The sequence below is a fragment of the Pseudomonas viridiflava genome (assembly GCF_003702045.1).
Classification (GTDB): Bacteria; Pseudomonadota; Gammaproteobacteria; order Pseudomonadales; family Pseudomonadaceae; genus Aquipseudomonas; species Aquipseudomonas viridiflava_C.
In genome coordinates, this window is the sequence record NZ_RBTP01000048.1 from 57,672 (window position 1) to 115,063 (window position 57,392).

Annotated in this window: 50 protein-coding genes and 1 pseudogene (2 of these 51 cut by a window edge); 28 read left to right on the forward strand and 23 right to left on the reverse strand. The window is 58.5% G+C overall.

Annotated elements, in window-relative coordinates; all coding sequences use genetic code 11:
- Positions 1-922 carry the 3' portion of an FAD-binding oxidoreductase gene (locus ALP40_RS15370; RefSeq protein WP_122209088.1) on the forward strand. The gene continues 365 nt to the left of window position 1, outside the view, so the window shows 922 of its 1,287 coding nt (coding positions 366-1,287); its start codon lies off the left edge, out of view; it ends in the stop codon at positions 920-922.
- A 9-nt stretch (positions 923-931) separates the two neighbouring features.
- Here ALP40_RS15370 and ALP40_RS15375 read toward each other — a convergent pair whose 3' ends face one another.
- Together ALP40_RS15375 and ALP40_RS15380 are read right to left on the reverse strand one after the other, a co-directional pair.
- Entirely contained in the window at positions 932-2,305 is a 1,374-nt protein-coding gene (locus ALP40_RS15375) for a sensor histidine kinase (RefSeq protein WP_122209089.1), read from the reverse strand.
- Positions 2,302-2,964, reverse strand: coding sequence for a response regulator (locus ALP40_RS15380; protein ID WP_122209090.1), 663 nt, complete (start codon positions 2,962-2,964; stop codon positions 2,302-2,304). The genes ALP40_RS15375 and ALP40_RS15380 overlap by 4 nt, the downstream gene beginning before the upstream one ends.
- Positions 2,965-3,134: 170 nt before the next feature.
- Between ALP40_RS15380 and ALP40_RS15385 the strand changes: the two genes are divergently transcribed.
- The 9 genes from ALP40_RS15385 to ALP40_RS15425 all read left to right on the forward strand — a co-directional run bounded on the left by ALP40_RS15385 (position 3,135) and on the right by ALP40_RS15425 (position 12,396).
- The gene (locus tag ALP40_RS15385; protein WP_122209091.1) at positions 3,135-3,401 is read left to right on the forward strand and encodes a PepSY domain-containing protein; all 267 of its coding nucleotides are present in this window, start codon (positions 3,135-3,137) and stop codon (positions 3,399-3,401) included.
- Positions 3,401-3,946, forward strand: a complete 546-nt coding sequence (locus ALP40_RS15390; protein ID WP_122209092.1) for a cytochrome b/b6 domain-containing protein — start codon at positions 3,401-3,403, stop codon at positions 3,944-3,946. The genes ALP40_RS15385 and ALP40_RS15390 overlap by 1 nt, the downstream gene beginning before the upstream one ends.
- Before the next feature lie 74 nt (positions 3,947-4,020).
- Positions 4,021-5,319, forward strand: a complete 1,299-nt coding sequence (locus ALP40_RS15395) for an exo-alpha-sialidase (RefSeq protein ID WP_122209093.1) — start codon at positions 4,021-4,023, stop codon at positions 5,317-5,319.
- Positions 5,316-5,936 (forward strand): hypothetical protein, encoded by a 621-nt coding sequence (locus ALP40_RS15400; RefSeq protein ID WP_122209094.1) that lies wholly within the window; start codon positions 5,316-5,318, stop codon positions 5,934-5,936. The genes ALP40_RS15395 and ALP40_RS15400 overlap by 4 nt, the downstream gene beginning before the upstream one ends.
- Positions 5,937-5,946: 10 nt before the next feature.
- Positions 5,947-7,980 carry an LTA synthase family protein gene (locus ALP40_RS15405; RefSeq protein WP_122209095.1) on the forward strand — a complete coding sequence of 678 codons (2,034 nt, stop codon included), beginning with the start codon at positions 5,947-5,949 and terminating at the stop codon, positions 7,978-7,980.
- A gap of 95 nt (positions 7,981-8,075) precedes the next feature.
- On the forward strand, positions 8,076-8,351 hold the full coding sequence (locus tag ALP40_RS15410; RefSeq protein WP_122209096.1) for a metal/formaldehyde-sensitive transcriptional repressor: 276 nt from the start codon (positions 8,076-8,078) through the stop codon (positions 8,349-8,351).
- A 25-nt stretch (positions 8,352-8,376) separates the two neighbouring features.
- The gene (gene dmeF / locus ALP40_RS15415; RefSeq protein ID WP_122209097.1) at positions 8,377-9,318 is read left to right on the forward strand and encodes a CDF family Co(II)/Ni(II) efflux transporter DmeF; all 942 of its coding nucleotides are present in this window, start codon (positions 8,377-8,379) and stop codon (positions 9,316-9,318) included.
- Positions 9,319-9,547: 229 nt separating this feature from the next.
- Positions 9,548-10,162 carry a biliverdin-producing heme oxygenase gene (locus ALP40_RS15420; protein WP_122209098.1) on the forward strand — a complete coding sequence of 205 codons (615 nt, stop codon included), beginning with the start codon at positions 9,548-9,550 and terminating at the stop codon, positions 10,160-10,162.
- Entirely contained in the window at positions 10,159-12,396 is a 2,238-nt protein-coding gene (locus ALP40_RS15425) for an ATP-binding protein (protein ID WP_122209099.1), read from the forward strand. Before ALP40_RS15420 ends, ALP40_RS15425 begins: the two co-directional genes overlap by 4 nt.
- Positions 12,397-12,458: 62 nt before the next feature.
- Here ALP40_RS15425 and ALP40_RS25580 read toward each other — a convergent pair whose 3' ends face one another.
- The 6 genes and pseudogenes from ALP40_RS25580 to pobA form a co-directional block, all read right to left on the reverse strand.
- Positions 12,459-13,361, reverse strand: coding sequence for a hypothetical protein (locus ALP40_RS25580; RefSeq protein WP_122209100.1), 903 nt, complete (start codon positions 13,359-13,361; stop codon positions 12,459-12,461).
- Between the two features lie 148 nt (positions 13,362-13,509).
- On the reverse strand, positions 13,510-17,289 hold the full coding sequence (locus ALP40_RS15435) for a hypothetical protein (protein ID WP_122209101.1): 3,780 nt from the start codon (positions 17,287-17,289) through the stop codon (positions 13,510-13,512).
- 248 nt (positions 17,290-17,537) lie between these two features.
- Positions 17,538-18,083: pseudogene (locus ALP40_RS15440) on the reverse strand (DUF4123 domain-containing protein); the annotation flags it as partial.
- Positions 18,080-20,161, reverse strand: coding sequence for a type VI secretion system tip protein TssI/VgrG (gene tssI, locus ALP40_RS15445; RefSeq protein WP_122209103.1), 2,082 nt, complete (start codon positions 20,159-20,161; stop codon positions 18,080-18,082). The gene tssI and the pseudogene ALP40_RS15440, both read right to left, overlap by 4 nt.
- 298 nt (positions 20,162-20,459) lie before the next feature.
- A complete protein-coding gene (locus ALP40_RS15450) occupies positions 20,460-20,954 on the reverse strand; it encodes a DUF6644 family protein (protein WP_122209297.1) in 495 nt (164 codons plus the stop codon).
- Between the two features lie 461 nt (positions 20,955-21,415).
- Positions 21,416-22,600 (reverse strand): 4-hydroxybenzoate 3-monooxygenase, encoded by a 1,185-nt coding sequence (pobA, locus tag ALP40_RS15455; protein ID WP_122209104.1) that lies wholly within the window; start codon positions 22,598-22,600, stop codon positions 21,416-21,418.
- Between the two features lie 151 nt (positions 22,601-22,751).
- Between pobA and ALP40_RS15460 the strand changes: the two genes are divergently transcribed.
- The gene (locus ALP40_RS15460; protein ID WP_122209105.1) at positions 22,752-23,621 is read left to right on the forward strand and encodes a helix-turn-helix domain-containing protein; all 870 of its coding nucleotides are present in this window, start codon (positions 22,752-22,754) and stop codon (positions 23,619-23,621) included.
- 43 nt (positions 23,622-23,664) lie between these two features.
- Here ALP40_RS15460 and ppnN read toward each other — a convergent pair whose 3' ends face one another.
- A complete protein-coding gene (ppnN, locus tag ALP40_RS15465; RefSeq protein ID WP_122209106.1) occupies positions 23,665-25,038 on the reverse strand; it encodes a nucleotide 5'-monophosphate nucleosidase PpnN in 1,374 nt (457 codons plus the stop codon).
- 467 nt (positions 25,039-25,505) lie between these two features.
- Here ppnN and ALP40_RS15470 point away from each other — a divergent pair, with 467 nt between their 5' ends.
- From ALP40_RS15470 to ALP40_RS15500, 7 genes are all read left to right on the forward strand, one after another.
- On the forward strand, positions 25,506-26,180 hold the full coding sequence (locus ALP40_RS15470) for a TIGR04211 family SH3 domain-containing protein (RefSeq protein ID WP_122209107.1): 675 nt from the start codon (positions 25,506-25,508) through the stop codon (positions 26,178-26,180).
- A gap of 365 nt (positions 26,181-26,545) precedes the next feature.
- Positions 26,546-28,147 carry a tetratricopeptide repeat-containing response regulator gene (locus ALP40_RS15475; RefSeq protein WP_122209108.1) on the forward strand — a complete coding sequence of 534 codons (1,602 nt, stop codon included), beginning with the start codon at positions 26,546-26,548 and terminating at the stop codon, positions 28,145-28,147.
- Entirely contained in the window at positions 28,144-28,839 is a 696-nt protein-coding gene (locus ALP40_RS15480) for a sensor histidine kinase KdpD (RefSeq protein ID WP_122209109.1), read from the forward strand. Before ALP40_RS15475 ends, ALP40_RS15480 begins: the two co-directional genes overlap by 4 nt.
- A 251-nt stretch (positions 28,840-29,090) precedes the next feature.
- Complete coding sequence (locus ALP40_RS15485) at positions 29,091-29,300, forward strand: acyl carrier protein (RefSeq protein ID WP_122209110.1); 210 nt, start codon at positions 29,091-29,093, stop codon at positions 29,298-29,300.
- Between the two features lie 50 nt (positions 29,301-29,350).
- The gene (locus ALP40_RS15490; protein WP_181114769.1) at positions 29,351-30,112 is read left to right on the forward strand and encodes an SDR family NAD(P)-dependent oxidoreductase; all 762 of its coding nucleotides are present in this window, start codon (positions 29,351-29,353) and stop codon (positions 30,110-30,112) included.
- On the forward strand, positions 30,109-30,750 hold the full coding sequence (vioB, locus tag ALP40_RS15495) for a dTDP-4-amino-4,6-dideoxy-D-glucose acetyltransferase VioB (protein ID WP_122209112.1): 642 nt from the start codon (positions 30,109-30,111) through the stop codon (positions 30,748-30,750). Before ALP40_RS15490 ends, vioB begins: the two co-directional genes overlap by 4 nt.
- Before the next feature lie 5 nt (positions 30,751-30,755).
- On the forward strand, positions 30,756-31,772 hold the full coding sequence (locus tag ALP40_RS15500; protein WP_122209113.1) for a ketoacyl-ACP synthase III: 1,017 nt from the start codon (positions 30,756-30,758) through the stop codon (positions 31,770-31,772).
- A gap of 89 nt (positions 31,773-31,861) precedes the next feature.
- Here the strand turns inward: ALP40_RS15500 and ALP40_RS15505 are convergent, their stop codons facing one another.
- The 3 genes from ALP40_RS15505 to vioA form a co-directional block, all read right to left on the reverse strand.
- A complete protein-coding gene (locus tag ALP40_RS15505) occupies positions 31,862-35,383 on the reverse strand; it encodes a glycosyltransferase (protein WP_122209114.1) in 3,522 nt (1,173 codons plus the stop codon).
- Positions 35,384-35,457: 74 nt separating this feature from the next.
- Positions 35,458-36,183, reverse strand: a complete 726-nt coding sequence (locus tag ALP40_RS15510) for a class I SAM-dependent methyltransferase (protein WP_122209115.1) — start codon at positions 36,181-36,183, stop codon at positions 35,458-35,460.
- On the reverse strand, positions 36,183-37,301 hold the full coding sequence (vioA, locus tag ALP40_RS15515) for a dTDP-4-amino-4,6-dideoxy-D-glucose aminotransferase VioA (RefSeq protein WP_122209116.1): 1,119 nt from the start codon (positions 37,299-37,301) through the stop codon (positions 36,183-36,185). Before vioA ends, ALP40_RS15510 begins: the two co-directional genes overlap by 1 nt.
- 383 nt (positions 37,302-37,684) lie before the next feature.
- On the opposite strand from vioA, the gene ALP40_RS15520 reads away from it, so the two are divergent.
- Both ALP40_RS15520 and ALP40_RS15525 read left to right on the forward strand, forming a co-directional pair.
- The gene (locus ALP40_RS15520; RefSeq protein ID WP_183136051.1) at positions 37,685-38,926 is read left to right on the forward strand and encodes a glutamine synthetase family protein; all 1,242 of its coding nucleotides are present in this window, start codon (positions 37,685-37,687) and stop codon (positions 38,924-38,926) included.
- A gap of 54 nt (positions 38,927-38,980) precedes the next feature.
- Positions 38,981-40,369 (forward strand): MFS transporter, encoded by a 1,389-nt coding sequence (locus tag ALP40_RS15525; RefSeq protein ID WP_122209118.1) that lies wholly within the window; start codon positions 38,981-38,983, stop codon positions 40,367-40,369.
- Positions 40,370-40,465: 96 nt separating this feature from the next.
- Here the strand turns inward: ALP40_RS15525 and ALP40_RS15530 are convergent, their stop codons facing one another.
- The 4 genes from ALP40_RS15530 to flgA form a co-directional block, all read right to left on the reverse strand.
- On the reverse strand, positions 40,466-41,212 hold the full coding sequence (locus ALP40_RS15530) for a flagellar brake protein (RefSeq protein ID WP_122209119.1): 747 nt from the start codon (positions 41,210-41,212) through the stop codon (positions 40,466-40,468).
- A gap of 82 nt (positions 41,213-41,294) precedes the next feature.
- The gene (locus tag ALP40_RS15535) at positions 41,295-41,762 is read right to left on the reverse strand and encodes a flagella synthesis protein FlgN (protein WP_122209120.1); all 468 of its coding nucleotides are present in this window, start codon (positions 41,760-41,762) and stop codon (positions 41,295-41,297) included.
- A 49-nt stretch (positions 41,763-41,811) separates the two neighbouring features.
- A complete protein-coding gene (gene flgM / locus ALP40_RS15540; protein WP_122209121.1) occupies positions 41,812-42,129 on the reverse strand; it encodes a flagellar biosynthesis anti-sigma factor FlgM in 318 nt (105 codons plus the stop codon).
- Between the two features lie 159 nt (positions 42,130-42,288).
- On the reverse strand, positions 42,289-43,047 hold the full coding sequence (flgA, locus tag ALP40_RS15545) for a flagellar basal body P-ring formation chaperone FlgA (RefSeq protein ID WP_122209122.1): 759 nt from the start codon (positions 43,045-43,047) through the stop codon (positions 42,289-42,291).
- Between the two features lie 77 nt (positions 43,048-43,124).
- On the opposite strand from flgA, the gene ALP40_RS15550 reads away from it, so the two are divergent.
- On the forward strand, positions 43,125-44,051 hold the full coding sequence (locus tag ALP40_RS15550) for a chemotaxis protein CheV (protein WP_122209123.1): 927 nt from the start codon (positions 43,125-43,127) through the stop codon (positions 44,049-44,051).
- Positions 44,052-44,114: 63 nt separating this feature from the next.
- On the forward strand, positions 44,115-44,942 hold the full coding sequence (gene cheR, locus ALP40_RS15555) for a protein-glutamate O-methyltransferase CheR (RefSeq protein ID WP_004880708.1): 828 nt from the start codon (positions 44,115-44,117) through the stop codon (positions 44,940-44,942).
- Between the two features lie 69 nt (positions 44,943-45,011).
- Here the strand turns inward: cheR and ALP40_RS15560 are convergent, their stop codons facing one another.
- The 6 genes from ALP40_RS15560 to ALP40_RS15585 form a co-directional block, all read right to left on the reverse strand.
- A complete protein-coding gene (locus ALP40_RS15560; RefSeq protein WP_259640714.1) occupies positions 45,012-45,791 on the reverse strand; it encodes a hypothetical protein in 780 nt (259 codons plus the stop codon).
- A gap of 150 nt (positions 45,792-45,941) precedes the next feature.
- Positions 45,942-46,388 carry a hypothetical protein gene (locus ALP40_RS15565; protein ID WP_122209124.1) on the reverse strand — a complete coding sequence of 149 codons (447 nt, stop codon included), beginning with the start codon at positions 46,386-46,388 and terminating at the stop codon, positions 45,942-45,944.
- Between the two features lie 325 nt (positions 46,389-46,713).
- Entirely contained in the window at positions 46,714-47,946 is a 1,233-nt protein-coding gene (locus ALP40_RS15570) for an HlyD family secretion protein (protein WP_236441513.1), read from the reverse strand.
- Positions 47,947-47,986: 40 nt separating this feature from the next.
- Complete coding sequence (locus tag ALP40_RS15575) at positions 47,987-49,456, reverse strand: TolC family protein (RefSeq protein WP_122209126.1); 1,470 nt, start codon at positions 49,454-49,456, stop codon at positions 47,987-47,989.
- Positions 49,449-50,663 carry an ABC transporter permease gene (locus ALP40_RS15580; protein WP_122209127.1) on the reverse strand — a complete coding sequence of 405 codons (1,215 nt, stop codon included), beginning with the start codon at positions 50,661-50,663 and terminating at the stop codon, positions 49,449-49,451. The genes ALP40_RS15575 and ALP40_RS15580 overlap by 8 nt, the downstream gene beginning before the upstream one ends.
- Positions 50,656-51,384 carry an ABC transporter ATP-binding protein gene (locus ALP40_RS15585; RefSeq protein ID WP_409077527.1) on the reverse strand — a complete coding sequence of 243 codons (729 nt, stop codon included), beginning with the start codon at positions 51,382-51,384 and terminating at the stop codon, positions 50,656-50,658. The genes ALP40_RS15580 and ALP40_RS15585 overlap by 8 nt, the downstream gene beginning before the upstream one ends.
- 376 nt (positions 51,385-51,760) lie before the next feature.
- Between ALP40_RS15585 and flgB the strand changes: the two genes are divergently transcribed.
- The 5 genes from flgB to ALP40_RS15610 all read left to right on the forward strand — a co-directional run bounded on the left by flgB (position 51,761) and on the right by ALP40_RS15610 (position 56,592).
- On the forward strand, positions 51,761-52,168 hold the full coding sequence (flgB, locus tag ALP40_RS15590) for a flagellar basal body rod protein FlgB (protein ID WP_004880709.1): 408 nt from the start codon (positions 51,761-51,763) through the stop codon (positions 52,166-52,168).
- Between the two features lie 3 nt (positions 52,169-52,171).
- Positions 52,172-52,612, forward strand: coding sequence for a flagellar basal body rod protein FlgC (gene flgC, locus ALP40_RS15595; protein WP_004880711.1), 441 nt, complete (start codon positions 52,172-52,174; stop codon positions 52,610-52,612).
- Between the two features lie 15 nt (positions 52,613-52,627).
- Positions 52,628-53,305, forward strand: coding sequence for a flagellar hook assembly protein FlgD (locus ALP40_RS15600; protein WP_122209128.1), 678 nt, complete (start codon positions 52,628-52,630; stop codon positions 53,303-53,305).
- 28 nt (positions 53,306-53,333) lie between these two features.
- Positions 53,334-54,662, forward strand: a complete 1,329-nt coding sequence (flgE, locus tag ALP40_RS15605) for a flagellar hook protein FlgE (protein ID WP_122209129.1) — start codon at positions 53,334-53,336, stop codon at positions 54,660-54,662.
- A gap of 184 nt (positions 54,663-54,846) precedes the next feature.
- Positions 54,847-56,592, forward strand: coding sequence for a flagellar hook-basal body complex protein (locus tag ALP40_RS15610; RefSeq protein ID WP_122209130.1), 1,746 nt, complete (start codon positions 54,847-54,849; stop codon positions 56,590-56,592).
- Between the two features lie 11 nt (positions 56,593-56,603).
- Here the strand turns inward: ALP40_RS15610 and ALP40_RS15615 are convergent, their stop codons facing one another.
- Positions 56,604-56,795, reverse strand: coding sequence for a hypothetical protein (locus ALP40_RS15615; RefSeq protein WP_122209131.1), 192 nt, complete (start codon positions 56,793-56,795; stop codon positions 56,604-56,606).
- A 284-nt stretch (positions 56,796-57,079) separates the two neighbouring features.
- Between ALP40_RS15615 and ALP40_RS15620 the strand changes: the two genes are divergently transcribed.
- Positions 57,080-57,392, forward strand: the start of a protein-coding gene (locus ALP40_RS15620) for a flagellar basal body rod protein FlgF (RefSeq protein ID WP_122209132.1). Its footprint extends 428 nt past the window's final position; the window shows 313 of its 741 coding nt (coding positions 1-313); it begins with the start codon at positions 57,080-57,082; its stop codon lies off the right edge, out of view.

The following is a 57,392-nucleotide window of genomic DNA, read 5'->3' on the forward strand; positions in this document are numbered from 1 at the left end:
CCGCACCGGCAACTTGCACATGGCGCACAATGCCAAGGGCCTGGCGGATCTGCGCAGCCGGGCCGAACAGTGGCAGCGGCGGGGCGCCAACGTCGAATTGCTGACCGGCCAGACCTGCGAAGACGCCTGCGGCACCGACAAGGTCGCCGGGGCGTTGCTGGATCATCGCGCAGGCACCGTCAACCCGATGGCTTACGTGTCGGGCATGGCGCTCAATATGGTGGCGCGGGGCGGGCAGTTGTTCGGCGGGTCACCGGTCACAGGCCTACAGCGCACTGGGGATGGCTGGAGGGTTTCGACTGTCGCCGGCAGTGTGCGCGCTGAAAAGGTGATCATCGCCTCCAACGCTTACACCGAAGGCGAGTGGACCGATATCAAGGATCATATCTTCGCTGGCTACTACTATCAGGTCGCTTCGCAGCCGCTCACCGGTGCCGAACAGGCCGAGATTCTGCGCGGCGGACAAGGCTCGTGGGACACGCGAACCGTGCTCAGCAGCATCCGTCGCGATGCGCAGGGACGTCTGGTGTTGGGCAGTCTGGGCAATGCCGACAACTACCCGCTGTGGTTCATTCGCCAGTGGGCTGACCGTATTCAGCAGCATTACTTCCCGCAGTTGGGCAAAGTCGAGTGGGAAAGCACCTGGACAGGCCGCATCGGTTTCACACCGGATCACCTGTTACGGCTGTTCGAGCCCGCGCCGGGACTGTTGGCGGCGACGGGCTTCAATGGACGAGGCGTCACGACCGGCACGCTGGTGGGCAAGTGTTTTGCCGATTACCTGCTGACCCAGGACGCTGAGGCGCTGCCCGTGAGCTTTTCCAGCAGCCGGAAGGTGTCTGGCAGTTTGCTGCGCACGCTGGCATACGACGCCGGATTCACCCTTTATCACGCCGGCCAGTGCCTGCGCGTGGTGCTGTGATACGCCCGCTCAGGCAGGCCGGTTCTTGAGCCGCAACTCCGCACACAGCCCGCCTTGCGCCGAGTTGCGCAGGTGCAGGCTGCTTTCCAGCTTGCGCACGATCATGTCGACAATCGCCAGTCCCAGTCCGGCACCGTTGCTGTGGCCGTGGCTGTAGAACCGTTCGAACAGGCGCGCCTTCTGTTGCTCGTCGATACCGGGGCCAGCGTCTTCGACCGACAAATGTGCGCTGCCGTCCTGCTGAGGGTGTAGCGTCACGCGGATTTCGCTGGCGGGCGGGGCGAAGTTAAGTGCGTTGGTCAGCAGGTTCTGCAGTGCGATGGTGATGGCTGCCGGGTCGCTGTGGATCACGCAGTCTTCGCCTTCTTCGAACACCAGCTCGACCCGTTTTTCCAGCGCCAGCGGTGTCAGTTCGGCCATCTCCTCGCGCACCAGAGTGTTCAGTTCAAAGCGGGTCAGTTGATTGGCGCTCGAGCGCGGCTCCAGACGCGCCATCGTCAGCAACTGGCTGGCCAGACGCGCTGCGCGGTCGACGCCATGAACCAGAAAGTCCAGCGCTTCCAGCCGCTGCTCCGGGGTGTCGGCCTGTCGGGCGTTCTGCGCGTGAATGCGCAAAATGGTCAAAGGCGTGCGCAGTTCGTGGGCCGCGTCCGCGATGAAACGGCGCTCGCGGTCCAGCACGCTCTCGATCTGGGTCAGCAGGCTGTTGAGGGCGTGCTGCATCGGTTCCAGTTCCTTGGCCAGGGGCGAGACGTCCAGCGGCTCCAGGCTGTCGGCGTCACGTCGGCTGATCAGCCGCGCCATGCTTTGCAACGGACGCAGCCCCCAGCCAATCGCCAGCCAGATGGCCGCGATCAACAGCGGAACCCCGATCAACGCGGGCCACAGGGTATGGCTGACAATACGTTGAATCAGGTCCTGGCGTACGTCGTCGCGCTCACCCACCCAGATCAGAAAACCCTGTTGCGGATCGGCCAGCAGAAAACCGCACCATTCATGGCCGTTTTCGATCAGGTCGTGGGAGCCTTCTTCGCTGGGCGGTGCCGCCAGCAGCGGCGCTTCTGCCGAACGCACCAGCAGCTCGCCCGAGGTACGCCACACCTGAAAGGTCAGGCGCGTTTCATAGGGGTGCGCCACGCCGCTGGTGCCAACCCGGCTCATGGCCTCATCGAACGCCTGGTACAGCTTGTCCAGGTCCTGCTCACCGGCCGCGCGCTGACGCAGCACGCCTTGCATCAGGCGCGCACTCTGGGCCAGTTGCGCGTCGTACACCTCTTCGATTTCGTGGTGACTGTCGCGCAAGGCGAGCAGGCTGATGGTCAGGTCACCCAGCAGCAACAGCAGCAGGACCGGCACCAGAATGCGCGCGCGTACCGAGGTCATGCCTTGAGCTCCATCAGGTAGCCGACGCCGCGAACGGTACGGATCAGGTCGGTGGGCAACTTCTTTCGCAGGTTGTGAATCATGACCTCCAGCGTGTTGCTCTCGACCTTGTCCTGCCAGCCGTACAGCGTGTTGGACAGCCGTTCGCGGGTCACGACCTTGCCGGGACGGATCATCAACTGGTGCAGCAATTGATACTCCATCGGCGTCATCGCAACGCCGTTGCCTTCAAAGGTGACCTGTTGCGAGGCGGGGTCAAGGCTGATGCCGGCGTGCTCGATCAACGGTTGCGCACGTCCCTGGCTACGGCGCAGCAGGGCACGGACGCGGGCCTTGAGTTCATCGACGTCGAAGGGTTTGATCAGGTAGTCGTCGGCCCCTGCATCCAGCCCGGCGATCCGGTCCGCGGTGCCGTCTCGGGCGGTCATGATCAGCACTGGCAGGGCAAGGTCTTCGGCGCGCAATTGGCGCAGCAGGTCGAATCCGTCCATGCGCGGCAGGCCGAGGTCGAGCAACAGCAGGTCGAATGGCTCGCTGCGCAGGGCATGCAGCGCGCTTAGCCCATCTTCCAGCCAGTCGAGCGTGTAGCCTTCGGTGTTCAGGGCCACGCGGATGCCTTGGGCAATGGCTCGATCATCCTCGACAAGAAGCAGACGCATAAGGTTTCGACCCGTCAGTGTGGGGTGAGAAGGGCGCCATCATGCAGCGTGTGTGGAGTCACGGGAAATGTCGGGCGTTCGGGAAGATGTTACCAGCTGTTGCACATTAAGCTTTTCCTAAGACTCGTTTCGCACAGTGAGCGCTCCTTAACTGCCTGCGAGTATTTGCCATGCGTAACGTCCTGCTGATTTCCCTGTTGTTGGCCAGCCCGTTGGCGCTGGCAGGTCCGCAATGCACCACCGCTGAAAAATCCCAGTGGCAGGATCAGGCCAAATTCCAGGAGCAGCTCAAGGCGCAGGGCTACGAGATCAGCAAGTTCAAGGTCACTGACGGCAACTGCTACGAGATCTATGGTTTCGACAAAGACAAACGCAAGGTCGAGATCTATCACGATCCGGTCACCGGCAAAGCGGTGAAGACTGAGATCAAGGGCTGATGAGCCCAGCGTCCCTGCGCCTGTGGGACCCGGTGGTCAGGCTGTTTCATGTCTCGATCGCGGGTGTCTTCATCGCCAATTACTTTTTCAACGAAGCCGGTGATGACTGGCACGTCTGGCTGGGCTACTACGCAGTGGCCTGGCTGGTGGTGCGGGGGGTGTGGGGATTTATCGGGCCGGTCAGTGCGCGCTGGCGTGATTTCTGGCCGACGCCGAGCCGGTTGCGTGCGCATGTGCGTTCGTTGATCAGCCGCCAACCGGCGCACCGGCTTGGCCACTCGCCGCTGGGTGCGTTGGTCATGATCATGATGATGACGCTGATCTTCGGCATGGGCCTGACGGGCTGGATGATGCAGGAAGTCGATGCACTCTGGGGCGCCGACTGGCCGCTGCAGATCCACGAAACACTGGCCAACACGCTGTGCGCATTGGTTGTACTGCACGTGGCGGCGGCCCTCTTCGAAAGCGTTCAAGTACGCGACAACCTGCCGTTGTCGATGCTCACAGGGAAGCGACGTCCATTGCCCGAGGACAGACGCTCATGAACGCCAGCCAGCGCTGAACCCGAACACCCATCCGAACGGCTACTTCCTTACCTTCACCACAGTGATGCCCCTTCATGCGTGTAATTTCCCGAAACCTGGTCGCATGGAGCGCAGGCCTGATCGTTGTGTCGATCTTTATCAGCGCGTGGCTCAGCCATCCGCTGCACCGGATGGCTGGCTTTGCGGTAAGCCTCCCGACGCTGAACACCGAAAGCGTTGCGCCCACGGCTTCCTTCAGCTCGCGTTTCGCCTCGTCCGATCTGGATGATTTCGTGCATTCCTCGGCGGTCACGGCATTGCCTGGCGGCGATCTGATGTCGGTGTGGTTCGCAGGGTCGCGTGAAGGCGCGGGCGATGTCGAAATCCGCGCCTCGCGCTTTGACGCCGCTACCCAGGAGTGGGGCGGTGAGCAAGTGCTGGCGACCCGCGAATCGACCCAGTCCGGGACCGGCAAGTACATCCGCAAGCTGGGCAACCCGGTGATCGCGCTGGCCCCCGACAACCGTTTGTGGCTGTTCTACGTGTCGGTTTCGGTGGGCGGCTGGGCGGGCAGTACGGTCAACGCGATGGTGTCCAGCGACATGGGCGCCAGTTGGTCAGTGCCGCGCCAACTGGTGACCTCACCTTTTCTCAACATCAGTACGCTGGTGCGCGCCGCGCCGGTGTTCCATGCCGACGGCTCGATCGGTCTGCCGGTGTATCACGAGTTTCTGGGCAAGTTTGCCGAGTACCTGTACCTGAGCTCGGACGGCGACGTCATCGACAAGTTTCGCATCAGCCGGGGCAATAACTCGTTGCAACCCACGGTCGTGCCGCTGGACGGGCAGCGCGCCGTGGCGTTGCTGCGCTATGCCGGTGAAACCCATCACCGCGTGCTGGCCAGCCGCACTGAAGACGGTGGACAGACCTGGAGCGAGCCACACCCGTTGTCGCCCAGCAACCCCAACTCGTCGCTCGCCGCCGTCGGTGTACCGGGCAAGGGCTTGCTGGTGGCTTTGAACGACCTGCGCGAAGGGCGCTTCAAGCTCAGTCTGTATGGCACCGACGAGCAGATGGACATCTGGCGTCCGGTGATGGATCTGGACAAGTCTCCCGATCCGTTGGGCACACCGTTCTCGCTGGCCGCCTATAAGGAAGTCATCGGTGAAGGCTTCAGAAGCTCCAGCGGCGCACGTCGTCAACCGCTGGAAGCCGAATTTCTGAGTAACCTCGACCAGCGCGTCTGTTCGCCGCAAGGCTGCGATTTCGAATACGAATACCCGTACTTCATCCGCAGCCCCGATGGCCTGTATCACTTGGTCTATTCGTGGAATAACACCTTCATCAAACATGTCAGCTTCAATGAGGCCTGGCTGGCGGAGCACCTCTTATGATCGCCCTTGGACTGGCCCATCTCGCGTTCGCCTGGACGCTGTTTATCCTGCTGGCACCGTTGACGTCTTCGCTGTGGTGGCGGTGCGGTCTGTTGACGGCGACCTCGCTGCTCAGCGTGGTGTCGGTGAATGACCTGACGATGGCAGCCTATGCCCGCAGCCTGACCGACGATCTGGCCGTCAGCAGCCTGGTGGTGCTGGCGTGGCTTACGTTGCAGCGTCTGTGCGTCATCAAGCCGATGGCCGCTTCGCATCGTTGGGTGATGCTCTCGGTGTTTGCCGTCATGGCGCTGGTGCTGTACCCGGCCACGCTGGGGCTGACCTATTTCGACCCGTACCGCTGGGGGTATAACCCCAGGACGATGATCATCATCGTGGCGGGGATGGCGCTGGTGCTGGTCTGCCTGCGCAACGTGCTGGGCGTGGTGATGTTGAGCGTTGCGACGCTGGCGTTCACCTTTCGCATCAAGCCGTCGGAAAACTATTGGGACTACCTGATCGACCCGCTGCTGGCGCTGTACTGCTGCGTGGCGCTGGTGTGTCTGACCGTTCGTTATGTCTATCGCAGGGCCGTGGGGCGCAATCGCTCGACAGGCGTGTCTGCCAGTGCTGTCTAGAGGGATAAGAATGAGTGTGTTGCAATCACGACGCCTGAGCTACTGGCTGGGCGCGATCGGGCTGGTGTTTCTTCTGCTGGCCGTATTGCGGATGGTGTTCTTCTACGGTTTTTCCGGCGCGGAACCCGGCACGCTGTTCACGAGCGGCGAGGTGTTGCAGACGCTGGGCATCGGGTTGCGTTTCGACCTGCGTCTGGCACTGCTGTTGATGTTGCCGGTGGCGGTGCTGCTCTGGCTGCCACGCGTGAACGTGATTCGCCTGCCTTCGATGCGCTGGGTGGTGCGGATTTATCTGGTGCTGGCGCTGGCGCTGCTGACGATGGTCTATATCGTCGATTTCGGTCACTACGCTTATCTCGGCGTGAGGTTGAACGCCAGTGTGCTGCGTTATCTGGAAGACGCGCAGATCTCCCGCGACATGCTCTGGCAGACCTACCCGGTGCTATGGATCACGCTCGGCTGGCTGTTGGCCGTTGCGCTGACGGGCTGGGCGCTGATCAGGCTTGAGCGGGTGACGCTGGCACGTCCTTCAAAACCCATGAAGCGCTGGTCGATCGCTGCCGTTTCAGCCGTGATGGTGTGCGCGACATTCCTCGGGTTGTTGGGCCGCGTCGAGAATCTCAACCTGGAAAACCCGGTGCCGCTGCGCTGGAGCGACGCATTTTTCTCGGGCAATAGCCAGGTCGCGGCGTTGGGGCTCAACCCGGTGCTGTTCCTCTATGACACGCTCAAGGTCGCGCAATCGCGCTACGACGAAAAGCAGGTGCGCGAGCATTATGAGGTGGTCGCTCGCTACCTGGGCGTAGAAAAGCCTGACGTGAGTGTCCCCAACTTTACCCGCCAGCAGAAGGTTCAACCGTATCGCCTGCCGGGGGATCGGCCACCGAATGTGATGTTCGTGATGCTGGAGTCGCTTGGCACCAGTGCCGTCGGCGCGTATGGCAACCCGCTCAATCCGACGCCCAATCTGGATCATTTGGCGACCCAGAGCTGGTTCTTCAAACATTTCTACGTACCGGTCACCGGCACGGCAAAAACGGTATGGGCGAGCATCACCGGCGTGCCTGATGTAACCCGTCAGGAAACCGCCACGCGCCATCCGTTGCTCACGCGGCAACACACGATCATCAACGACTTCAAAGGTTACGAGAAGCTGTACATGATTGGCGGCAACTCCGGCTGGGCCAACATCAACGCGCTGATCCGGCGCAGCATCGACCAGGTGCGTCTGTATGACGAGCGTGACTGGAAATCACCTCAAGTGGACGTCTGGGGCATTTCCGATCTGGACCTGTTCAAGGAAAGCGACCGCATTCTGCGCGCCTTGCCCGCTGACAAGCCGTTCTTCGCCTATGTGCAGACGGCGGGCAATCACCGTCCGTTTACCATCCCCAAAGACAACGATGGCTTCAAGGTCAGCGACAAGACGCTGGAGCAGGTCCAGGCCGCCGGTTCACGCAGCGTTGAGCAGTACAACGCCGTGCGTCTGCTGGACTTCAACATTGGTCGTTTGATGGAGCTGGCCAAAGAAGGCGGCTACTACGAAAACACCATTTTCGTGCTGTTCGGCGATCACAACACGCGCATCAGCCAGATTCCGCACATGGCCCCGGCCTTCGAACAATTGGGGCTGGAGAGCAACAACGTTCCCATGCTCATCCACGCGCCAGGTCTTCTCGGCACTCGGGTGATCAACGAAGCGGTGGGCCTTGCCGACCTGCTGCCGACCCTGGCGGGCATGGCCGGAATGCCGTTCAGTAACGGCGCGATGGGGCGGGACATTCAACAGCCTGCGCCTGAAGGCGAGCGGGTGGTGCCGTTGGTACTGCGCGAGGGGACATTCCCGTTGATCGGCGGTGTGACCCAGCATTACCTGCTGCAAATGGCACACGACGGCAGTTCTCCCACGTTGCACGATCTGGCATCGCCCACGCCCCTGGATAACGTCGCCGCGCAGAACCCTGAAGAGTTCGAGCGTCTGCGCGGCCTGACCCGTGGGTTACATGAGACAGCGCGGATGATGCTGTACCAGAACGTGCGTTGATCCTGAGGGTGCCAGCCAGTCGCTTGCCGGCTGGCGTTTGCCTCACGTGTTCAATACGCCTACTATGCGCCGTACATAGGTAGGGGGGGTAGGGTATGGCGCACGTGATCGACGACAAAGCGGATCTGCTCAAACGTGTCCGGCGCATTGCCGGGCAGGTACAGGCGATCGAACGCACTCTGGAGGGCGATGCCGACTGTGCCAAAACGCTGCATCTGGTGGCGGCTACTCGAGGCGCTATCAACGGTCTGCTGGACCAGATCATCGAGGCCCATGCCCGCGAGCATGTAGCCCACCCCGATTTGAGCGATGAAAACCGGGCGCAAGGCCTGGAAGAATTGCTTGAAGCCATTCGTCGTTATTCCAAATGACCCGTGTCGAGCAAGGAGCCTTGCGATGAGCAGCGCCCATCACGGCCACGCGGCCGCTCAACCCCATCACCATGTCTTTCTCGGTGCGGCCCATGACCGCAATGCCCGGCGCACGCTGTGGGTCGTGGCCCTGACTTTCGTGATGATGCTGGTCGAGATCGTGGCGGGCTACATCACCGGCTCTATGGCGCTGCTGGCCGACGGTCTGCACATGGCGACTCATGCCGGGGCGTTGGGGATTGCGGCGGGGGCTTACGCGTTCGCGCGACGCAACGCGCACAACCGCCGGTTCAGTTTTGGCACGGGCAAGGTAGGCGATCTTGCAGGTTTTGCGTCGGCGCTCATTCTGGCGATGGTGTCGCTGGGCATCGGCGTCGAGTCTCTGATCCGGCTGTTTCAACCGACCACCGTTGCGTTTGGCGAGGCCACCGTCATTGCGGTCATCGGGCTGGCGGTCAATGTGCTGAGTGCCGTTTTGCTGTCTGGCGGGCACGGGCACGCGCATGGTCACCATGATGACAGGCATTCTCATGACCACCATCACGGCGACAATAATTTCCGTTCGGCCTACCTGCACGTGATGGCCGACGCCCTGACGTCAGTGCTCGCTATCGCAGCGTTGCTCGCCGGGCGCTACCTGGGCTGGGTCTGGCTGGATCCGCTGATGGGCATCGTCGGTGCGTGCGTCATCGCCAGGTGGGCCTATGGCCTGATCAAGGACAGCTCCCGTGTCTTGCTGGACGTGACCGACGAACGGGTGGCCGCCGAGATTCGCGACATCGTGCGCACCCTCGGGGACGTGACCATCATTGATCTGCACGTCTGGCGGGTCGGGCCGCAAGCTCATGCAGCGATTGTCAGTGTGCTGGCTGATATTAAAGTGCCTGCGGACCTGATTCGTGAGAGACTCGGTCACGTACATGAGGTTTCGCATTTGACGATCGAGTACCAGGGCAGAGACGCCTGAGTCGATTTTCTCTCCGTGCCGGGCACTCAGAAACGTTGCAGTTCCATAAAGTGTGACGGGTAATACAACGGTCAGTTTTTGTTCGCTGACTGTTCGATTTCATACACTTTTGTATTTCATCGCTTATTGATAAAAAAACTGTCAGCTTTTGCATTCAGTCTGTATTTTGACCGTCATTTTTCGCTCGGATGCGTTTTCTGCCCTATCGAACCCTCGAGAGCCTCACTGGATGCCGGCAAAGTTTTCCTGCGCTACCTCGCCGAAGTTGCTCGATGCACTTCGCGCTGCAACACGACAGCTTCACGTTCAACTTGAAAAACGCATGCCGTTTTTCTCTTCCACGCTGGATGCCGCTCTTTACCTTCGTTTGCTGCAAGCGTATTACGGGTTTTATGTTCCGCTTGAAGCCGCGTTGTTTTCCAGCGGGTCGCTCCCGTCAGAACTCGTACCGCACGAGCGTGTCAAAACTCCCGTGCTAGTTAGCGACCTGCGAGCTATGGGCATGTCTGAGCAGGGTATCGAGCGCCTCGCGCTCTGTACCGATTTGCCAGTGGTCGATTCTGCGGCCACCTGCCTTGGGGTGCTCTACGTGCTTGAAGGGGCCACGCTGGGCGGGCAAGTGTTGCGACGCGAGCTTCAAAAGCGGCTCGGTCTGGATGAGCACAGCGGCGCTGCGTTTTTTGACGTCTATGGTGTCGATACCGGGGCACGCTGGAAGTTGTTTCTGAATTGTCTGGACAATGTGCCGAACGACATTGCCTTTATCGAAGCCGCAGCGCAGGCGGCTCACTCCACATTTGCATGTTTCGAGCGCTGGCTCGAGGGTCAAGAGGTACTGCTATGAGCCAACTCGACAAGGATGCGTTTGAAGCGCTCTTGGCCAATTGTGCTGACGAACCCATTCAATTTCCGGGTGCCATTCAACCCCACGGTTTGTTGTTCACGCTGACAGAACCGGAACTGACCGTTCTTCAGGTGAGTGCCAACGTCTATACCGTGCTTGGTCTCGGGCCGCAGCAGGTTATTGGCCAGTCGCTCGAGCAGACGTTAGGTGCCGGCTGGACCGACGTGATCAGAAGCGCCAGCGCGCACGAATCGTTCACCGATGCGCCACGCTTGCTCATCCATGTGAATGGCATCGAATTCGAAGCCATGATGCACCGCAGCCAGGGCGCACTGATTCTCGAACTCGAAATCCAGGACAAAGACGCCCAGGCAGTCAGCTATCTTGAACGCACGGGCAATCTGGGCCGCATGTTGCGCCAGTTGCACGCTGCCAGAGATTTGCAGACGCTTTACGAGATCAGCGTTCGTGAAGTTCAGAAGATGACCGGGTATGACCGCGTTCTGATCTATCGCTTCGAAGAGGAAGGGCATGGTCAGGTCATCGCCGAGGCGTCTTCCCCGTCTATGGAGTTGTTCAACGGCTTGTTCTTTCCGGCCTCGGACATCCCCGAGCAGGCGCGTGAACTGTACCGGCGCAATTGGCTGCGCATCATCCCCGATGCCGACTACACCCCCGTGCCGTTGGTGCCGCAACTGCGGCCAGACACCCATCAGCAAGTGGACTTGAGTTTTTCGACCCTGCGCAGCGTTTCGCCGATTCACTGCCAGTACATGAAAAACATGGGTGTGCTGTCGTCGATGAGCGTTTCGCTGATTCAGGGCGACAAGCTGTGGGGGCTTATCAGTTGCGGGCACCGCACGCCGCTGTATGTGTCCCATGAGCTGCGCAGCGCCTGCCAGGCACTCGGTCAGGTACTGTCCTTGCAGATCAGTGCGATGGAAGCGCTTGAGGTGAGCCGCCAGCGCGAGGCCAAGCTGGTGACCCTTGGGCGCTTACATCAGTCGATGATTGCTGCGGAAGACAACGTGTTCGACGGCCTTTCTCAGCAGCCACAACTGTTGATGGACCTGGTGGGCGCGACCGGTGTGGCAATCATTGAGGATCGGCAGTTGCAATGCTACGGGGTCTGCCCCGAGCCTGCGGATATCCGCGCGCTGCACAAGTGGATGATGTCCGGCAACGAGCCCGTGTTCTCCAGCCATCAACTGTCCAGCGTTTATCCGCCAGCCGAGGCCTATCAGGCCATCGCCAGCGGCGTTCTGGCGATGAGTCTGCCCAAGCCCGTGGACAACGGCGTGATCTGGTTTCGCCCTGAGGTGAAAGAGAGCATTCAGTGGAGCGGCGATCCGGCCAAGCCACTGAACCTGGAAAGCTCGGACCTGGGTATGCACCTCAGGCCTCGTACCTCGTTCGAGATCTGGAAAGTTGAAATGACCGGCATCGCTGCCAAATGGAGCCACGGCGATCTGTTCGCCGCCAACGACCTGCGTCGTTCTGCTTTGGAAGACGACCTCGCCCGGCAGGTCAGCCGCGAACAGCAGGCCGTGCGCGCCCGTGATGAACTGGTCGCGGTGGTGTCCCATGATCTGCGCAACCCCATGACTGTGATCTCGATGCTATGCGGCATGATGCAGAAGTCGTTCAGCTCCGACGGGCCACACACCTCGCGGCGCATCTCTTCGGCCATCGACACTATGCAGCAGGCCGCCAGCCGCATGAATGTGTTGCTGGAGGACTTGCTCGACACCTCGAAAATCGAAGCGGGTCGCTACACCATCACCCCTCAGTCACTTGAAGTCAGTCAGATTTTCGAAGAAGCCTATTCGTTGCTCGCGCCGCTGGCGATGGACAAGTCTATCGACATCTCTTTCAACGCCGAGCCGGAACTCAAGGTCAAGGCAGACCCTGAGCGGCTGTTCCAAGTGCTGTCTAACCTGATTGGTAACGCCATCAAGTTCACGCCCAAACTCGGCAAGATCGGAATTGCGGCGATGTCCAACGGCGCCGAAATCGTGTTCACCGTACGAGACTCGGGCGAAGGCATCCCGCCGGACCAGTTGCCGCACATCTTCGAACGCTACTGGACCGTCAAGGAAGGTAACCCGAGGGGCACCGGACTGGGGCTTTACATTTCGCAGGGCATCATCAAAGCCCACGGCGGAGTGCTGGCGGCGGAGAGTGAAGTGGGCAAAGGCAGTGAATTCCGGTTTACCGTGCCTCGGGCGGAGTGAATGGAGCAAGTCGGGAGTGATGGGGTGTTCACTTCCGACTGCTGCTGTCTTACGAGTCCCCCTCAGTCGTTATAACTCACGTAACGCTCCATCAGGTTTGGCCGTGTAAACGTGTCGATGGCGTAAGCGCGCTGCCACATTGCATCGACCCGCTGCTTGAACGTGTCGTCGTCCATGTCGATCCAGTAGCGCGGGTTGCGGCCGTTTTCCTTGTCGTACTTTGCGGTGACTGGGTCCAGGTGACGGTGGGGTTCCAAAAGTGGAATGTCCGGAATAGGGCGGCTGACATCCATATAGTTCTGCAGAAAATCCCAAAGGGCGCAGGGCCGATGTTTAAAATCGTCGGGTGCGAGCAGCGAATGGAAATTGATCTGCCTGTCTTCATAACGATGACGCAGTAGCAATCCGTAGTAAGAGCCGTGACGATCACGGGTCGTGATCATGTAGGCGTCGAATTCGTAGAAGGGTGCGACAAATTCGTTGATCACACCGTCTTTGCGGTGGCGCTTGTAGTCGTAGATCGTCACCAGACCGGTTCTGCGGTTCAGTTCCCAGAGCGGGCCTTTGGGAGGGCGGAACCAGATGCCGGGGAAATAGTTCACGACGGTGTGGCCTAGTCCCCAGCAGAGTAGGGGTATGCCGAGGAAAATCGGATAAACTTCCTGGAGTAGCTCGATCGTAACCTCTTGCCATGACTCGCGTGATTCCGATATGAAAGCGAAGTGTGCGATCACGAGCATGGGTGAAAATAGAATGCATCCGATTTTCCCTAGCTGCAACATGTATATCCATAGTTGCGATATAAATGGCAGAAGCGCGAACCTAAAGCGTTCATGGTCATATCTAATATGAACGTCTGTTCCTTCATATAGGGGCGAAGTGTAAGTTCCGTTAGCCAGTTGTTCTTTTTTTTCTGCCTTTGTTTGTTCCCAGAATCTCATGCGTTTGGGGCTGGATTCTTTCATGAGTCCTGTGGGCATTACTTGCTGAGTGTGACCCCACGGCAGACGCGCTACGGCTGAAGCAAAATTTTTTTTTCTAGTGCTCGGATTTTGAGTCGGAATGTTATCAGGCCTATAGGCTTTAGCTTGATAGTAAGCATTTTTTTCTGGTTTAGTCATTGGCCGTACTTCCATGACTAACCTCGTCAGCCCAGAAGGGTTGATTGGTTTTTTCAAAGTCAGGCTTTGTTCGGCTTTGGTCGAAAACTGTAGGATCTTTCATCGCAGGCGCAGGCAGGTAACGCTTGTCTTCTCCTCGAATCAGTACGAACTGTGCCCGCACAGCCCAAGTGAAGTGGCGTGTGGTGTTGGTCCATGCAGTAGCCTGGATGTTTTTCGGAGTAAAGAAAAATAGTTCTAGTTTTCCATGAGAGAGGCGTTGTCCTTTTGGGCGTTCTGATCGCTCACCTAATTCATGTTCTTTCCAATGCATACCTTGATTGTCAAAACGACCGTTGGTACAACGTAGCCTGCACTCGGCATTGATGTTCAGACTGTCAAAACTTCCGACAAGGCCCGGTAAGCGGCTTTCAATCCTGACGATGGTATTCGCGCTTCGTATCGGCTGGGGTATTTCGGCTCGAAAGTTGAATTTGGCTTCCGGCTCATAAACTGGATTTTTTTCGATGGTAATGCTTATGCCTGCGAGCATGCTGATCAGTCGATAAAAGGATTCCAGCGGATCTTGTAAATGCTCACTTCCTGAGTGACTTTCGCCAAAAGGACCATTTTTTAACCAGGTTTCCATTGGCGATGAGGTTTGCATGAGTACTTGGGTGATGCCAGCCCCTAGCAATAGCAACGCGATCCAACCCAATGGAGTGAGGCCGAACACGGTTGTCATGCCAGCAAAAAGCGAACTCATAAACGCTGCCAAACCTCCCGCAGTCATTATTAAATAGCCATACATGGCTGGATCGTTCCATTGCCAAGCGTGGTAGGCGTCATAAAGATTTATGCCGGTCAGCAGAGCTGCTGAGAAAATCTGCGCGCCGACTCTTAGTGATAACTGTTTGGTTAGTACTGATCCAAGGGAAGGCCCTAGCATTTTTTTCGCGAGTGCTTCGGGAATTTGCAATAGTGTTTTTCTGGTTAGGGTCGCGTCTGGCTGGATGCCCATTAATTTAATGGTCAATGCTTCCGCGGCAATGGCTAAGTCTGTCGCCGCAGCTGCGAAGCCTGCGAATGCCCTGCTTTTGTCTTTCTCACGAATCGTCTGCCCAAACGCACCAAATTCCGAACTCACATTCCAAACTTCCAACATCAACACCGCTACACAGAACCGTGTCGAGCCCAGAAGCCTGTAAACGGCACCGCTCTTCGTCGCCTCCAGGTTTTCAATGGCCTGAGTTAGCCCGCTTCTCGCTCTGACGTAAGCCTGTTCCGACGCTCGTAATGAATGTCCTGCCTCCTGAGCCGCTTTCAGTTTGCGGTTGATGTCGCCGACCAGTTGTGCAGTGTGGTGCCTACGAGGGATGACCAGCACATGATGGTCGCCGGACGTGAACGGTCCGCGTGTGGTGATGGGTGGGTCGATGTCGTGGAAGGGATTGCCGTCCGGGTCCAGGTATTCGCCGTAGCGCGCGCTGGGCATGGCGCTTCGGGCCGGCAGGTCTTCCAGGCCGAACACGTAATGGTGTGGCGTGACCCGATTGCGTTGGAGCAGGAATGCGGCACCGAAATGTTCGGGCATCATGCTGCGCAGTTGCTGAACGCCTCGGCCCTGGCGGTTAATGTCGATTCGGCGTGCATTTGAAATGGGGTGTTCGCGGACGTTGTTCAGTTGATCGGTGGCCGACTGGCTTTTAATGCCGGCGCTGGCCGTGTTGGTTTTGCTGGACATAAGCATCTGTTCGGCCTTGCCAACGGCGTTCTCGGCGGCATCCACTGCGCCCTGCAAGTTTTCGAAGATGCCGACGAGCGCGGCAGTTGTGGCTTTGCCGTTGTTGATGAGAAAGAAGTTCTGCAGGCTGTCGCCCGCCAACAGGCTGGCCAGCAGTGTCGCGTCCAGCGTGACCTGGGTGACGGGATTGGGGGCCTGAACGTGTTCGAAACGTGCCAGTTCCGTGGCGCGAAAATGGCCATCCCCGAGGTTTCTGTCTTTTTCAATTGGGGGTTCGTAAGGTTTGCAGACCGTTTCCAGATCGCTTTCGGGCCAGAGCATGATGTGCAGTGGATGGTTGTTGTCATGGTTGATCTGCGAAAGCAGTGCCTGGCCCTGACTGACCTTGGGCTCCCCAACGCCGATTTGTGTGATCGCATCCACAATGCTGCCACTGGGCGCAAGCGGGTCCAGGTTTGAGGGTGAGAGTGCAAGCGTCGCCAGTGTCCGGCTCAGGTCATACAGTGCCGCTACGTACTCGAAGCCATCCAGGCTTAAGTGATCGGCGACAGTCTGGAGCGTTACGCCGCGCTGGAGGCTTTCGGCCAACAAGCTCTGAGCGCCGATCATCTCGCGCCACACCCGCGTCCGCTGGACGGTGGCAGTGCATCGGTTGATCGTCTGTCGGCCTGTGTCGGAGAGGGACGTGATGACCTCATTCAGCGGGTTTTTCGAGCCACCTATCGTCGGCGGGACAATCAATTGATGCACCAGCAACGCACTGGCGTGGTGAGGCTGGCGGATGGCGTATTGGGCGCAGATGCCAAACAGTTGCTGATGCGTATCCAGGCATTGGCGCAAGTGGCGAATCCGGTGGCTTGAATCATCGAGCAACACGCCGCACACCTGACGCTGGCGAGCCTTGCTCAGTACGTCAGTAACCGCTGGCTGAGCTGCCCAGAGCACCAGACTGTCGGTGGATTCTTCTTCAGCAGGCAAGCTGGCCCGCATGGCATCGGCAAGCGCCGCCAACTCCAGACAGTGTGTGTCCTTCACTGCGTTGCCTTTGTCAGCTTCAGCAAGAAAGGTGTTTGCCTGTTCGAGTGCCTTGATCGGAAACTGGCCCGATAAATCACAGAGATACAGGGCTGGGTGATCGAGCAGGCGTTCGTAACCGGGCTGGCGTGCACGTTGCGGCGCGACGAGGCTGACGGGGAATACCGACAGTTCCAGATTCAAGCGTGTTGCCTTGATCGGGGCCAGGGTGAGTTGCCGAACATTGTCCGGCGTATTGAAGCTTGAAAATGCCTTGAGCATCGTTTCGCCGTCCGGTTTACCCTTGTATAGATGGCTAAAGCGCTCTTTGGAGTAACTGAGGTTGGGGCGGGTGCAACGCTGTGCCCTTAATCCGGCATCCAGCTCCAAACGTTGCAGCCGGGGGGCGCTCAGTGGTATCTCGGAAAAGCACAACTGAACGTCCAGCGCACGGTGATTGTTCCAGGTCGCAGGCAGCCAGATGTCTTCGAGCGCTGCGCCGACGGCGATCCGTTCGCCGGTTTTAAAACCGTTCTGCTGACGATACCGGTCCACATCAATGTCATGGTAGGTCGTACCGGTTTCGCTGACCCTCACCTCCAGCTCTCGCCAGAGTTTTTGCCGATAGAACACGTATACATAACCTGCGCGGGCCAGCACCGGCGTGCCCAGGTCGTATGGGCTACTCGAACCGGGCAAGGCCGTGAACGGCAGCACCGCAACGACTTGGTTGAATTGTGCGTCGGCCTGCCGTGGCGTGACCTTTGTGTCATCGAGCAGCGTCAGGCGAATCGGCTCACCCTCGGTCGTGGCAATTTCCAGCTCTAGGTGTGTACCGGCAACGTGGTCCCAGACCTCCAGCACACAACTGCAGTGTTCGTTGTCCAGCGTCTGCGGACGTGAGCGGTAGGTGCGCGTGCGGTCCATGCTGGTCAGCACCAGTTTCTGACTGGCCTCATGATCCTTGCCGATGATCTGAACGATCAGTTTGCCCGTTTCGCAGGAAGGCCCGGCACTCAGGCTGCCGATGGTCATGGGGCACACTCCTTGGCGTGTGGCGAGTGCTGCAGCAGGTGTTGCAAGGTGTTCAAACGTTCTTCTCCAGTGCCGGTGTGCTGACGTGGCGGTGCTTCCTGTGCGGGGTGTTGCGTACGAAGCGAGAGGTAGCGGCTCATGAGTGCCGGGTCTGTGGCGAAGCCGTGGGCCATGCCTTCGTCCAGATAAGTGAGTGCGTCGATAAACGCGCAGCCGGTCTGCCGTTTCCACCAGTCGTAGGCAAAGCGCTCGCGCTCCTGGCGGCGAAAGGCGTCTTCCTGGGTGTCGCTCAGTCTTGACGTGGCCAGCTGAATAGCAGGTGTCCATTGGGACGCGTGGGGATTGTCCAGGCTGTTCCAGCGTTGAGTGTTATGTGCCAGATCTGTCCAGGTGCCGCCGTACCACGACAGTCTGGTAATAGGGCCTAGCCACGGTGCGTTGTCCTCGGCCGCATGGGCTGTGAAAAAATAGCTGGCCGTCAGCGGGCTCCAGTAACGCAAAACGCCTCTGCGTGCGTCGTCAAACCGAACGATCAGCAGATGCCTGAGATGCGCGAGCAGAATGGGGGGCGGGGCTGGGCTTTCGATGATCAGCCCTGGCCAGTCTTCAGGCGTATTGTGGACGGCCTGCAAGAGGCTGCCAGACGCCGATGCCGCCAGCCATAGCGGGCTTTTCTCGCGATAGGGTTCCAATTCGGTCGTGTCAAACAACACACTGGGGCTGGGGTCAGGCAGCAATTGATACAGCTTTTCCAGCACGGTGTCGGTGCGTTCCAGCAGGAAGGAAGCCGTCATGATCCCGCTCCTGCTCGCCAAGCCTGGCGGCAGCCGCAGTCGGGCAGTGGGCAGTCTAGCGGCGTTCCACCTTCAGGTTTTTGACACAGTTCGACGACCGGCACCGGCTCCACCAGACGCTGTTTCAATAGCTCGCCCGGCGGTTCTGTCGCCGCAGGTCTGACAGCACCGGGTAGGTTCGGCATCGCGCCGCTGCCAGCGGCAGGTTGGCCGCCCGAGTTGAGCTTCACCAACGGTCCACAGACCGTCACCCCTCCAGCATCGATCTTGATGAAACTGCCGCCGACCTTGAGCGAGATTTCCAATCCGGCCTCTATCACGCATTTATCGCCAGCTTTGAAATGGATTTCCTGTCCAGACTCGACCAGCAGTGCCTCGCCGACCTTGATATGTTGCTTTCCGCTAACGGTCAGATGGTCATCGGTCCGCACTTCTGTCAGTCGGCTGCCGTCGACTACGCGGTGCTCCTCGGCCTTGAATTCGCTGTAGCTGTTGGCCTCTACCCGGTCGTGACGTTCGTGGCCGACGCGGATTTTCTGGTCATGCTGGATGTTCTGATCCCAGTCACGCTGGGCATGGATGAAGACCTGTTCCTGACCGGCCCGGTCCTCGATGCGCAGTTCGTTGTAGCCTTTGCCGCCGGGGCTGCTCAAGGTCTTGAACACGCTACGGGTCCGGTGGGCGGGCAGTGGATAGGGCGGGGTGTGTTCCGCGTGGTAAAGGCAACCGCTGATCAAGGGGCGGTCGGGGTCGCCTTCCAGAAAAGTCACCAGCACTTCCATGCCGACTCGTGGAATGACCATGCCGCCATAGCGATCTCCGGCCCAGCTCGACGACACACGCAGCCAGCAACTGCTCCGGTCGCTGATCCTGCCTTCCCTGTCCCAGTGGAACTGGACCTTGACCCGGCCATGCCGGTCGCAATAAATCTCTTCGCCCGCAGGCCCGGTCACGACGGCGGTCTGGCTGCCGGCGATGCACGGTTTGGGATGGCGCAGGGGCGGCCGGTAGGGTGCGGTTTTGGGGATGGCCCTGAAGGTATTGCGATAGCCCTGACGAAACCCGTCGGCGTCCGGTGCATCGATGTGCAGGGCTTCTTCCAGTACCTGTGGCTGGCGGCCCTCATGGCGTATGTCGATCAGCAGCCAGGGCGTGTTCCATGCATCGTTCGGGTGCTTGCTCAACGGCATGAAATGCCCGCTGACCAGCAGCGGCTGATCGCTTTGACCTTCAGCCAGCCGGTAGTCATGACGATGACGCTCCAGCGCACGGCCAGCGAGATGTGCGCCTCGGTCGCGATGGGTGAAGCGTGCGGGGTAATCGTAATCTTCAAGGTCCGGTCGAACCTGATCCTGCGCCGTACCCTCCATGACCAGCAGCGGCTTTTCGAAATGGTAGTCGCGACGTGCGGTACGGCTCGTTCGGGTTTCCAGGCGCAGGTTGAAGCGCTTGATGACAGGTGTGTCGGCGACCAGCGCGCTGTCCTGCCGATAATGCACGGGCGCCAGGGTCTGGAATACCGACGAGGCTTCGCCGAACACCAGATGATGGGCGCTCGAACTGTGTTCGAAGTGATAGTGCAGGCCTTCTTCTTCGCACAGTCGCTGGATGAAGTGCAGGTCCGATTCGTGGTACTGCACGCAGTACTCGCGCTCGGGATAGACGCTGGCGAGCTGGAAGCGATAGGTGGTGGCGAGCAGGCCATGCTCCTCCAGAACCTGGGCGATGATCTGCGGCACCGTGCGGTGTTGAAAGATTCGCTGGTTGATACGGTGCTCAAGACGAGCCAGGTGTGGGCGCAAGGTCAGTGAATAATGGGTCAATCGATGGCCGGAGTCGCTTTGGGCGATACGATCGATCAGCCCGTGGATGCCGCCGTGGTCGGGTGCGAACTGCAGAAAGGCAGGACGATTGAGCAGCCCCTCGAGATCGACATCGGACGACTCGCTGACCAGTTCCAGGGTGAAGCCAAATGGCTGGCTGATGGCTTCGTGGCCCTTAAAGGCGAGTACCTGAAAACCATGATCGATGCCATCGAGGCTGAGCGTGAAACGTGTCTGGTTGGGTGGTGCAGGCATCCCGAATCCCTTTTGAAGGACAGGCAACCGCGCCCATCGAACCGGGATGCCTCTATCAAAATGCGTGCCTGATGGTTTTTATTCAATTAAAACAAATAGATAGAGATATTTATAACGTGGCGCGGCGCTTTTCGAGCTGTTTTTTCTCAAAAACTGCGCAAGTGATTGCACGCTTGCGCAAATGACGGAAAAGGCTGCCCTCGTGCTGGCTGGCAAGGCGTTGTGCTGCGTTCGTCTTCTCTGCGTGTGCAAAGGCCTGCGCATCGTGACAAAGCGCTAATGGGTGCTCACGGCCCTTTCACGTGTACGCTAACAGCCGCCCGCCCATCACCACGCTGATCCACGCGCCTATCGAGAGCACCGCTTGGCATTTGGCGATGCACGGTGCGGCCCGCCGAATGTTCCAGTGCGCCACCGAGCGATAGACGCCGACGTGAAACAGTGCCGTGTTGGCACCCGCCGCTGCGATCAGGCACAGCTTGAGGATAAAGACACCGTTGCTCATGAAGTCATTGGGGTGGGTGGCAAACATCATCAGCCCGGCGGGCACGATCAGCAGCAGGGCGGCCAGCGCCCATGTCAGCAGGTGGCGCGCCAGTGCCGTTATAGGGATGTCTTTCGACCAGCCCGGCACGCGCAGGTCGAACAGAATCACCGAGCCTACCAATAGGGTAAAGCCGATGATGTGCACCATTTTGATAATCGGATACAGCCCCACCTCGCCGCGCATGGCCTGACCGAGCGATGAGTCCTCCAGCCAGACCAGCCACGAACGGCCATTGGCGGCGGCCATCATCGCAGCTCGACAGTCTTGTCTGCAGTCGTGAGATGGATGAAACCGTGGGGGTTGGCGTATCCGGTTTGCTAAATGGTGCCGCTCAGCTCAAGCGGCGTCGTAGCGTCGTACTCGCTCCAGCCGTGGTGGGCGAAGGCGGCTGTAGCTGCTCATAGCAGCGAAACGCCGAGGCTTTTGCGCAGGTGTTTCATGGCATGGGTTCTCCCGCGAAGATGATGGGGTGACATCGGATCGATGCAGAGAAGTGAATCAGCTCAGACGGGAAACGGGATCTCTCCGACGGATGGAAGTCGATCGGTTTCACCTTTCAAGGCGATAACGTGATGGGGACTTAAAAGGCAATTGCCTCTCAGGACGCCCTGCGTCATCCGGCGAACACTGAATGATCGCGTGCCCGGCCCCAACGGGACGCCCAGCGTCCCGAAAGGCTCGTCCACGAGCCTAGGCCCGTAAAGCCTTTACTCGATAGCCTCGTAAGGCAGCCCTACGTAGTTCTCGGCAATGGTCCTGCGCCCTGCCTCGGAGCCGACGTAGTAGTCCAGTTCGGTCTGCTGAATGCGCTGGCTGAAGGCGTCGGTGTCGGGGAAGTTATGCAGGACCGAGGTCATCCACCAGGAAAAGCGTTCCGCTTTCCAGATGCGCCGCAGGCAAATCTGTGAATACTTTTCCAGCAGGTCGGTGCGGCCTTCCCGGTAAACCTTCACCAGAATGCGGTACAGCGTGCTCACGTCACTGGCGGCAAGATTCAGGCCTTTGGCGCCGGTAGGCGGGACGATGTGGGCTGCGTCGCCCAGCAGGAACAAGCGGCCATACTGCATGGGCTCAACCACAAAGCTGCGCAGCGGCGCGATGCTTTTCTCGATGGACGGCCCTGTGACCAGGCGTTCTGCCAGATGCGCGGGCAGGCGCGACTTGAGCTCATCCCAGAAGCGCTCGTCCGACCAGTCCTCCACTTTTTCATCCGAACTGACCTGCACGTAATAACGCGTACGAATGGCTGAGCGCATGCTGCACAGGGCAAAGCCGCGTGGGTGGTTGGCGTAGACCAGCTCTTCGTTGACCGGCGGTGTGTCGGCCAGCACGCCGAGCCAGCCGAACGGGTAGACGCGCTCGAAAACCTTCAGTGCCTCGGCCGGGATCGCCTGACGGGACACACCATGAAAGCCATCGCATCCGGCAATGTAGTCGCAATCGAGCCGTACGCTTTCGCCATTTTTCACGAATGTCAGGTAGGGGCTGTCGGTTTTGAGGTCGTGGGGCTGGACGTCTTCGGCCTCATAGACCGTCAATGCTCCGCAGGCTGCGCGTGCCGTCATCAGGTCGCGGGTGACTTCTGTCTGGCCGTAGACCATGACCGTTCGGCCATTGGCAAGTGTCTTCAGGTCGATGCGCTCGCAGCGTCCATCGAAGGCCAGTTCGAAACCGTCATGGATCAAACCTTCAGCGTCCATGCGCTCGCTGACGCCGGCTTCGCGCAGCAGATCGGTCATGCCTTGCTCAAGCACACCGGCACGGATGCGGGAAAGGATGTAATCGGGATCCTTGCGCTCAACGATGACGTTGTCGATGCCGGCGCGTTGCAGTAACTGGCCCAGCAACAGCCCGGAGGGGCCTGAGCCGATGATGGCGACTTGGGTTTTCATGGGAGTGGCCCTGTTTTGTGATCCCTGCCAGCAAGCGCTCGCGAGATGCGTTTGTTTTTGTCTCCTGCATTTTTAATGGATGCATTAAGGATAAGAAGGCAATATTCAGCGCATTACCTGGACTTTTCGAGGGTCCGGCGAGGATTGATCGATGCCCAGAACAGCACCTGCCTCCATTCCTGTCTTCACGCTTTATGGCGAGACCAGCGCCTGGCCGACGCCTGACCTGATTCACTGCGAGTCGATTCCCGAGCGCAGCAAGGTGCATGAATGGGAGATCAAGCCCCATCGTCATGGTGATCTGGTGCAGCTGTTGTATGTGCAGTCGGGCCGAGCGGTCCTTAAAGTCGAAGACGTGGTGCAAGAGGTCGATACGCCGTCGCTGCAAGTGGTCCCGGCGCTGAGCGTGCACACCTTCAAGTTCGCCGAGGACATACAGGGGCACATTCTCAGCCTGGCGCGACCGCTGGTGGAACAGCTGGAAGCGGCGCTGGACATCCCGGCCATCGGCACGGCGCGTTGCCATGCGCTGGGTGAGGACAGCGCTTACGTGGACACGCTGTTCAGCGCTATTGCCCGCGAATACCGACAGCGCAAGCCGGGGCGCGACCTGATGCTGCAGTCGTTGATCAACGTGCTGATGGTCTGGCTTAGCCGGTGTGGCAGCGAGCAGCGGGGCGACGAGAGTCTGGTGCAGGACCGCGGTCGCGAGCATTTGCAGGTATTCATGCATCAGCTGGAAAGCGGTTTTCGCGAGCACTGGTCCATCGAGCAGCATGCGCAGCGCATGGGAATCAGCGCGGCGCACCTGAATGCGTTGTGTCGCCGACTGTGCAATCAGTCCGCGTTGCAGATCATCAATCAGCGGTTATTGCTGGAGGCCAAGCGCAATCTGGTCTACACGACCATGACGGTGAACCAGGTGTCCGACAGCCTGGGATTTTCCGAGCCTGCCTATTTTTCGCGCTTCTTCAAACGCGCCACCGGACAGTCGCCAAGCCAGTTCCGCCAGCAGAAATAAAAACGGGGCGCTCCAGGCGCCCCGTTTTTCTGCAGCTGTGCGATCAGGTGACAACCTGGTAGCACGGCACATAGGCTGCGCCACCCGGCAGCTTCATGCGGTGCTGATCGACGAAGGCCTGCAGCAGCTTGTCCAGCGGCTGCATGATCAATGGATCGCCGTGGATCTGATACGGGCCGTGTTCTTCGATCAGACGGATGCCTTTGTCTTTGACGTTACCCGCCACGATGCCGGAAAACGCCCGACGCAGGTTGGCCGCCAGCTCATGGGACGGGATGTCGTGGTTGAGCTGAAGTTTGGCCATGTTCTCGTGGGTCGGATCGAACGGGTGCTGGAAGCTTTCTTCGATCTTCAGCAGCCAGTTGAAGTGGAACGCGTCGTTGCGCTCGCGGCGGAACTGCTTCACTTCCTTCAGCCCCTTGTTCATCTGACGCGCAACTTCGGCCGGGTTGTCGATAATGATCTGGTAGTGGCGCTGGGCCTCTTCGCCCAGGGTGGCGCCGACGAACGCGTGCAACTGTTGCAGATACGGTTCAGTGTTTTTCGGACCGGTCAGGACCACTGGGAACGGCACGTCCTTGTTGTCCGGGTGCATCAGGATGCCCAGCAGGTACAGGAATTCTTCAGCCGTGCCTGCGCCGCCCGGGAAAATGATGATGCCGTGGCCAACCCGAACGAAGGCTTCCAGACGCTTCTCGATGTCCGGCAAAATCACCAGCTCGTTGACGATCGGGTTGGGCGCCTCGGCGGCGATGATGCCCGGCTCGGTCAGACCCAGATAGCGGCCGCCGACGATGCGCTGCTTGGCATGGGCAATGGTCGCGCCTTTCATCGGGCCTTTCATGACGCCCGGTCCACACCCGGTGCAGATGTCCAGGCTACGCAGGCCCAGCTCATGGCCGACCTTCTTGGTGTACTTGTATTCCTCGGTGTTGATCGAGTGACCGCCCCAGCACACCACCATCTTCGGTTCGACACCGGCGCGCAGCGTGCGGGCATTGCGCAGCAAGTGGAACACGTAATCGGTGATGCCTTGGGAATTGCTCAGGTCGATGCGCTGGCTGTCCAGTTCGCTTTCGGTGTAAACGATGTCACGCAGGGCACTGAACAGCATTTCGCGGGTGCTGGCGATCATCTCGCCATCCACGAAGGCGTCGGCCGGAGCGTTGAGCAGTTCCAGGCGCACACCACGGTCCTGCTGATGAATGCGGACCTCGAAATTCTCGTAGGCCTCAAGGATGGTCTTGGCGTTATCGACATGGGCGCCGGTGTTGAGAATGGCCAGGGCGCACTGGCGGAAGAGGGTGTAGGTGCTGCCTGAACCGGCAGCGCTGAGCTGCTGGACTTCACGCTGGGACAGGGTTTCAAGGCTGCCCTTAGGGCTTACGGTGGCGTTAATCACTTGTCTTGGGATCATTCTATTTTCCATTAGAGCGATGCGATCGAGGCGGCACAGCCTGCGCATCAGGATGGTGAGCATCGAAGACGTTCACGCCTGGCGGGTATTTTCTACAGCACTTGGGCGCGAAAGCAAACGTCGGGCCTCGCCCTGTGCAGGTTTGAGGGCTCAAGCATCGGCAAATTGGCTGAAAGTCATGTAAAGCAGGCACTTAATGGCGGCAGCCGCGTGGCTGAATTTTGACGCGAACGCAGGCCAATAGTGAACCTGACCCATTTCGCAGGGTCTGTTAGCTGATGGACTCTCTGGACGGCCTGCAGAAGTCTCGCCGACCTCTGAGGCGTCAGGCGTTTTTTCAACTCGCCTGATAGGCAGACAGCCCGCTCCGGCAGGAGTTGCAAACCATTTGCCGCCTGCCATTGCCATCGCTAGCCGGCCCGCACACCGGGGCTTTATTTTCATTCCAGACAAAGATAATCATAGCCATGTCTCGTCATCTTTCAGCACTGCGTTCTCGTGCCCCTGGCCTGTTCACAGCTTCGCGTCACCTCATCGGCACCGGCCTGCTGGGTGCCTTTCTTTCGGTCATTGCTCCTGTCAGTGCTCAAGCTGCGGACAGCGACCGCTGGGTGAGCGACAGCCTGACCACTTATGTACGCAGCGGTCCGACCGACGGGCACCGTATCGTCGGGACGTTGAAATCCGGACAGAAAGTCGAATTGCTCAGCACATCGGGCAATTTCAGCCAGGTACGCGGCGAGGGCGGCAGTACCGTGTGGATCCCCACCAGTGACCTGCAGGAAGTACCGGGCCAGGCCGAGCGTGTTCCGCAATTGACCCAGCAGGTCGCGGAACTCACCGAGCAACTGACCGGCATCGACAACACCTGGAAAACCCGCGTGCAAGGCATGCAGGAAACCCTGGACGCGCGCAAGAAGCTGATCGACGAGCTGGAAGCCCGCACCAAGACGCTCAATGATCAACTGGCCGATTCCCAGGCCGAGCTGCGTTCTACCCAAGCGCGGTTGGGCGACGAGAACAAGCAAGTCATGATGCGTTACATGGTCTATGGCGGCAGCATCGCCGGAGCGGGCCTGCTGGTCGGCCTGATCCTCCCTGCGCTGACGCGTGGCCGTAAAAAGAACGACGGCTGGGTTTGACCCGCCAGGCCCGCACGCCGCAGCCCCTGCCTGTCAGGGCGCTGCGGTGCAGCGTTCGTCGTATGATGCGATTCGCTTCTCTGTAACTGCCTTCTCATCCCCGCTTTTACGATATCCCCCTCAAAATCCTCGCTCGGACTGAGTGCCGCCGAGAGCGAACTTGATGTTTGCTCTATAGTTTCTGCCTGAGTGGTCGAAAAACTGATTGCTGCCCTTGATTTATCGCCGCTGTAACGCGATGTGGGCACGCAAGCCCGTTTTATGGCATGTGGCTATTATTTAACATGCGCGTCTGAACGTGCTGGACCTGGAAATCGTTCAGGCCTGGGTCTCATATTTTCACCCTCTCCTGTGTAGGAATCCGGATGCTGGCGTACAACCAAAAAAGCTTTCTTATCGTTGATGACTTCTCCGACTTTCGCAGTTCGGTGCGGTCGATGCTGCGTGAACTGGGCGTCAAGGAAGTGGACACTGCCGACACCGGCGAGCAGGCCCTGCGCATGTGCTCGCAAAAGCGTTATGACTTTGTGCTGCATGACTTCAACCTCGGCGACGGCCGCAAGAACGGCCAGCAAGTGCTGGAAGACCTCATGGTCGAGCGGCTGCTGAGTTACGAAAGCGTCTTCATCATGGTCACTGCCGAGAACAGTCAGGCGATGGTCATGAGCGCTCTGGAATGGGAGCCCGATGGCTACCTGACCAAGCCGTTCAACCGTGCAGGCCTGGCCCAGCGCCTGGAAAAGCTTGTGCAGCGCAAGGGGTTGCTCAAGCCGATCCTGCAGGCGCTGGATCGTCGCAAACCTGCCGAAGTGCTGGCAGCCTGCAATACGCTGATCGAGCAGGACCCGCGCTTCGCTCCGCTGTGCCTGCGTTACAAGGCCGACGCGCTGCGTGACCTGAAGCAGAACGAGCCGCTGGAAGCTTTTCTCAAGACTATTCTGGCTGACCGTGCCACGCCCTGGGCTTACGCCGCCTTGGGCAGTCTGCTGCTCAAGCGCGGCAAAGTGACCGAAGCCGAAGCTGTCTACGAACAGGCGATCAAGGCCTTTCCGACCATGCCGGCGCTGTTCGATGGCCTGGCCGAGGTATTGGTGGCTCGCGGCGATGCCAAAAAAGCGCAGCAAGCGCTGGAGAACGCTGTGCGCCTGTCGCCGCTGGCGGTGCGTCGTCAGAAGCTGCTGGGCAAGCTGGCAATGGACAATGAGGATTTTGAAAGCGCCTCCAAAGCCTATCGCCAGGCGGTTTCTCAAGGCGCGCACTCACGCTTCAAGGACCCGGAAACCAACCTGGGCCTGGCGCATGCCCTGATTAGCAAGGGGGGCGATCAAGGACTGGATGCCCGCACGCGCGTCGAGATCAACAATGCGCTGGGTGATGTGGCCAAAGAACACACCAACGACGAAGGGCTGCAAGTGCGCACGCGCCTGATGAAGGCTGCCAGCCTGCAGCACTCGGACCCGGAAACCGCCGCGAAACTCACCGAACAGGCCATGACCCGGCTTGAAGGCATGGAGCAGTTCCTGAGTGCCGACGCCGCCCTGATGGTGGCGTCGCAGCTCAAGCAACTGGGCCAGGAGGCGGCCGGCGCTGGCGTGCTGAAGAACTGCGCGGAAGTCTACGGCGATGACCCGGCCGTGATGAAAAGCGTGGCCAGCATGACCGATGATCCGGCGATTCTGGGGGCCAACAAGGCTGCCATCGATTTCAACTTGCTGGGTGTGCGCAGCTACAAGGCGGGTAACCTGCCCGAGGCGCAGGAGCACTTCCGCCGGGCGCTGGCCTTGCAGCCCAAGAACATCAGTATCGCGCTCAACATGGCGCAGTCGTTGCTCCATCCGGGGCAGAACCTCGGAACGGCCGGGCTCGAAGAGTGCCGCGCCAGCCTGAAAATGGTCGGCATGATTCCGGACAGCGATCCACGTTACGAGCGTTATCAGAAACTCAGGGAAAGGGCGTTTGGCGCATGAGCGAAGAGCAGCAACAGGGACTCGATTTTTCCATGGTGATTGCCTCCACCGTGCATGACATGAAGAACTCGTTGGCGATGCTCACCCAGGCGCACAGCGAGTGGCAGGCGAAGCTCTCGTCCCAGCAACGCGACACCCCGGAACATGGCGTGATCGAATACGAGTTTGCCAACCTCAACGGCATGCTGGTGCAGTTGCTGGGGCTTTACAAACTCGGCGTCAATCAGATGCCATTGCGTCCGGATTACCACGAGCTGGACGATTTCATTGAAGCGCAACTGGCGCACCATCAAGAGGTGCTGGCCAGTCGCAGCATCAGCGCACGCGTGGATATCGGCGACGTAAACCCGCTGGGCTTTTTTGACCGGGAACTGGTCGGCTCGGTGGTGGGCAATATCATCGTCAACGCCATCGGGTTTGCCCGTGAGCAATTGGTGATCGGCCTCGGCGAGGAAGATGGTCAGTTGAAGATCACGGTCAACGATGACGGTCCCGGTTACCCGGCCTACCTGATCGAGCGACAGACCGATTACGTGCAGGGCATCAATCAAGGCAGCGGCAGCACCGGCCTGGGCTTGTACTTCGCTGCCCACATCGCTCGGCTGCACGTGCGCAACGGCGTACAAGGGCGAATCGAAATCGCCAACGGGGGCGTGCTGGGCGGGGCGATGTTCAGTATCTACCTGCCGTGACAGCCAGGGTGCGGCACACGCTATCGTTATATTGACGCAGCATCTGCCACCGGCCTTCAGCCCGAGCCCGACAAAACGTCATCTTTTTGGCTAATGCCTGTCGGGCGGGTGGTCTTTTCCCGTTTTCGCCCAGCAGATCCGGCCTCCGCGCCAGCCCCATAGCTTGGTTCGATTATTGCTTCGTCGCTAACAAGCGTCGGCTTTGACCTGCGCAGAATCAATCCAATAGCGGGCTGTCCGGGAGCGTAGAGATGGAAGACAAAGTACTCAGGCTGATCGAAGAAGCGATGGAAGCAGACGAAGGCAGTTTGAGCCGGGGGCAAAACCTTGATTGGGATTCCATCGCGGTCCTGACCTTCATGTCGCTGGCCGACGAACATCTGGGCAAGACCCTGGCGGCCAATCGTCTCAATGGCTGCAAAACGGTGGATGACGTCATCACGCTGGTTACAGAGCAATAAGTGATCAGTCTTTTCGGATCGTGTAAATCAGCCCTCAAGGGGAACGTTGGGTGGTGAGTAGTCCTTTTTCTCTGAGCGGTAAAGTGGTCATGGTCACCGGTGCCTCTTCGGGCATCGGCAGCCAGGTGGCAATCTGGTTGAGTCAGCAGGGCGCTCGTGTGGTGCTGGTGGCCAGAAATACCGAACGGCTCGAAGCCACAAGACGCCAGCTCCAGGGCGAAGGCCACGGGGTCGAGTCTTTCGACCTGCTGGACGCTGCGGCCGTTTCCAGCTGGATGCGCGACGTTGCCAAGACCTATGCGCCTTTCGACGGGCTGGTGCATGCCGCTGGCGTGCAAATGCCAATGCCGATTCGGGCGCTGGGCGTCGAGCAGTGGGAAACGGTATTTGCCACCAACGTGACCTCTGGCTTCTCGCTGGTCAAAGCCTTCAGGCAGAAAGGGGTGTTCGTTCAGGGCGCCAGCATTGTTTTGCTGTCGTCGGTGATGGCCCAGGCCGCCCAGCCATCCTTGATGGCGTACTGCGCCAGCAAGGGGGCGGTCGAATCGATGGTCCGTGCGGCTGCCCTTGAGCTGGCACGCGATGGCATCAGGGTCAATGCAATTGCGCCGGGTGTGGTGAGGACCGACATGACCCGTAAGCTCGAAGAACGGGTGGGGGCCGACTCCATGAAGGCGGTGGAGCAGAAACACCCGTTGGGGTTTGGTGAGCCGCTGGACATCGCGTACGCGGTCAATTACCTGCTGTCCCCGGCCGCTCGCTGGGTGACCGGAACGTCAATGGTCGTTGATGGGGGGTATCTGGCGCAATGACTGCCAAAAACTTGCTCATCGTGGGTGCCGGAGCGTTTGGACGCGAAGTGCATGCGTGGCTGACGGACTGGGTGGCGCAGAATCCCGGCTGGTCCATTGCCGGATTCATTAACGACGGCCCCGGTTCGACCGAGCGCTTCGAGCATTACCCGCCAGTCGTTTCAACCATAGACGGTTACGAGCCCAAGCCTGATGAGTATCTGGTCTGCGCGATCGGTGCGCCTGCGGGCAAACGCGCTGTCGTGGAAAAACTGCTCGCCAGGGGCAGCCGCTTTTTTACGCTGATCCACCCCTCGGTCATCATGGGCGAAAATGTCGTTGTGGGGCAGGGCACGGTCATCTGTCCTTCAACCGTGCTGACGGTGGACCTGCGAGTCGGTGCATTCGTGACGCTCAATATCGGTTGTCTCATCGGGCACGATGCAGAGATCGGTGATTTCTCCACCTTGAGTGGGCATTGCGACATCACCGGCGGCGTGGTGCTGGAAGAGGGCGTTTTCATGGGCACGCATGCCAGTGTCCTGCCGAAGGTCAGAATCGGCAAACAGGCTGTGGTCGGAGCCGGTAGCGTTGCGATCCGCAATGTGGCCGCGGGCACCACAGTATTCGGTGTACCTGCCAAACGCATATCGGGGTAACGCTCATGACGTCTCATGCCAGAATCGTCGACATAGAATATGAACTGCCTGTTCACTCGCTGGACAACGAAACGCTGGCTCGAGAATTTCCCGAGTGGGATGTCGAGAAGATTTTCTCCAAGACCGGCATCGGTGAACGGCACATCGTCGACGACAACGAAACTGCGTCCGACCTTGCTTACCGGGCCTGTGAAAAGCTGTTCATCAAGGGCGGCATTCAGCGCAGCCAGATAGACGCGTTGATTTATTGCACGCAAAGCCCGGATTACGTGCTGCCTGCCACTGCCTGCATTTTGCAGCATCGCTTGCAACTGCCGACCCACTGCGCGGCCTTCGATTTCAATCAGGGCTGTTCGGGGTTTATCTACGGGCTGGGTATTGCCAAGGGGTTGATTGAGTCCGGACAGTGCCGCAACGTCTTGCTGGTCACGGCAGAAACCTACAGCCGCTACATTCACCCGCAGGACAAAAGCGTTCGCACGCTGTTCGGCGATGCAGCCGCCGTCACCCTGCTCAGTGCCACCGAAGGCGGGCCGTTTCTGGAACGCTTTCGTTATGGCAGTGACGGCTCTGGCGCCGAGAATCTGATGGTGCCCATTGGCGGCGCGCGCAGGCCTTCGGCGCAGAATCAGCAGCCTGAAACCCACGAGGATGACAACGGAAACGTGCGCACCGACGCCAACCTGTACATGAACGGCCCTGCGATTTTCGAGTTTTCCATGACGCGTGTGCCGCAATTGTTCGCCTCGTTGTTCGACGACACGCTCGCGGTGGCCGATATGGACCTGTTCGTGTTTCATCAGGCCAATCACTTCATGCTGGATGCCCTGCGTCGACGGTTGAAACTGCCTGCCGACAAATTCGTGTCCGCTTTCCAGCATTGCGGCAACACGGTTTCCTGCACCATACCCATTGCGCTCAAAGAGTCGATGGACAAGGGCGCGCTCAAACCCGGTGACCGGGTCGCAGCCGTCGGTTTTGGCGTGGGTTATTCCTGGGGTGCCTGCGTCATACGTTGGTAAAACGGGTCAGCCGTTTACTGAACCCCAAGGCTTTAACGCTCTGCGTCAATGGCTGACGCAGAGCGTATCCTCGATTCATCCCTACTCGATCAGCCGTTCAGCCAGGCATTGCGCCAGGCCTGCAAGTTGCCGGTGTCCAACATTCCGTGATCGATGACAGCCTGCTTCAAGGCATCGCCCCTGCGTGCGCATGCTTCCATCTGAGCGATGTGTTGCTCAATGGCGATGATCCAGGCCGTGGCCTTGTTTTCAACACGCGTGACAGGCAGGTTTGCAGGCACACTCAGCACGTCACTGCAGATGACCGGAAAGCCGCAGGCGCCGAATGCCAGCAACGCCGCCGGGCCTTTGCTTTGATTGATCAGGTTCGACTCGGCGGGCGCCAAGGCCAGGTCAAGATTCAGGCTGGCCAGCATTTCAGGGAACAACGCGCCCTCCGTTGACGGACGCAGTTCGTGGATGTAAGGCCGCAGCCAGCGTGTGCAGGGCCCCATGATGACCCATTCCACACGGTCTGCCAGTGCCTTGATCACCTCGGACAGTATCAGCAGATCGCCCAGTTCGCCCGCCGAGCCTACCCAGCCCACACGCGGTTTGGGGCGAGTCTGGCGCTCACTGTGCAGCGTCAGCCAGGTGGCCGGGGCGAGGCGGTTTTCGACCACGTGCACGTTTGGATGCGAGTCTGCGAGCAACTCTGCCAGCGTCTGGGTGGGGACGGTGATCACGTCTGCGCGTGCCAGTCCATGCCGCAAGGCTGCTTCAATTGCGGCGAGCGCCGGGGCGGTCTTATCGATTTCCGCGTAGGCCGGATAGTGCGGCAGGTCGTAGATCACTCGTGCATTAGTGTGATCCTTGATCGCATTGATGCTGGCGATCAGGCTGTCGTCCACGGGGCCTTGAATGACGATGGCATCGGGGCTGAGTCTCGCCACTTCGGCAAGCGGCAGTGGCGTGTGGCTGAGGATGCCATCGATTTCACGCGCGTTGCGCAGGCTCTGCAAAGCAGCTGCAATACGCCCGCTGTTAGCCCCGCGATCATGGGGCTGGACCAGCACAACCGGTAACGGACGATGGGTCAATGGACGCCAGCCGAGCTCTGGATCGCTTTGGGTGACAAAGCTGCCTGTCAGCGACAGCTGGGTGTTGTACGCCGGGTCCCAGGCCATGTAATGCAACCAGCGATGGGTGAGGGCACGCGTCGCGAAATCCATCGCTTCGGCATCGTTTTGTATATCGCTCGGGCGCAGCGCGATGATCGCGTGCGGCGTCCAGACAACCAGGTGCCCGGTGCCACGCGTTTTCAGGCACAGGTCCACGTCGTTGAAATACACAGGGAACAGGTGCTCGTCCATGCCCTGTACTTCGTCGTGTACTGATTTGCGAATCATCAGGCAGGTTGCGCTTACGGCGCTGTAGTTTTGATCGGTATCCAGACGCTGCGTGTAGGTTGGACTGGCCGCGATGTCGCTGGCGGTGATGACGCCAACGGTGCCATTGAGCCCCACGATGATCCCGGCGTTTATGACGTGCGCCTGTGGCGAAATGACTTTTGCGCCCACGATGCCGACTTCCGGGCGCAGTGCATGGTTGAGCAGGTGGTCGAGCCAGTCCTGCTGAACGATCAGGGCGTTGCTGTCCAGCATCAGCAGGTAGTCGCCCTGGGCGTTGGCGGCAGACGCATTGAGCATGGCCGATGGGCTCAAGGTCTGCTCATGGCGAAGAACGCGAATTCGATCCGATTGCATCGATTCAAGCGTCGTCAGCCAGTCTGTGGTCTGTGCCGACTGGCTGTTGTTGTCGCAGATCAGGATTTCATAGCGCGGGTACGTTGTGTGCTCCAGGATGCTCTCGACACAGGGCAGCAGTGTCTGCAGATTATCCTGAGAGGTGAGGAGGATTGACACCAGCGGCTGATCGGCATGGCCGTACTCGATTCGGTAATGCCCCGATTCCAGTGCGTGTACCTGACTGGCGGCGTAGCCCCGGGTATGCAGATGCCGCTGCACGGTGCGGGCCTGGTCGTAGTTCTCGTGCGCCTGCCAGAGGGGCGAGATGACCAGCGGCTCGTGCGCATGGGAGAACTCAGTGAAACCCTGATCTTCAATCATGCGCAGTATCAGGTCGAGTTCGACAGCCTGGGCGTGGCCCGGATCGAAGCCGCCGACGGCCAAGGCTTTCTCGCGGTTGAATAGCCAGTTGCGGCTGGTTGCCGAGGGGCAGGCCAGCAGGTAGTCCAGGCTGAAATCCGGGCGAAAGGACAGGTGGGCGCCTGCCTGCGCATGCAGGGTCACTTCGTCACCGAACACCGCGCAGGCCTGTGGCGCTTCGATCATCTTCATGGCGGCACACAATAGGCCGCTCGCAGTGAGCGTGGTGCCTGCGTCGATCAGCATCCACCAGCCGTGGTCGTGTTCCTGCATCAGGTCATTGATGACCGTGGCGCGGGTTTCCAGGCTGGCATCGCGCCAGGGCAACTGGGCTTGCAGCGGCGTCTGCTGGTCCCGGTCATAGTCGGCCAGCACAAAGACCTTCAGTTTGTCGAGCAGGGGCGCCTGAGAGGCCATGCTTTCCAGGGTGCTCAGGACGCTCTCGGGGTGTTGATTGAAATCCGAGATGACAATCGCAATCGCGGGGCCGCCGTTGTGCTGTTGCAAGTACGCGTGCAGCAGGGTGTGTTGAGCGGGCGACAGCTTGCGCTGACCAAGCCAGCTGGCGATTTGGGTATTGCGGGCGTTAGCCTCTGACCTTTTGTCGAAGTAGGCCAGCAAGTCCATCTCCTGCACATTGTCGCGTTGCGTGAGTGGCGCGATCTTGACCTTGCCGTTCAGTTCTTCTGGCCGTATCCAGCCCAGTTCGCCGGGAATGCGATTGAAGTTGGCGTGTCCTTGGCGGGGTAGGGTGAGGTCTTTTCTGAATGCCTCACTGCTTTGCTGATCGGAAACCCGGAAACAGGACAGGGGACGGGCAAGCATCGCCAGGTTGCCCTGACGCAACAGCTTGGCGTATATCGCCAGGTCACCCAGGCCCCAGATCAACGTCTGGTTCAACGACATGATGTCCTGCCCGAACGCCAGCAAGTCGTCGCGACGGCACATCACGGCACTGGGTTCACCGACAAAGTTGATGGGGTACTGGGCCAGAAAGGACACCAGTTCAGGGCCGTTGAGAACCACGTTTCTGCCGAAGGGGTAGGCCGTGTAGATCGTGTCGGGCAACTGCGTGCCGTTGGCGTCGATTCGCTTTCGGGTGGCGGACACAACTTTGATGTCGGGACTGTCGTGCATCACGTCGAACATCAGCCGCACGCAGTCGGGGAGCAGGAGGTCATCGTCGTAGAGAAACTTGATGTAATCGCCACGCGCCAGGGAGATGCCGAGTGCGATGTTATGAGGCTCGCCCAATGGTGTCGCGTTCTTGCTGTAGTGGATCGGCCATCGACTGCCCGGCCTCAGCTTCTCGATAATGTCCTTGATGCCATCGTCACGGCAGTCGTCGGTGACCACTATCTCGATGTCGTCATGATTCTGGCGCAGGGCACTGGCAAGCGCCGCTTCGAAAAAAGCCGGTTTGTAAGCAGGGATGACAATACTGACCAGGCGTGAAGAACTCATCGCGATACCACGTGTGAAGAAGGGGTGAGCGCCAACTGGACAAACCGGTCGGCATCCGTGATCGGCAACTGTCGTCAGGCCTTTCGGCCCACATACAGAACCGACTGATCAGTAATGCCGTGCTGCCTGAAGACGCCTTCGCCGAATGCAGCCGAGCCGAGCGCGTCGACCTTGAAGCCGGACGCTTCAAGGCGCGATACGTAGTCGTCTCGGGCATACATGCGCACATGATCGTCTTGGCCGAAGCGCGCCCAGCGCTCGTCGACGCTGGACTCATCGGGGTCTTCTTCGGTCTCGGTCGCGGTCAGCAGAATAGGCACCATCAGGATGGCGGAGCCGCCCTTGGCCAGTACCCGATGCAGTTCGGACATCGCCTTGCGGTCGTCGGGTACGTGTTCGAGCACGTGAGAGCAGACGATGAAATCGAAGGACTCGTCGGCGTACATGTGCATGTCCATGATGTCGACGACATCATCGGCCAGAGGCGAGAACAGGTCGGCCGAGCGATACCGGGCGTTGGGCAGGCTGCGCAGGAATGCTGACAGCACGACGGCAGGTGCAATGTCCAGAATGCGCAGTGGCTTGCCGGGTGGGTTGTTCAGCAAGTGCATGGCAAACAGCGCATAGAGCCGATCGCGGTCGGAGGCCTGGCATTCAGGGCAGCTGTATTGGCCAACGTTCAGGGTTTCAAAATCGTCCACGCTGTAGAACACGTTCAGGCGGTGAAAGATTTCCAGATGACCTTTGCCCATCGGATAGAAATTGGGGAATCGGCAAGAGCAGACCGGGCACGTACGCATCAGCGGTTCTCATTACTGGCAGTGACAATGACATCAATGATGCTGTCGAAAGCTTCATCGGTCAGGCTGTCGTAAATAGGCAGGCACAGGATCTGGTTCGACAGGCCCGTGGCGATTGGCAAGCGCTCCGGCTTGGCCGAATCCAGGCCCCGGTACATGGGGAAGGTGGAAATCAGCGGATAGAAATAGCGGCGGGCCAGAATGTTGTGGTCGCGCATTCGCTGATAGAGCCCGTCGCGTGACAGCCCGAAGGCGTCGCGTATCAGGACCGGAAAATACGAGTAGTTATGTTTTTCAGTGGTCTGCCAGACGATTTCAACCCCCGGGATGCCGGCCAGTGCCTCTCGATAACGCTCGTCGATGCGCTGGCGCCTGAGCAGCGCCTGATCGATATGCTTGAGCTGAAGCAGGCCAAACGCAGCATTGATCTCGCTCATCTTGCCGTTGATGCCGGGCGCGACCACGGTAACTTCGTCGGCGAAACCAAAGTTTTTCAGGTAATCGATACGTTGTTTGGTCTTTAGGTCCGGGCTGACGATGGCACCGCCTTCGAACGTGTTGAAGACCTTGGTGGCGTGGAAGCTCAGGATCGAGAGGTCGCCATGCTTGAGCAGGCTCTCGCCACGGTGCTGCACGCCGAAGGCATGGGCGGCGTCATAGATAACCTTGAGGCCATAGCGGTCGGCAATCTGCTGAATTCGATCGACGTCGCACGGAATCCCGTAGCAATGCACGGGCATGATCGCGGTCGTTGCGGGCGTGATGGCTTCTTCGATGCGGTCCGGGTCCAGGTTGTATGTGCCTGGCTGAATGTCGACGAACACCGGGGTGAGGCTGTTCCAGAGCAGCGAATGCGCCGTTGCGACGAACGAGTAGGGCGTCGTGATGACTTCTCCCTTGATCCGCAAGGCCTGTATGGCGGTCATCAAGGCCAGCGTGCCGTTGGAGAACAGCGAAAGGTGCTGCACGCCCAGGTACTTTGCCAGCTCATGCTCCAGCTGCTGATGAAACGGGCCTGCGTTGGTGAGCTGATGACTCTCCCAGATCTGCTCAAGGTAAGGAATGAATTCCTCGAGGGGTGGTAGCAGAGGGCGTGTGACGGGAATCGGTGCGCTCATGGAAAGCTCTCAACACGTGTCGCAGAGGATTGCCGTTCGACAGGTCATTTTTAAGGCGCTTTGCGCATCTTGCGCGAGCGTTCGACATAAAAATGGCAGCCAAACTGTTGTGCCTTGGGTAAAAGCAAAAAACCAGCCAAGAGTGCTGTTTGCGCCATTTCAAGGTGTGAGGTTTGTGAGCGGCCTCACGATGTGTTTCAAGGCTTGATATCCCGAACGCCGGTTGCGTATTTTGTAAGCACTGCCACAGGACGGCCTGGATTCTCACCAAGGATTGAGCAATGACCCGCCATGACCCCCGTTCATTTGCACAACAACTGACGGGCATTGATGAAGTGGAGTGTGTGACGCCGGATCTGAACGGCGTGCCGCGTGGCAAGGTCATGACGGCCGAAGGGTTTCTGGAGGGGCGGCGATTGCAGATGGCGCGTGGCGTGCTGTTGCAATGCATCATGGGCGGTTATCCGCCAGCGCGTTTCTATGGCAGCGACGACGGCGACCTGGCGTTGGTGCCAGACCCTGCGCAGGTGCATCGTCTGCCTTGGAGCGACCAGCCGCGCGCGTTGGCGATCTGTGATGCCGAGGAACTGACTGGCGCCGGTTGCGCGCTGTCCACCCGAGGCCAGCTAAAGTCGGTGCTGGCCCGATACGCTGAATATGGCCTTGCTCCAGTCGTCGCCACCGAACTTGAGTTCTTTGTGTTCGCGCCCAACCCCGATCCGCTTCAGCCGTTCGCTCCGCCTGTAGGCCTGGATGGACGGCGCGAGCAAGGGTATTCGGCTTTCAGTATCAACTCCAGCAACGGTCTGCGGCCGTTCTTCAACGAGGTCTACGCCTGCATGGCTGCGCTGGGCCTGCCGCGTGACACGTTCATGCACGAGATGGGCGTCAGTCAGTTTGAAATCAACCTGCTGCATGGCGATCCGCTGCTGCTGGCCGATCAGACCTTTCTGTTCAAGCACCTACTCAAGGAGGTCGCGCTCAAGCATGGCGTGATCGCTGTCTGCATGGCCAAGCCGTTGGCCAACACCCCAGGCAGTTCGATGCACCTGCATCAGAGCGTGGTCGATGCCGTCTCCGGGCGTAATGTGTTCAGCGCCGAAGACGGACAGTCGACGCCCACGTTCCGGCATTTCATCGGGGGTCAACAGGCCTGCATGGCAGACTTCACGGCTTTGTTCGCACCCAACGTGAACGCCTATCAGCGCCTGTGTCATCCGTTTGCTTCGCCCAATAATGCGTGCTGGTCCTACGACAACCGCGCCGCCGGTCTGCGCATTCCCGCCAGTACTCCAGCGGCCAGGCGTGTGGAAAATCGTCTGCCGGGAGCCGATGCCAACCCCTATCTGGTCATTGCCGCGAGCCTTGCGGCGGGGTTGTATGGTATCGAGCAGAGGGTCGAGCCCACGGCCGCCGTGCAGGGCGAGATTCAGGTGCCGGAAGAATTGACGTTGCCGTGTACCTTGCATGCCGCTCTGGAACGTCTGAGATGCAGTCATCTGGCCAAGGAACTGTTTGGCCGTGAATTCATCGAAGGCTACATTGCGTCGAAAACGATGGAACTGACCAGTTTTCTCGATGAAATAACCCCCTGGGAACGGCGCGTGTTGGCTGCCCAGATTTAAAGAACGTTGTTTCGGGCTCGCCTGTTGAGGTGACTCCGTATTTTTGGAATGTCGATGCGCCAAATCTGGAAGTCCTTTCGAGCGCTGTATTTCGCCTCGTTGATGATGTTGATCGGCTCGGGTCTCTTGAGCACTTACCTGGCCCTTCGTCTGGCTGCCGATCAGGTGGACAGCCTGTGGGTCGGTGCCTTGATGGCGGCGAACTATTTTGGTCTCGTGTTGGGCGGCAAGATCGGTCACCGCCTGATCGGTCGGGTCGGGCATATCCGTGCGTACGCGACCTGTGCGGGGATCGTCGGTGCGGCGGTGCTGGGGCATGGTTTGATCAGTTGGCTGCCAGCCTGGCTTATTCTGCGGGTCATCGTCGGCCTGGGCATGATGTGTCAGTACATGGTCATCGAAAGCTGGCTGAACGAGCAGGCCGCCGCCAAGCAGCGCGGCATGGTGTTCAGCGGTTACATGATTGCTTCTTATCTCGGTCTGGTTCTGGGTCAACTGGTGCTGGTGGTTCACCCCCAGCTCGGCCCTGAATTGCTGATGCTCGTAGCGCTGTGTTTTGCGTTGTGTCTGGTGCCGGTTGCCATGACCCGCGCGATTCACCCTGCACCGCTGCACCCCGCGCCACTTGAGCCGCGTTTCTTCATGAAGCGTGTGCCTCAATCCCTGACAGCGGTGCTGGGCGCGGGCTTGATCATTGGTTCGTTCTACGGTCTGGCACCGGTGTATGCGGCCGAGCAGGGGCTGACCACCGAACAGGTCGGTCTGTTCATGGGGTGCTGCATTCTCGCGGGGTTTCTGGTGCAGTGGCCGCTGGGCCTGCTGTCGGACCGATACGATCGTTCGGTGCTGATGCGGGTGTTTGCGGCGGCGCTGGTGGTCGCCTCATTGCCCCTGGCGGTGTTTCCCAGTGTGCCGGTTGAGATGCTGTTTGGTGTCGGCTTTCTGGCCTCGCTGATGCAGTTCTGCCTTTATCCGCTGGCCGTGGCGTTCGCCAATGACCACGTCGAGGCCGAACGACGGGTGTCACTGACGGCCATGCTGCTGATGACCTACGGCATCGGCGCAAGCATCGGGCCGTTGGCGGCGGGTGTGGTCATGAAGCTGTTTGGCGGGCACATGCTGTATGTGTTCGTCTGCGGCGCCGCTGCCATTCTGGTGCTGCTGATTCGTCCCAAGGCGGTCACGCATCTGCACCAGGTCGAAAACGCACCGCTGCATCACGTCGCGATGCCGGACAGCATGTCCAGTTCGCCCCTGGTGGTTGCGCTTGACCCGCGTGTGGACGAACAGGTGGTTCAGGAGCAGATGCAGACCACGGTCGAGCCTGAGCCTGAAACGGTTGTCGAGGAGGCGCCTGCAACGGACGCCGCGCCTGAACCGGTTGCTGAAACCGAGCTGGCCGATGGCGAGCGTGAGCGCGAGGAAGAAACCTGGAAGGCCTGACAGGGCGTTGCGGGCAAGAGATGTTTGAGAGGCGTTAATCGAGGAAGTCAGGTGATTGCGGCGGCGCGGCCGCAATCCCTGTAGCGCGAGCTTCGATCAGAAGTCGTCGTCTTTGTCGAAGCGGCGGGCTTCGCGTTGCAACTGATACACAAAGCGTTCCACCTGGCGCTGTACCAGCCCGCTCATGTTGTGGAAGCGCACGCCTGCGAAGGTGGTGTGTACCTTTTCCTCGAAGTGCAGGTAACGCAGCTCAACCGGGGCGGTCATTGCGCCGAAAGGCAATCTGGCGATGAAGCGTTCGTAGACCTGGCCCAGTTGCATACGGTCAGAGAGGTCACCTTCAAAGCGCAGCTTGCAGCCTGTGGCCGAAATGTCCAGCAGCTTGCCCTTGAGCGGAGACTTGAGTTTGTCACCGCCAATCTCGATATCGACCAGTTGCGCCAGCTTGAGCGCTGCGCGGAACGCATTGCGACGCTGATGGTAGACCACTTCCTCTGGCATGGGGCCGCGGTACAGACGCTGCCCGTCGTTATCGACGATGCTCATCTGCTCCGAGCTTTCCCAGGCGATGCGCACGCCGTCGTGAAAGCCTTCTACCCGGAAGGACTCGCCATTGGTGAGAAAACGTTCGCCATCACGGGGGATCATTTCGTCGAGCGCGAGGACATTGGTGTCTTTGTCGACTTCGATAACGTAGCTCTGAAAGCGCTGGGCGCGCTCGTGGAAAGTGATGATCAGTGGATCATGACTTTCGAGGAGTAGCCGCAGGTTAGCGGCGATTTCCAAAGGTGTGTTCAAAACCTTCGGGGGCTGCGGAGCATCATCCGCGCTTGAGCCATTCACGTTTTTACATCTCCAGGCAAAATACTACGGCAACGCAACAGCGGGCATTCTGCCACCACGCACGAAACCTTGATACAGGAAGTTACGCCTGACTGAGCGGGCGTGGTTTTGCTCTTCCAGCAGTCGAACCGCGACTGTCGTACAGGGTCGGCGTATCGCCGCCGTTCAAAATGCGAAGCTGGTGGGCAGTGCTCACCTGCTGCAATTGAATCAGGCTACCGTTTCGCTCGTTCAGCGCCTGGCATTCAGCGATCAGCGCGTTCAGCTCGCCGGCGGCCGCCAGTAACTGCTCGCCAATGTCCGAGTGACTGGCCAGTTGCTCAAGGCCCTGCCTGTTGGCGGGCAGCCCGAGTCCTGTCAGCACCTGGCTGCGACGGCGACCGTGTTGCTCGAGCACGATGACCAGCGCCTGCTTCTGCGCCAATACGTGTTCCATTTCGCCCATGTCGCGGCCGCTTAGAATCAGTGACTCGGCCTGCAACAGCTCATGCAGCTGCCTGGTCGGACCCATGTCGTCGATGATCATCTGAAGCAAAGTAGTGTCTTGCATCGCATGCTCTGGTTTTTAAGCGTCCAGAATATCCAGCGCGAGCCGGCGGCTAGCGTTGGGTTTCGAAATTGAGCAGCTTGCTGGCTACGCGGTTGCTGTCCACTGTGTACGTGCCATCGGCGATAGCCTGCTTGAGTTCGGCAACGCGTGCGCTGTTGACGGTCGGCAGATCGGCGAGCTTGTCAGTGATTTTCTGCAACTGTTGAGCCTCACTGCTCAGTGAAACGGTTTCCCCGGTGCTTTTCACGCCTGCGGTGCTGCTGGCAGGAGCGGATGCATCGGTCTTGCTGGTTTCTTTAACGGCGCCAGTGCGTGACGCACCGCCGACGGACGGAGTGTTATTGAGACGATTAAAGTCTATGACCATGATTAAAAACCTCTGGGTGTTTGGACGCTTGCCTTGTTTTCGGCCATCCCCGATAAAACTTTAGGCTCGTCGTGATAAAGCTTCTCAATAGAAGCTTTCACCGCCGGATAATCACCGCAGTCTAGAAAAAACGCCCGTCCTACGCCAGTATCATTATGTTCACATGGCCACTTCTACCTGTCCGGGGCCTGTCACGCTTGCCTTTATGACCCGGTTTGAGTTGAGGTTTTTCACCCGTATCTGCTCGTTGAAGCTGCCGTCGGACATGGCTTCGCCCGGCATGCGCACCGCCAGAGAGCCGGTGCGGGCGATGATCACCACCTGATCGCCCTTGTGAACCATACGTGGCTGTTCGAGTGCGACGGGCGTTACTACCTGATCAATAACCATTGGTCGGACAACCTTCTGTCCTACCGCCTGATCCAGCGAAGACAGAAAACCCATGCCCACGCTGCTTACGTCTCGCTCGCGCATCGCCACATCTTCTTCCGTGACGAAGGCGTCGCGTTTAAGCGGGCGCATGACCGTGACCACGTTGCGAAACAGCTGCACCTGAGCCGGGACGAACACGGTCCACGGCGAAGACCCTTCGCAACGAACTTTTACCGTCACTCTGCCGACCGGACGGGGGCTTTCCAGTGTCGCTGTCAAATCCTTGTCGCAGGAACCCATGCGCAGACGAGGGTCCAGCTGCTTGACCTGGATGTCGTGGCGACCCTCAATCTGGTTGGTTGCCAAATAGTCTTCTACTGTGAACTCAAGAAACCCTTGGGTAACGCCGATAAGCTGTTCAGGCAGTGTGAAATTCTCTGCGCGACAGAGCGCTGCCACGCTGAAAAGGCACAGCACGCCGATTGCGCACAGGAGCCTGCGGGTTCTTAATGCGATGTGTCGAGAAATTGTCGTCTTTGCGTTCATAACGTATAAAAAGCAAAGCCCGTGCCGCTTACCAGTCTGGTGTGTGGAAAATGGTTGCTTTGGTAAGGGGGGTTGGCATGGCAGGTGTAATGGATTCGGTGAACCAGCGCACTCAGCTGGTGGGACAGAATCGCCTGGAGTTGCTCTTGTTCCGTCTCGACGGCAAGCAGCTCTACGGGATCAACGTGTTCAAGGTAAAAGAAGTACTGCAATGCCCGAAACTTACCATCATGCCCAAATCGAGTCCGATCGTGCGGGGCGTGGCGAACATTCGCGGCGGCACTATTCCGATCATGGACCTGGCGATGGCGACCGGTTCAAAGGGCATGATCTCTCTGGTCAATTCCTTTGTGATCATCACCGAATACAACACCAAGGTTCAGGGTTTTCTGGTGCATTCGGTCGAACGCATCGTGAACATGAACTGGGAAGAAATTCATCCACCTCCCAAGGGCACCGGCCGCGATCATTACCTGACGGCGGTCACGCGGGTCGATAACCAGCTGGTCGAGATCATCGACGTCGAGAAAATCCTCGCCGAAGTTGCGCCGATTTCCGAAGAGGTGTCGGTGGGTGTCATCAATGAAGAGGTTCATCACAAGGCCGTTTCGCTGCGCGTTTTGACCGTCGATGACTCCTCGGTGGCGCGCAAGCAGGTCAGCCGTTGCCTGGAAACCGTCGGTGTGGAGGTGGTTGCCCTGAACGACGGTCGTCAAGCGCTGGATTACCTGCGCAAGATGGTGGAAGAGGGCAAGAAACCCCACGAAGAATTCCTGATGATGATCTCCGACATTGAAATGCCGGAGATGGACGGCTATACCCTAACCGCTGCGATCCGCAACGATCCGCGCATGCAGAAAATGCACATTACCCTGCATACCTCGCTTTCCGGGGTGTTCAACCAGGCGATGGTCAAGAAAGTCGGAGCGGACGATTTCCTCGCGAAATTCCGGCCTGACGATCTGGCCGCCAGGGTTGTGGCGCGCATCAACGCAACCGAATAAGTAATGGACTAAAGAGTCGGGGGCGTCGTCCTCGGTGATTCACCTGATTTGAGAGGCTGCACCTTGTCTACGGGTAATTTGGATTTTGATCAGTTCCGGGTATTTCTGGAAAAAGCCTGTGGCATCCTGCTTGGGGAAAACAAGCAGTACCTGGTGTCCAGCCGTCTCAACAAATTGATGGAGCAGCAAAGCATCAAGTCGCTTGGTGAGTTGGTCCAACGCATCCAGACCCAGCCGCGCAGTGGTCTGCGCGAGCAGGTGGTCGATGCGATGACGACCAATGAAACCTTGTGGTTTCGCGATACCTATCCCTTTGAAGTCCTGAAGAACAAGGTATTGCCGGAACAGATCAAAGCCAGCCCCGGCCAGCGCCTGCGCATCTGGTCGGCCGCCTGCTCGTCGGGCCAGGAACCGTACTCGCTGTCGATGTCCATCGACGAGTTCGAGCGCGCCAACCCGGGCCAGCTCAAGTCTGGCGCGCAAATTGTCGCCACCGACTTGTCGGGTGCCATGCTCAACAACTGCAAGACCGGCGAATACGATAGCCTGGCCATCGGCCGCGGCTTGTCGCCGGATCGCCTGCAGCGCTTCTTCGACGTCAAGAGCCCAGGTCGCTGGGTTGTCAAGACGCCGATCAAGAGCCGCGTGGAATTCCGGTCCTTCAACCTGCTCGACAGCTACGCTGCACTGGGCAAGTTCGACATCGTGTTCTGCCGCAACGTGCTGATCTACTTCTCGGCCGAAGTGAAGAAAGACATCCTGCTGCGCATCCACGGCACGCTCAAGCCGGGCGGCTACCTGTTCCTGGGTGCCTCCGAAGCGCTCAACGGCCTGCCGGATCATTACCAGATGGTTCAGTGCAGCCCTGGGATCATCTACAAGGCCAAGTGATTGGCAGTGTTTGTACCCAATAAAAAAGAGACCTTCGGGTCTCTTTTTTATTGATGGAAAATGCGCGGGTTAAGGCTGATCGGGTGTCGGAGGCTGCGTGCCTTGGTCAAACGCGGTGTCATCAAACTTCAGGAATTTATCCAAGAGGCTTTGGGCGCTGCCGCCTTTGCCTTCAGCGGTGTGAGTCCAGTAATTGAAATCCAGGTCGATAAATTCCTGAAGTCTGGTCTCATAATCGGCGTCGTAGGTAGACTGCTCAATGGCTGGCAGCTCTTTGTAGTGATCCAGCACTGAGGTGAAGAAATGGGTGAGTTTGCCCGTGGAACTGTACTCTGCATTCGCTTGAGCTACTACTTTTTGCCGCCAGATTGTTTCCTGATGGTAGGACTCGAGCCATGCCGCTTTTTTTTCATTGACGGTGAAATCTCCACCTTCGTCGTACGCGATGACGGAGAGTTGCTCTCGTGACATGCCGGCGAACGGGTTTGCGCCGCTGCCGTTGGCAAACTGAGTGGCTTGCCTGGCGCGTGCCAGACGATCCGGGTCGACGCTGTCGGGGACTTCCGCATCGTGCCTGGCTTTATTATCGTCGTAGGTGCGGCCTATCAGTTGCTCCGTTACCTCACTGGCTTTCTTGCTCAGTTGCTCGCGGCTGAGGGTTTGGTCCCTGGCTTCGGCGCGGGTGGCGCTTTCGCTTAGCTGTTGTGCTAGAGAGGATAATGAACTGGTGTCCTTGAACTCTGACGACAGATTTTTAACTGACGTTGCTGACGATGTCCGGCCAGCTTGAATGCCCGATAAACTGGTATTCGAGTTAGCGGGAGCGTTGATATTTATCGTGCTGACCAAGATGTGATCTCCTTGTCTCTTGATAATCCAGACTCCCCTTTTTATCGGCGCTCACGATAAAAACTGGAATGCTCATGACAGACGGTATAAAGGCCTTGCGGGCGTTTCATGCTTGGGGAAAGCGAATAGCTTGGCAAGGCCTGCTCAGCATTACTTCATCGTGAACTCGACAGCCCATTCGTAGGTCGAGAAATTGGTCGATGTGACTTTGGCCGTGCAAGTAGCCCCACCACTTGGCGTGGCGGTGTTATTCCATTTTGGAACGCTTGAGCCCAGGGGGCCCGCAGTTGAAACATAAGTAGCCAAGAAAACGCAGGTCTTACCTCCAATGGTGTATCTCAGGTTGGCAAAAGTGACCAGCTGTGATTGGTTGTTCTGGACGTTGTATACATCTATTTCCCCAACGGGAATGCTATCTCTTGGGGTTGGGTTTGTGGCGACTTTAGTGATCGCTTCGTTGTTCGTAAGTACCTTGTAGTTTGCAGTGGCTGTTCCAAGGTTTTTGACTGTCACGGTAACTGCTGGGCCTGCCAGAACAGGTCCCGCCAACGCAGCACTGATCAGCAATGCCGAGAAAATAGTCTTTGATGCTTTCATTTTATTGCTCCGTAGTATTTATTTTGCATTCCGTTACACCCCTTGGGGCGTCTCATCGTTCAGGCGGCAGTGATCCATTATGCTCGCATCTTATGACACGGGCGAATATGGGTTGATTGCCTGAGGGTATAGAGAGCACAGTTTTGCGCCCTGTCAATAGGGGCAAATGCTGTCCGAGAAGGAAGCAGGTCGCTAAGTAGGGTGCACTGCATCACTCTCCCTGTGTTGCCATCAACTAAGCTAATGGCGGTCGAAGTCCTTTTGCAGGGAGGACTCTACCACAGGTAAAAACTGGAAAAGTGTAAACGTTAAAAAACACCACTCTTTAGTGGGTGGTCGCATTCGTTAGTTTGATGTAGCCAGGTTCAATACCGAACACTTCCACGCCGTCGGGCATAGCGTGGCCTGTCGTAACGACGATGTGTTTCTCGTTATCGGCGGGTGCTGAGCGGTAGATGACAGTTGTATGAGTTGGGCCAGTTCGCAAGATCGCGTCTGGGGGTACAACCAGGCCGCGTTCGCGTCGATAAGTCACAATGTCGAGCCTGGCGCTCATGCCCAGTCTCAACCGTTTTTGCTGCTCCGGCTCAAGCGCAGGGGTTGATGCGATGATTTCATAACTTGCGCCTCCGGTTTGCGATTCCACGTTAATCCCCCTGGTCCCCACCGAGCGGATCTGACCCTTTAACACAAGGCCTGCAAACCCATCGCCGGTTATTTGCGCCGGCATGCCTTCACTCACTTGATGGACGTCGCTTTCTTCGACCCGCGCAGCGACCTGAAATGCTTCGAGATTGACCAGATCAAACAGGGCCGCTCCTTGATTGACGCGCGTTCCTGTCTGAGCAAAGGCCGTGGTCGAATTGTTTTCCTGGGAGGTGCGTGCCCGGATCACCACGCCTGAAAAGGGCGCTTTCAACTCTTTCTGAGCTTGAAGTGCCAATAATGACTCGTAACGTGACTGTGCGTTAGCCAGCTCCATGTCGGCGATCTGGCGGTATTCGCCTTCGCCTTTCTTCAGGGTTTCCTTGATTTCCGACTGCGCGGCGAGCAAGTCGAGTCTAAGCGTCTCGCGTTGCTGTTCCAGCGCATCGAGCTCCATGCGAGGTACGATGCCTCGCGCAAACAGGGCTTGAGTTTCTTTCAGCTTGCGTTCGTTATCACTCAGGTTGAATTGAATGGTTGAAACCGTGCGCTTGGCACGAGCCACTTCCTGACCGTTCGCCCAACCCTCCAGTTCTCGCACGTTGCGTCTGGCCTTGAGTGTGTCGGATAACGCCGACCTCAGTTGAATATCCAGCAAGGCAGTGTCCAGCGTGAGCATTGTCTGACCGCGTTCTATACGCTGACCTTCCATGACATTGATTGTTTGTACGACACCCTCGAACGGTGCCGAGACAGTCTGTTGAGCGGCGGACTCGATTCGTCCCACCAGCCCCAGGCTTTTTTCCAGCGGTTGATAATCGATCCTGACCCACTGGGATTCGGCAGGCTGCGCGGGCGTTGAGCGATGCAGCATGATTGCCGTGACAGATGCAGCGATCAGCAGCGCACTCATCAGCCACATGCGCGGCGAATGACGAATGGATTTGAGACGTTCAGTCATTGAGGGCAATGTCCCAGCTCTCCAGCGTTGTGCCCAGGGTCTGGTCCAACTGGGTCTTGGCATTGAGGTAGGCGATGAGGGCATCGACGCTGGCGCTTTCTGCGTTGCGCAAGTCAGCCTCGAAACTCAGTACCTGAAAGTTGCTGGATCGGCCGACTTGAAGCTTGTCGCGTTCGATTTCCAGCTTGCGACGCGAGAGGTCGCGTGCGCGTATTGAAATTTCATATTGACGCCAGCGGGTCCCGATGTTGCGAACGGCGTCCCCTACGTCACGCTCAAGGATTTGCCTGGCCTCGGTGAGAAGGAGTTCTTGATTTTCGACGTTGACTTGAGCACGCACGGCATTTTGTTTACGGCTCAGGTCGCCGATGGGAATTTCGACCTGTACGCCTGCATAGCCTTCCCAGCGTCGATCGGAGTCCCTTCCCTGAACATCGGTATAAAAATTACTGACCTGGCTTGCGCCTCCCACTAACGAGACGTCCCAAAGCCGATCATTGCGGGCGACCAGAAGGTTAATGGAGGCCTGCTTATTGGCAATCAGTTGTCCAAGGTAGTCGGGCTGCTGCTCCAGCGCGGTCTTCATGGCCTGCGAGCGACTGAGCTCCATGCGCCGGGCTTCCAGACTTTCGACGGCGAGCACTCGGGTTTCCTGATTCAGGGCCAGCAGACGCAAGAGCTCAAGGCGGCTGGAGTCGAGCTGGTTGGCGGCTTCTTCGGTTCCCAGTTCCTGTGAAGCAACATCCGCCTCCGTTTGCACGATTTCGAAAGCGGCCATCCGTCCTGCATCGATCATGGCCTGATTCACCTCCAGTAGTTGGCGGGAGCGGGCCAGAGCATCTTGAGCAATGCGTAACTGTTCCTGCGCGCGCAACAGATCGCGGTAAGCGGTAATGACCTGGGTGACGGTCTGTGACACGGTCGATTTCAGGCTAAGCCGATTGATGAGCTCGGAAAGCCTCGCCAGTCTTACCGGGGCGGTGGCCACATCGCGACCTGCGCCGCGCAGCAACGGTTGAATGATGGTGAATGTGGTGCCGTCATTTCCGGCCCGTCCTGCAGCATTGGCCGTGGTTAACTGATTGGTCCAGGACAGACTGAACCGGGTGCCGAACTCGCCGAGCATGGTCGTCGTCGGTGCAACCTGACTTTGGCGATAGCGGTCGCTTTGATTGCGCGAGGCCAGGTAGCTGCCGCTCAGCACAAGTTTGGGCGTAAAAATATCTTCGGAGACGCGCAGGTCGAATTTCTGTGCCAGACGCCCCAGGTAAGCGCTTTTGATGGAGCGGTTATTACGCAAACCCAGGAAAACTGCATCGGCAAGGGTCAGATTGATCATTTCCTGACTCAACGTGACTGATCGCTGTTGCGGCATGGTTGCTTCTGACGGTGCTAACGCCTGCATGGCATGCACCTTAACGCTGCATATCGCCACACAGAGAAAAAGTATCGATTTAGTCATCGCGCAATGCCTGTACCGGCTGCATGCGCGCTGCCGACAATGCGGGATACAGGCCAAAGAACAGGCCCACGATCAATGAACTGCCGACACCCAGAGGCAACGACTCTTTGGCCAGCACAAACGTCCATCCTGAAAAGCGTACAAATCCGTAGGCACAGGCAAGCCCTGTCAATGCACCGATCATCGCGCCCGCAACGGACAGGCATGCGGCTTCAAGCAGAAACAATATGCGGATATCACGTGGCCTTGCGCCTATGGCCATCCGGACACCAATTTCCCGGCGGCGCTCGGAAACGCTCATCAGCATGACGTTCATCACACCTGCACCGCCTACCAGCAGCGAGATGCCTCCCAGCCCGGCAAGCAGGTAGGAAAAAGTGCTGGCTTGCCGCGTCAGGCCTTCTATGAGCTGTTGGGGGACTTGAACCTCTACCTCACGTCCCTGCGTCATCTGTTGCAAATAATGGCGAAACGCTTCGGCATCGGTTTCGATAGCGACGGTGTCTCGAGCCTTGGCGAGTACGCTACTTATCTGCGGCGCAGATTGTATTCGGCGCATACCTTCTATGGGCACGAATACCGATTCATCGACCTGAATGGCAATCATCGGGTTGTCGAGGTGGGGAGCCGCGATGCCGATCACGGTATACAGATAGTGGTCAATCTGCAGTTTCATGCCTTGTTCGAAGGGCTTGCCGGGTGACGCCATGCCAAATGCCTTGGCTACGTTATGTCCGATTACCGCATAGGTTGCGTCTTGATCGAACATCGACAAAAAGCGGCCCCTGGAAAGCGTCACACCCATCACATCGGCCAGGCCCGAGGTTGTTCCAATGACGCTTGCATCCACATGCCTGCCTGCATGGCGAATACGCGCAGAGTAGAAAATGGTCGGTGCTACTTGAGCGATTATCGGGATCGCTTCAAGTAACGCCAGCGTATCCATTGTGGCGGGCAATGGCTTTTTTTGATCGGGCGAATAAGGGAATGAGGCGACCATTGTCTCTGTACCCATCCCTTTAAAGGCACTTATGGCTTCATTGGCCGCGCTCGCACCGACATTCAGCAGTGCAACAATCGCTGCGCAACCGACCGCTATGCCCAGTAATGCCAGCAATGATCGACGCCCCAGCAGACGCAAGCTGTCCAGCGATTCAATCAAGGCATGCAGGAGTGAAGGGCCGTAACCGTTTGCAGGCTCATGCATTGAGCCGGTCTCGTTGCGAGTGGCGTTCTGCAACCTCGCCATCCCGAACCTCAAAACAGCGCTCCATGCGTTCAGCCAGGTTGGGGTCATGGGTGACCACGATGAGTGTCGCGCCTCTTTCCCGATTCAAGGCCAGTAGCAACGCCATTACGTCATCTGCCGTAGATCGGTCCAGATTACCGGTAGGCTCATCGGCCAGAATCAGGGCAGGCTCACACACGAGGGCTCGGGCAATGGCTATTCGTTGGCGCTGGCCCCCGGAGAGATCCGCAGGCCTGTGTTTCATGCGATCACCCAGACCGACGCGCTCTATCTGTGTACGTGCGTGCTCGCGCGCCAGCGGCCTTGGATAGCCTTTGTAAAATAGCGGTAAAGCAACGTTATCCAGCGCTGTCAGCCGGGGCAAAAGATTGAAGCTTTGAAAGACGAAGCCGATTTCGGTATTGCGCAGGCGTGCGCGCTCCTCGGTGGTTGCGTCATTCATGTTCTGCGTCCCGAAGTGGAACTGGCCTGATGCGGGCTTATCGAGCAGGCCCAAAATATTGAGTAGCGTGCTTTTGCCCGACCCCGAGGCACCCAGGATCGCGCAAGTCTGGCCGCGTTGAATCGCAAGGGAGACGTTTTTGAGGGCATGAAGTGAGTGGCTGCCTATCGAATAGGCCTGGCAGATGTCCTGCATATGGATGAGGCTTTTTGTTGCGGGAGGCTCCATGCCAGACATTCCGAACTCCATTTAACCGTGCGCTTGAGTGGCGACTTTCCCAGCCGCGAGCCTATTTATCATAATTGGCTGCCGTGGGCAGAGGACTTTCAGTTCAGACAAGGCTTTTTCTTCCTGCGTCAGGATCCCTCGACTAGGTGGCAAGCATGCTGTCGGGTTGTCTTAAGCCATGAACACCGTTAAAGCGAATACTGGCAAAAAAACGGCACCCGCCTTGCCGCTTTACCTCTTTACAGCGGAAATGCCTTGCCGCTTTTCTGGCATTGCCGCTTTGCCACCGGCTGCAATCCCCGTAATCATTGGGTTTTGAGAAGTGGCACGCCGATTGCTTTGTCAGTGACAACAGAATCAGGTCAACCGGCAAAGGTTTCCCGACATGAGCATCAGTTTCGATAAAGCGCTAGGCATTCACGAAAAGGCCCTCAACTTCCGGGCTCAGCGTGCAGAGGTGTTGGCCAACAACATTTCCAACGCCGATACCCCGAACTTCAAGGCCCGCGATCTGGACTTCTCGTCGGTGCTGGCTGCCGAAAACGACAAGGTCCAGAACGGCCACTTTGCGTTGAACAAGACCAACAGTCGTCACATCGAAGCCGAAGGCATGGGCAACCAGGACGGAACGCTGATGTACCGCACCCCGTCGCAGCCGTCGCTTGACCAGAACACCGTTGATTCCCAGGTCGAGCAGGCCAGCTACACCGAGAACGCGATGGGCTTTCAGGCCAGCTTCACCTTGCTCAACAGCAAATTCAAGGGGCTGGTTGCAGCCCTTCGCGGAGAGTAATTCATGTCACTAGCCAATGTGTTCAACATTGCCGGTAGCGCCATGAGTGCCCAGACCACGCGTCTGAACACTACGGCCAGTAACATCGCCAACGCCGAGACCGTTTCCTCGAGCGCAGACGCCACCTACCGCGCCCGTCATCCGGTGTTTGCCACCGTGATGCAGGGTCAGCAGTCCACGGGTGGCTCCCTGTTCCAGGATCAGGGCGAGGCCGGGCAGGGTGTTCAGGTCAATGGCATCATCGAAGACAGCTCCAACCTCGAAGCGCGCTACGAGCCCAATCATCCTTCGGCTGACAAGAACGGGTACGTCTACTACCCCAACGTCAATGTCGTGGAAGAAATGGCCGACATGATTTCCGCCAGTCGTTCGTTCCAGACCAACGCGGAAATCATGAACACCGCAAAATCCATGATGCAGAAGGTTCTGACCCTCGGTCAGTGATAGAAGGCGAAAGATATGGCCGTTGAAAACAATGTATCGACGAGTTTTGTAAACTCGCTTCAGAACCCGACGCCGACGAAAACCGATTCGACGAGCACGTTGGGCAAGGATTCCTTCCTGCAGTTGCTGGTCACGCAGATGAAGAACCAGAACCCTCTGGATCCTCAGGACAACACTGAGTTCGTGGCACAACTGGCACAGTTCAGCAGCGTTGAAAGCCTGCAGAACCTGACCAAGACGGTCGATTCGATCGCTGGCAGCAACCAGTCTACCCAGGCGCTGCAAGCGTCATCGCTGGTGGGTCGTTCGGTGATCATCGATGCGGGCTCCACCTCCGTCGATACGGCCAAGGGCATGATCGGCACCGTCGCGGTTCCTGCGACCAGCGCTGCCACGAGCGTCAAGATTTACGACGCCCAGTCCAATCTGGTCAACACCGTCGATCTCGGCACGCTGCCTGCAGGTTCGGCCAGCTTTGCCTGGGACGGCACGGCCAGCGATGGCACTGTGGCTCCCGCCGGCACTTACAGCTTCACGGCTGCAGGTTCGGTCGAAGGCAAGAATACCCAGTTCACCACCTACCTGCCTGCGACGGTCAACAGCGTGACGCTGGGCATCAACGGTGCGGAAACAAAGCTCAACCTGGCCAGCGGCAGTGTTGCCCTGTCCAAAGTTCAAACCATCGGATTGTAGAGCCGACTAGACGGCGCAGGAGTGGAATATGTCTTTCAATATCGGTCTTAGTGGGCTCTATGCTGCAAACAAGAGTCTCGACGTTACCGGCAACAACATTGCCAACGTAGCGACCACAGGTTTCAAATCGTCCCGTGCAGAATTTGCCGACCAGTACGCGCAGTCGATTCGCGGTACGTCCGGCCAGACCAACGTGGGCAGCGGTGTTTCCACTGCCGCGGTTTCCCAGCAGTTCTCTCAGGGCAACCTGACCACGGGCACTGCCAACAGCCTTGACCTTGCCATCAACGGCAACGGCTTCTTCATGCTGAGCAACAACGGCGAGAAGTTGTACACCCGTGCCGGTGCATTTCACACCGACAAGGAAGGTTTTGTCGTCAACAGTGGCGGCATGAAACTGCAAGGTTACAACGTCGATGCCAATGGCAGCGTCGTGACCGGTGCGCTGAGCGATCTGCGAGTAGACTCGTCGAACCTTGAGCCTAAACCGACCGCCTCGATTACCAACGTCGCCAACCTGAATTCGGTCACTGCAAATCCGAGCCTCACGACGTTCGACGCCACGGACACCAAAAGCTACAACATGAAGTACAGCACGCCGACTTACGACTCTCAGGGCAATTCGCACACCCTGGACCAGTACTTCGTCAAGACCGGCACCAATACCTGGTCGATGTACTCGCTGATGGATGGCCGCAGCATCGCCAATCCGACCACCACTACCCCTGACAAGAATGACCTGACCTTCGATTCGGGCGGCAATCTGGTCGTGACAGCGCCTGGCGCTGTGCCCACCAACAGCGCGAACATCTCGTTCAACACAGACGGCACTTTCACTATCGACAACTGGGTGCCAGGCGTACAGACCGGTTCGGGCACTACCACCGCTTGGGTTCCGAACGGCGCCGCTGGTGCGGACACCATTAAGCTGAACATGTCTGGCATCACCCAGACCGCTTCGGTATCGGGTCTGATCACCCAGGATCAGGATGGCTACGCCACTGGCCAGCTCAGTGCAATGAGCGTGGACGCGACCGGCAACCTGTTCGCGACCTACACCAACGGCAAGTCGCAGGTGATCGGCCAGACGTCGCTCACCAACTTCGCCAACGTACAGGGTCTGGCGCAGGCGGGCGGCACCAACTGGCGTGAAACCTTTGCCTCGGGCGTTCCGGTCAGTGGTACTCCGCAGTCCGGCACTTTGGGTTACATCACCGGCCAGGCACTGGAAGAGTCGAACGTGGACCTGACAATGGAGCTTGTTAACCTGATCAAGGCGCAGAGCAACTACCAGGCGAACGCGAAGACGATTTCCACACAAAGCACGATCATGCAGACCACTATTCAGATGAGCTGATAATGTCTGTTGTGTGACTGACAAGAAGCCCCTTATAAAAGGGGCTTTTTTGTTTTTGGGTGATTCATTATTCATTAAGTCATGTTACGGATCGGTCACTCAGGCTACATAGAAACTTCCTACGCATCATGATGTGAGAATAAAAACTCCTCTACAAAGTGTCGTTTACGGCAAGGGAGTACTCATGTCATTCACGCTAGCGATTAGCGGTATTAAGGCGGCAAACAAACGCCTGGAAGTTACGGGTAATAACATCGCCAACGCAGGCACTGTAGGTTTCAAATCGTCGCGCGCCCAGTTTGCCGCGCTGTATTCATCGGCTCACCTGGGCAGTGGCCGGCACGCTGTCGGTGACGGTGTGCGCCTGGCCAGCGTGCAGCAGAATTTCGATCAAGGCGACAGCGTTACTACCTCAGGCAATCCGTTGGACATGCGTATCCAGGGCGACGGCTTTTTTGTCGTCAGCGACCGTGGCTCTCTTGCCTATACGCGGTCCGGAGCGTTCGTCAAAGATGCCGCCGATTTTGTGATCGACAGCGAAGGCGGGCGCTTGCAGGGATATGCCGCCAATGACAAGGGTGACATCATGAGCGGCATTCGCACTGACTTGAAAATCGATACCTCCAATGTTGCCCCCAAGGCAACGACGCGTATCGCCGAAACCATCAACCTGGATGCCTCGTCTGCGTCACTTGCCCGACTGCCGGCTTTCGACCCTGCCGATCCTTCGACGTACACACGGGTCACTGCACGTACCGTTCAGGACCAGGGCGATGGCTCGCTGCCCGGGGCTGATCATGAGCTCAAGCAATACCTGGTCAAGACCCATGACAACCAGTGGTCCATGTACGTACTGGTGGACGGTCGCAATCCGGTGGATCCCTCCAGCGTAACGCCGCTGCAGGTTGCGCTTGAGCAGTTGCCCGATGGCAAGCTGATTTACAACGGCAACCCTCAGCACATCGACAAGGTATCCGACACCGAGTTTTCATTGCTCGGCTGGATTCCTGCAAAGCAGGTCGACGGTCGTTGGGTGAGCAGTGGGGCTGCCAGCGGGGGTGCTGTTTCGTTGCAGTTGACCGATGGTGCTTCCAGTCTGCTCGATCCAGAGGACGCCGTGATGCCTCGTCCTGTGCCGCCTTTCAATGCAGCGGACTTGAATACTTACACCCGAGCCTTCGACACGCCGATTTATGACAGCCAGGGTAATCAGCACCAATTGCGGCAGTATTTCGTCAAGGACGGCAACAACAGTTGGCGCATGCATGTTCTCGTTGACCATAGAAATCCGCAGTCACCCGATTCCACTGAGCCGCTGACCGCCAACATCGTGTTTGGCGCCGACGGTTCGGTGCAATCGCTGATGGGTTCCGCAGGCTTGAGCAGCAATGGCCACAGCCTTCAACTGGAAGGGTGGGTGCCGGCAATGGTCACTGATCCAGGTACCCGGCGTGAACGCTGGGTATCCAATGGCGCGGCGGGCAGTGCAAACGGGATTGCTCTGGATTTCACTCAGTTGCATCAGCATAACGCCGCTTCCTCGCGCGTTTCGCAGCAGGTGGACGGTAACGCTGCCGGAGAGCTGAGCGGTTTGACCGTTGGGCGTGACGGCATTCTGCGCGCCGGGTTCACCAATGGCATGAACAAGAATATCGGTCAGGTGATGCTCGCCAGCTTTGCCAATCCTCATGGCCTGCAGCCGCGCAGCGATACGCGTTGGAGGGAAACCAGCGAGTCGGGCACAGCGGATTTTGATGCCCCTGGTATTGGCACGCTGGGCAGCATCATCGGGGGAGCGCTGGAGGGCTCCAACGTAGAACTGGCCGATGAACTTATCGAGTTGATCCAGGCGCAAACGGCCTATCAGGCCAACTCGAAAGCGATCTCTACAGAGGTGACGCTGATGCAGACCCTGATCCAGTCGACCTGATCAAAGGCCTTTCAGATAGAGCAGTCGGATTTGACGAAATGGCCTTTCAGTCGCGTCCAGCCGGGCCCCGGGCTGGTCTGGGCGCAGACGATGCGGCTGTCACCCTGCCATTTGTAGTAATGCGCGGGAGCTGCCTGGGCGAGCAGGGCGGCAGTCGTCAAGCTGGCAGTGACGATGCCGATAATCCAGGTGCGAGCAGGCATGTCGATTCCCATGATTGGGGTGGTAATGGCTGCAAGATTATCACTGCGCACTCGTCCCCATAACGGCTCGGCGAAGTTTTTTTGGCGGTACGTCGGGCGTGGTGATCGGCAGGCGGCAGTCCGCCGCCGCTATCGGATGGCTATTTGCCTAAACGCAGCTCGTGTGTTCCCGTTTTTGCTGGTTAATCAAGCGATTAACTAAATCCTGCGAAGTTGGTTCAAAAATTGCTTTCTCCCTGTCAGAACAGCTACAGGCGGCAAGCGTCTGTCGGAGGAGGAAGACTGTGGACAAGTTGCTTTACGTCGCAATGAGCGGTGCGTCTGAAAACGCGATTGCGCAAAAGGCCCATGCCAACAACCTGGCAAACGTCTCGACCAACGGTTTCATGCGCGACCTGGAACAGGCCCGCTCCATGCCCGTGTATGGCGAGGTCATGCCTTCGCGTGCCTATGCCATGAGCGAGCGTCCGGGTACTGACTTTTCCGGCGGTGCAATGGTGGAGACCGGTCGCGAACTGGACATCGCCATCAAGGGTAATGGCTGGATTGCGGTCCAGACGCCTGACGGCGGCGAAGCCTATACCCGCAGCTCCGGCA

Excerpts from the sequence above, each read along its gene's own strand:
- ALP40_RS15375 (WP_122209089.1), bottom strand. The coding sequence starts at position 2,305 with ATGACCTCGGTACGCGCGCGCATTCTGGTGCCGGTCCTGCTGCTGTTG.
- ALP40_RS15380 (WP_122209090.1), bottom strand. The coding sequence starts at position 2,964 with ATGCGTCTGCTTCTTGTCGAGGATGATCGAGCCATTGCCCAAGGCATC.
- ALP40_RS15385 (WP_122209091.1), top strand. The coding sequence starts at position 3,135 with ATGCGTAACGTCCTGCTGATTTCCCTGTTGTTGGCCAGCCCGTTGGCG.
- ALP40_RS15390 (WP_122209092.1), top strand. The coding sequence starts at position 3,401 with ATGAGCCCAGCGTCCCTGCGCCTGTGGGACCCGGTGGTCAGGCTGTTT.
- ALP40_RS15395 (WP_122209093.1), top strand. The coding sequence starts at position 4,021 with ATGCGTGTAATTTCCCGAAACCTGGTCGCATGGAGCGCAGGCCTGATC.
- ALP40_RS15400 (WP_122209094.1), top strand. The coding sequence starts at position 5,316 with ATGATCGCCCTTGGACTGGCCCATCTCGCGTTCGCCTGGACGCTGTTT.
- ALP40_RS15405 (WP_122209095.1), top strand. The coding sequence starts at position 5,947 with ATGAGTGTGTTGCAATCACGACGCCTGAGCTACTGGCTGGGCGCGATC.
- ALP40_RS15410 (WP_122209096.1), top strand. The coding sequence starts at position 8,076 with ATGGCGCACGTGATCGACGACAAAGCGGATCTGCTCAAACGTGTCCGG.
- dmeF (WP_122209097.1), top strand. The coding sequence starts at position 8,377 with ATGAGCAGCGCCCATCACGGCCACGCGGCCGCTCAACCCCATCACCAT.
- ALP40_RS15420 (WP_122209098.1), top strand. The coding sequence starts at position 9,548 with ATGCCGGCAAAGTTTTCCTGCGCTACCTCGCCGAAGTTGCTCGATGCA.
- ALP40_RS15425 (WP_122209099.1), top strand. The coding sequence starts at position 10,159 with ATGAGCCAACTCGACAAGGATGCGTTTGAAGCGCTCTTGGCCAATTGT.
- ALP40_RS25580 (WP_122209100.1), bottom strand. The coding sequence starts at position 13,361 with ATGAAAGAATCCAGCCCCAAACGCATGAGATTCTGGGAACAAACAAAG.
- ALP40_RS15435 (WP_122209101.1), bottom strand. The coding sequence starts at position 17,289 with ATGACCATCGGCAGCCTGAGTGCCGGGCCTTCCTGCGAAACGGGCAAA.
- tssI (WP_122209103.1), bottom strand. The coding sequence starts at position 20,161 with ATGCCTGCACCACCCAACCAGACACGTTTCACGCTCAGCCTCGATGGC.
- ALP40_RS15450 (WP_122209297.1), bottom strand. The coding sequence starts at position 20,954 with ATGGCCGCCGCCAATGGCCGTTCGTGGCTGGTCTGGCTGGAGGACTCA.
- pobA (WP_122209104.1), bottom strand. The coding sequence starts at position 22,600 with ATGAAAACCCAAGTCGCCATCATCGGCTCAGGCCCCTCCGGGCTGTTG.
- ALP40_RS15460 (WP_122209105.1), top strand. The coding sequence starts at position 22,752 with ATGCCCAGAACAGCACCTGCCTCCATTCCTGTCTTCACGCTTTATGGC.
- ppnN (WP_122209106.1), bottom strand. The coding sequence starts at position 25,038 with ATGATCCCAAGACAAGTGATTAACGCCACCGTAAGCCCTAAGGGCAGC.
- ALP40_RS15470 (WP_122209107.1), top strand. The coding sequence starts at position 25,506 with ATGTCTCGTCATCTTTCAGCACTGCGTTCTCGTGCCCCTGGCCTGTTC.
- ALP40_RS15475 (WP_122209108.1), top strand. The coding sequence starts at position 26,546 with ATGCTGGCGTACAACCAAAAAAGCTTTCTTATCGTTGATGACTTCTCC.
- ALP40_RS15480 (WP_122209109.1), top strand. The coding sequence starts at position 28,144 with ATGAGCGAAGAGCAGCAACAGGGACTCGATTTTTCCATGGTGATTGCC.
- ALP40_RS15485 (WP_122209110.1), top strand. The coding sequence starts at position 29,091 with ATGGAAGACAAAGTACTCAGGCTGATCGAAGAAGCGATGGAAGCAGAC.
- vioB (WP_122209112.1), top strand. The coding sequence starts at position 30,109 with ATGACTGCCAAAAACTTGCTCATCGTGGGTGCCGGAGCGTTTGGACGC.
- ALP40_RS15500 (WP_122209113.1), top strand. The coding sequence starts at position 30,756 with ATGACGTCTCATGCCAGAATCGTCGACATAGAATATGAACTGCCTGTT.
- ALP40_RS15505 (WP_122209114.1), bottom strand. The coding sequence starts at position 35,383 with ATGAGTTCTTCACGCCTGGTCAGTATTGTCATCCCTGCTTACAAACCG.
- ALP40_RS15510 (WP_122209115.1), bottom strand. The coding sequence starts at position 36,183 with ATGCGTACGTGCCCGGTCTGCTCTTGCCGATTCCCCAATTTCTATCCG.
- vioA (WP_122209116.1), bottom strand. The coding sequence starts at position 37,301 with ATGAGCGCACCGATTCCCGTCACACGCCCTCTGCTACCACCCCTCGAG.
- ALP40_RS15520 (WP_183136051.1), top strand. The coding sequence starts at position 37,685 with ATGACGGCCGAAGGGTTTCTGGAGGGGCGGCGATTGCAGATGGCGCGT.
- ALP40_RS15525 (WP_122209118.1), top strand. The coding sequence starts at position 38,981 with ATGCGCCAAATCTGGAAGTCCTTTCGAGCGCTGTATTTCGCCTCGTTG.
- ALP40_RS15535 (WP_122209120.1), bottom strand. The coding sequence starts at position 41,762 with ATGCAAGACACTACTTTGCTTCAGATGATCATCGACGACATGGGTCCG.
- flgM (WP_122209121.1), bottom strand. The coding sequence starts at position 42,129 with ATGGTCATAGACTTTAATCGTCTCAATAACACTCCGTCCGTCGGCGGT.
- flgA (WP_122209122.1), bottom strand. The coding sequence starts at position 43,047 with ATGAACGCAAAGACGACAATTTCTCGACACATCGCATTAAGAACCCGC.
- ALP40_RS15550 (WP_122209123.1), top strand. The coding sequence starts at position 43,125 with ATGGCAGGTGTAATGGATTCGGTGAACCAGCGCACTCAGCTGGTGGGA.
- ALP40_RS15565 (WP_122209124.1), bottom strand. The coding sequence starts at position 46,388 with ATGAAAGCATCAAAGACTATTTTCTCGGCATTGCTGATCAGTGCTGCG.
- ALP40_RS15570 (WP_236441513.1), bottom strand. The coding sequence starts at position 47,946 with ATGAGTGCGCTGCTGATCGCTGCATCTGTCACGGCAATCATGCTGCAT.
- ALP40_RS15575 (WP_122209126.1), bottom strand. The coding sequence starts at position 49,456 with ATGACTAAATCGATACTTTTTCTCTGTGTGGCGATATGCAGCGTTAAG.
- ALP40_RS15580 (WP_122209127.1), bottom strand. The coding sequence starts at position 50,663 with ATGCATGAGCCTGCAAACGGTTACGGCCCTTCACTCCTGCATGCCTTG.
- ALP40_RS15585 (WP_409077527.1), bottom strand. The coding sequence starts at position 51,384 with ATGTCTGGCATGGAGCCTCCCGCAACAAAAAGCCTCATCCATATGCAG.
- flgB (WP_004880709.1), top strand. The coding sequence starts at position 51,761 with ATGAGCATCAGTTTCGATAAAGCGCTAGGCATTCACGAAAAGGCCCTC.
- flgC (WP_004880711.1), top strand. The coding sequence starts at position 52,172 with ATGTCACTAGCCAATGTGTTCAACATTGCCGGTAGCGCCATGAGTGCC.
- ALP40_RS15600 (WP_122209128.1), top strand. The coding sequence starts at position 52,628 with ATGGCCGTTGAAAACAATGTATCGACGAGTTTTGTAAACTCGCTTCAG.
- flgE (WP_122209129.1), top strand. The coding sequence starts at position 53,334 with ATGTCTTTCAATATCGGTCTTAGTGGGCTCTATGCTGCAAACAAGAGT.
- ALP40_RS15610 (WP_122209130.1), top strand. The coding sequence starts at position 54,847 with ATGTCATTCACGCTAGCGATTAGCGGTATTAAGGCGGCAAACAAACGC.
- ALP40_RS15615 (WP_122209131.1), bottom strand. The coding sequence starts at position 56,795 with ATGCCTGCTCGCACCTGGATTATCGGCATCGTCACTGCCAGCTTGACG.